Annotated in this window: 47 protein-coding genes (1 of these 47 running past the window's edge); 21 read left to right on the forward strand and 26 right to left on the reverse strand. The window is 69.9% G+C overall.

Annotated elements, in window-relative coordinates:
* Positions 1 to 701 precede the first annotated feature (701 nt).
* Entirely contained in the window at positions 702 to 1,616 is a 915-nt protein-coding gene (locus ACFXI3_RS14470) for a trypsin-like serine peptidase (RefSeq protein WP_378399853.1), read from the forward strand.
* Positions 1,617 to 1,735: 119 nt separating this feature from the next.
* Here the strand turns inward: ACFXI3_RS14470 and ACFXI3_RS14475 are convergent, their stop codons facing one another.
* From ACFXI3_RS14475 to ACFXI3_RS14495, 5 genes are all read right to left on the reverse strand, one after another.
* Positions 1,736 to 2,491: a DUF3558 family protein gene (locus ACFXI3_RS14475; RefSeq protein ID WP_378399854.1), complete on the reverse strand. Its 756-nt coding sequence runs from the start codon at positions 2,489 to 2,491 to the stop codon at positions 1,736 to 1,738.
* A 362-nt stretch (positions 2,492 to 2,853) separates the two neighbouring features.
* Complete coding sequence (locus ACFXI3_RS14480) at positions 2,854 to 3,669, reverse strand: hypothetical protein (RefSeq protein ID WP_344277410.1); 816 nt, start codon at positions 3,667 to 3,669, stop codon at positions 2,854 to 2,856.
* 95 nt (positions 3,670 to 3,764) lie between these two features.
* Positions 3,765 to 5,291, reverse strand: a complete 1,527-nt coding sequence (locus ACFXI3_RS14485; protein ID WP_378399855.1) for a CehA/McbA family metallohydrolase — start codon at positions 5,289 to 5,291, stop codon at positions 3,765 to 3,767.
* A gap of 447 nt (positions 5,292 to 5,738) precedes the next feature.
* Complete coding sequence (locus ACFXI3_RS14490) at positions 5,739 to 6,539, reverse strand: alpha/beta fold hydrolase (protein WP_378399856.1); 801 nt, start codon at positions 6,537 to 6,539, stop codon at positions 5,739 to 5,741.
* 124 nt (positions 6,540 to 6,663) lie between these two features.
* Positions 6,664 to 6,825, reverse strand: coding sequence for a hypothetical protein (locus ACFXI3_RS14495; RefSeq protein WP_167756662.1), 162 nt, complete (start codon positions 6,823 to 6,825; stop codon positions 6,664 to 6,666).
* 171 nt (positions 6,826 to 6,996) lie between these two features.
* On the opposite strand from ACFXI3_RS14495, the gene ACFXI3_RS14500 reads away from it, so the two are divergent.
* A complete protein-coding gene (locus tag ACFXI3_RS14500) occupies positions 6,997 to 7,518 on the forward strand; it encodes a 2'-5' RNA ligase family protein (RefSeq protein WP_378399857.1) in 522 nt (173 codons plus the stop codon).
* Here the strand turns inward: ACFXI3_RS14500 and ACFXI3_RS14505 are convergent.
* Genes ACFXI3_RS14505 through ACFXI3_RS14515 form a run of 3 tightly spaced genes read right to left on the reverse strand, consistent with a single transcriptional unit; the run spans position 7,460 to position 9,592 of the window.
* Complete coding sequence (locus tag ACFXI3_RS14505) at positions 7,460 to 8,536, reverse strand: MAB_1171c family putative transporter (RefSeq protein ID WP_378399858.1); 1,077 nt, start codon at positions 8,534 to 8,536, stop codon at positions 7,460 to 7,462. The two genes, ACFXI3_RS14500 and ACFXI3_RS14505, sit on opposite strands and share 59 nt — an antisense overlap.
* A gap of 7 nt (positions 8,537 to 8,543) precedes the next feature.
* The gene (locus tag ACFXI3_RS14510) at positions 8,544 to 9,152 is read right to left on the reverse strand and encodes a hypothetical protein (RefSeq protein ID WP_378399859.1); all 609 of its coding nucleotides are present in this window, start codon (positions 9,150 to 9,152) and stop codon (positions 8,544 to 8,546) included.
* Positions 9,149 to 9,592 (reverse strand): XRE family transcriptional regulator, encoded by a 444-nt coding sequence (locus ACFXI3_RS14515; protein WP_378399860.1) that lies wholly within the window; start codon positions 9,590 to 9,592, stop codon positions 9,149 to 9,151. Before ACFXI3_RS14515 ends, ACFXI3_RS14510 begins: the two co-directional genes overlap by 4 nt.
* A gap of 234 nt (positions 9,593 to 9,826) precedes the next feature.
* Here ACFXI3_RS14515 and ACFXI3_RS14520 point away from each other — a divergent pair, with 234 nt between their 5' ends.
* Together ACFXI3_RS14520 and ACFXI3_RS14525 are read left to right on the forward strand one after the other, a co-directional pair.
* Positions 9,827 to 10,771 (forward strand): NAD-dependent epimerase/dehydratase family protein, encoded by a 945-nt coding sequence (locus ACFXI3_RS14520; protein ID WP_378399861.1) that lies wholly within the window; start codon positions 9,827 to 9,829, stop codon positions 10,769 to 10,771.
* Positions 10,768 to 12,942 (forward strand): glycosyltransferase, encoded by a 2,175-nt coding sequence (locus ACFXI3_RS14525; protein ID WP_378399862.1) that lies wholly within the window; start codon positions 10,768 to 10,770, stop codon positions 12,940 to 12,942. The genes ACFXI3_RS14520 and ACFXI3_RS14525 overlap by 4 nt, the downstream gene beginning before the upstream one ends.
* Here ACFXI3_RS14525 and ACFXI3_RS14530 read toward each other — a convergent pair.
* Positions 12,872 to 13,378, reverse strand: a complete 507-nt coding sequence (locus ACFXI3_RS14530) for a GtrA family protein (protein WP_344277437.1) — start codon at positions 13,376 to 13,378, stop codon at positions 12,872 to 12,874. The genes ACFXI3_RS14525 and ACFXI3_RS14530 overlap by 71 nt on opposite strands.
* Positions 13,379 to 13,564: 186 nt before the next feature.
* Between ACFXI3_RS14530 and ACFXI3_RS14535 the strand changes: the two genes are divergently transcribed.
* The 8 genes from ACFXI3_RS14535 (at position 13,565) to ACFXI3_RS14570 (ending at position 23,674) form a co-directional block, all read left to right on the forward strand.
* Positions 13,565 to 14,722 carry an NAD-dependent epimerase/dehydratase family protein gene (locus ACFXI3_RS14535; RefSeq protein WP_378399863.1) on the forward strand — a complete coding sequence of 386 codons (1,158 nt, stop codon included), beginning with the start codon at positions 13,565 to 13,567 and terminating at the stop codon, positions 14,720 to 14,722.
* Positions 14,723 to 14,857: 135 nt separating this feature from the next.
* Positions 14,858 to 16,171: an SWIM zinc finger family protein gene (locus tag ACFXI3_RS14540; RefSeq protein WP_378399864.1), complete on the forward strand. Its 1,314-nt coding sequence runs from the start codon at positions 14,858 to 14,860 to the stop codon at positions 16,169 to 16,171.
* Positions 16,172 to 16,241: 70 nt separating this feature from the next.
* Entirely contained in the window at positions 16,242 to 17,684 is a 1,443-nt protein-coding gene (locus ACFXI3_RS14545) for a DUF5691 domain-containing protein (RefSeq protein ID WP_378399865.1), read from the forward strand.
* Positions 17,681 to 18,766 (forward strand): AAA family ATPase, encoded by a 1,086-nt coding sequence (locus ACFXI3_RS14550; protein ID WP_344277450.1) that lies wholly within the window; start codon positions 17,681 to 17,683, stop codon positions 18,764 to 18,766. Before ACFXI3_RS14545 ends, ACFXI3_RS14550 begins: the two co-directional genes overlap by 4 nt.
* Positions 18,763 to 20,943: a DUF5682 family protein gene (locus ACFXI3_RS14555; protein WP_378399866.1), complete on the forward strand. Its 2,181-nt coding sequence runs from the start codon at positions 18,763 to 18,765 to the stop codon at positions 20,941 to 20,943. The genes ACFXI3_RS14550 and ACFXI3_RS14555 overlap by 4 nt, the downstream gene beginning before the upstream one ends.
* Entirely contained in the window at positions 20,940 to 22,100 is a 1,161-nt protein-coding gene (locus ACFXI3_RS14560) for a VWA domain-containing protein (protein ID WP_378399867.1), read from the forward strand. The genes ACFXI3_RS14555 and ACFXI3_RS14560 overlap by 4 nt, the downstream gene beginning before the upstream one ends.
* Before the next feature lie 89 nt (positions 22,101 to 22,189).
* Positions 22,190 to 22,645 (forward strand): helix-turn-helix transcriptional regulator, encoded by a 456-nt coding sequence (locus ACFXI3_RS14565; RefSeq protein WP_378399868.1) that lies wholly within the window; start codon positions 22,190 to 22,192, stop codon positions 22,643 to 22,645.
* Between the two features lie 585 nt (positions 22,646 to 23,230).
* Positions 23,231 to 23,674 carry a VOC family protein gene (locus tag ACFXI3_RS14570; RefSeq protein WP_378399869.1) on the forward strand — a complete coding sequence of 148 codons (444 nt, stop codon included), beginning with the start codon at positions 23,231 to 23,233 and terminating at the stop codon, positions 23,672 to 23,674.
* Positions 23,675 to 24,335: 661 nt separating this feature from the next.
* On the opposite strand, the gene ACFXI3_RS14575 is transcribed toward ACFXI3_RS14570, so the two are convergent.
* From ACFXI3_RS14575 to ACFXI3_RS14605, 7 genes are all read right to left on the reverse strand, one after another.
* Positions 24,336 to 25,802: a flavin-containing monooxygenase gene (locus tag ACFXI3_RS14575; protein WP_378399908.1), complete on the reverse strand. Its 1,467-nt coding sequence runs from the start codon at positions 25,800 to 25,802 to the stop codon at positions 24,336 to 24,338.
* A gap of 106 nt (positions 25,803 to 25,908) precedes the next feature.
* Positions 25,909 to 28,227: a polysaccharide lyase 8 family protein gene (locus ACFXI3_RS14580; protein WP_378399870.1), complete on the reverse strand. Its 2,319-nt coding sequence runs from the start codon at positions 28,225 to 28,227 to the stop codon at positions 25,909 to 25,911.
* A 78-nt stretch (positions 28,228 to 28,305) separates the two neighbouring features.
* A complete protein-coding gene (locus tag ACFXI3_RS14585; protein WP_344277467.1) occupies positions 28,306 to 29,760 on the reverse strand; it encodes an aldehyde dehydrogenase (NADP(+)) in 1,455 nt (484 codons plus the stop codon).
* Complete coding sequence (locus ACFXI3_RS14590; protein ID WP_378399871.1) at positions 29,757 to 29,912, reverse strand: hypothetical protein; 156 nt, start codon at positions 29,910 to 29,912, stop codon at positions 29,757 to 29,759. The genes ACFXI3_RS14585 and ACFXI3_RS14590 overlap by 4 nt, the downstream gene beginning before the upstream one ends.
* 389 nt (positions 29,913 to 30,301) lie before the next feature.
* Positions 30,302 to 31,444, reverse strand: a complete 1,143-nt coding sequence (locus tag ACFXI3_RS14595; RefSeq protein ID WP_378399872.1) for a hypothetical protein — start codon at positions 31,442 to 31,444, stop codon at positions 30,302 to 30,304.
* A 4-nt stretch (positions 31,445 to 31,448) separates the two neighbouring features.
* A complete protein-coding gene (locus ACFXI3_RS14600; RefSeq protein ID WP_378399873.1) occupies positions 31,449 to 32,705 on the reverse strand; it encodes a glucarate dehydratase family protein in 1,257 nt (418 codons plus the stop codon).
* Positions 32,705 to 33,637, reverse strand: a complete 933-nt coding sequence (locus ACFXI3_RS14605) for a 5-dehydro-4-deoxyglucarate dehydratase (protein WP_344277474.1) — start codon at positions 33,635 to 33,637, stop codon at positions 32,705 to 32,707. The genes ACFXI3_RS14600 and ACFXI3_RS14605 overlap by 1 nt, the downstream gene beginning before the upstream one ends.
* Positions 33,638 to 33,766: 129 nt before the next feature.
* Between ACFXI3_RS14605 and ACFXI3_RS14610 the strand changes: the two genes are divergently transcribed.
* From ACFXI3_RS14610 to ACFXI3_RS14630, 5 genes are all read left to right on the forward strand, one after another.
* Entirely contained in the window at positions 33,767 to 34,564 is a 798-nt protein-coding gene (locus ACFXI3_RS14610) for an IclR family transcriptional regulator (RefSeq protein ID WP_116199354.1), read from the forward strand.
* Between the two features lie 84 nt (positions 34,565 to 34,648).
* Positions 34,649 to 35,473: an NAD-dependent epimerase/dehydratase family protein gene (locus ACFXI3_RS14615; RefSeq protein WP_378399874.1), complete on the forward strand. Its 825-nt coding sequence runs from the start codon at positions 34,649 to 34,651 to the stop codon at positions 35,471 to 35,473.
* 42 nt (positions 35,474 to 35,515) lie between these two features.
* Positions 35,516 to 36,397, forward strand: a complete 882-nt coding sequence (locus ACFXI3_RS14620) for a helix-turn-helix domain-containing protein (RefSeq protein ID WP_378399875.1) — start codon at positions 35,516 to 35,518, stop codon at positions 36,395 to 36,397.
* A 94-nt stretch (positions 36,398 to 36,491) separates the two neighbouring features.
* Positions 36,492 to 38,408: a maleylacetate reductase and hydroxyquinol 1,2-dioxygenase domain-containing protein gene (locus ACFXI3_RS14625; RefSeq protein WP_378399876.1), complete on the forward strand. Its 1,917-nt coding sequence runs from the start codon at positions 36,492 to 36,494 to the stop codon at positions 38,406 to 38,408.
* Positions 38,405 to 40,135: an FAD-dependent oxidoreductase gene (locus tag ACFXI3_RS14630; RefSeq protein ID WP_378399877.1), complete on the forward strand. Its 1,731-nt coding sequence runs from the start codon at positions 38,405 to 38,407 to the stop codon at positions 40,133 to 40,135. Before ACFXI3_RS14625 ends, ACFXI3_RS14630 begins: the two co-directional genes overlap by 4 nt.
* A 1-nt stretch (position 40,136) precedes the next feature.
* Here ACFXI3_RS14630 and ACFXI3_RS14635 read toward each other — a convergent pair whose 3' ends face one another.
* From ACFXI3_RS14635 to ACFXI3_RS14655, 5 genes are all read right to left on the reverse strand, one after another.
* Positions 40,137 to 42,425 carry a Tat pathway signal sequence domain protein gene (locus ACFXI3_RS14635; protein WP_378399878.1) on the reverse strand — a complete coding sequence of 763 codons (2,289 nt, stop codon included), beginning with the start codon at positions 42,423 to 42,425 and terminating at the stop codon, positions 40,137 to 40,139.
* 20 nt (positions 42,426 to 42,445) lie between these two features.
* Positions 42,446 to 44,743: a hypothetical protein gene (locus ACFXI3_RS14640; RefSeq protein WP_378399879.1), complete on the reverse strand. Its 2,298-nt coding sequence runs from the start codon at positions 44,741 to 44,743 to the stop codon at positions 42,446 to 42,448.
* A gap of 143 nt (positions 44,744 to 44,886) precedes the next feature.
* Positions 44,887 to 45,051: a hypothetical protein gene (locus ACFXI3_RS14645; RefSeq protein ID WP_378399909.1), complete on the reverse strand. Its 165-nt coding sequence runs from the start codon at positions 45,049 to 45,051 to the stop codon at positions 44,887 to 44,889.
* Positions 45,041 to 45,622 (reverse strand): dihydrofolate reductase family protein, encoded by a 582-nt coding sequence (locus tag ACFXI3_RS14650; protein ID WP_378399880.1) that lies wholly within the window; start codon positions 45,620 to 45,622, stop codon positions 45,041 to 45,043. The genes ACFXI3_RS14645 and ACFXI3_RS14650 overlap by 11 nt, the downstream gene beginning before the upstream one ends.
* Positions 45,619 to 46,041, reverse strand: coding sequence for a VOC family protein (locus tag ACFXI3_RS14655; RefSeq protein ID WP_378399881.1), 423 nt, complete (start codon positions 46,039 to 46,041; stop codon positions 45,619 to 45,621). Before ACFXI3_RS14655 ends, ACFXI3_RS14650 begins: the two co-directional genes overlap by 4 nt.
* 160 nt (positions 46,042 to 46,201) lie before the next feature.
* On the opposite strand from ACFXI3_RS14655, the gene ACFXI3_RS14660 reads away from it, so the two are divergent.
* Positions 46,202 to 47,446: a glycosyltransferase gene (locus ACFXI3_RS14660; protein ID WP_378399882.1), complete on the forward strand. Its 1,245-nt coding sequence runs from the start codon at positions 46,202 to 46,204 to the stop codon at positions 47,444 to 47,446.
* Here the strand turns inward: ACFXI3_RS14660 and ACFXI3_RS14665 are convergent.
* From ACFXI3_RS14665 to cmk, 5 genes are all read right to left on the reverse strand, one after another.
* Entirely contained in the window at positions 47,377 to 48,738 is a 1,362-nt protein-coding gene (locus ACFXI3_RS14665) for a M1 family metallopeptidase (RefSeq protein WP_378399883.1), read from the reverse strand. The two genes, ACFXI3_RS14660 and ACFXI3_RS14665, sit on opposite strands and share 70 nt — an antisense overlap.
* A gap of 76 nt (positions 48,739 to 48,814) precedes the next feature.
* A complete protein-coding gene (locus tag ACFXI3_RS14670; RefSeq protein WP_378399884.1) occupies positions 48,815 to 52,702 on the reverse strand; it encodes a Pls/PosA family non-ribosomal peptide synthetase in 3,888 nt (1,295 codons plus the stop codon).
* A 273-nt stretch (positions 52,703 to 52,975) separates the two neighbouring features.
* The gene (gene der, locus ACFXI3_RS14675; RefSeq protein WP_344277510.1) at positions 52,976 to 54,457 is read right to left on the reverse strand and encodes a ribosome biogenesis GTPase Der; all 1,482 of its coding nucleotides are present in this window, start codon (positions 54,455 to 54,457) and stop codon (positions 52,976 to 52,978) included.
* A 16-nt stretch (positions 54,458 to 54,473) separates the two neighbouring features.
* Positions 54,474 to 55,130, reverse strand: coding sequence for a lysophospholipid acyltransferase family protein (locus ACFXI3_RS14680; RefSeq protein ID WP_378399885.1), 657 nt, complete (start codon positions 55,128 to 55,130; stop codon positions 54,474 to 54,476).
* Complete coding sequence (gene cmk / locus ACFXI3_RS14685; RefSeq protein ID WP_344277645.1) at positions 55,127 to 55,852, reverse strand: (d)CMP kinase; 726 nt, start codon at positions 55,850 to 55,852, stop codon at positions 55,127 to 55,129. Before cmk ends, ACFXI3_RS14680 begins: the two co-directional genes overlap by 4 nt.
* A gap of 196 nt (positions 55,853 to 56,048) precedes the next feature.
* On the opposite strand from cmk, the gene ACFXI3_RS14690 reads away from it, so the two are divergent.
* The 3 genes in view from ACFXI3_RS14690 to ACFXI3_RS14700 are tightly spaced (at most 36 nt apart) and all read left to right on the forward strand, a layout consistent with a single transcriptional unit that may run on beyond the window.
* Positions 56,049 to 56,417: a DUF4267 domain-containing protein gene (locus tag ACFXI3_RS14690; RefSeq protein WP_378399886.1), complete on the forward strand. Its 369-nt coding sequence runs from the start codon at positions 56,049 to 56,051 to the stop codon at positions 56,415 to 56,417.
* Between the two features lie 36 nt (positions 56,418 to 56,453).
* On the forward strand, positions 56,454 to 56,936 hold the full coding sequence (locus ACFXI3_RS14695) for a cation:proton antiporter regulatory subunit (protein WP_378399887.1): 483 nt from the start codon (positions 56,454 to 56,456) through the stop codon (positions 56,934 to 56,936).
* Positions 56,936 to 57,671 carry the 5' portion of a cation:proton antiporter gene (locus ACFXI3_RS14700; protein WP_344277524.1) on the forward strand. Its footprint extends 455 nt past the window's final position, so only the first 736 of its 1,191 coding nucleotides appear in the window; the start codon lies at positions 56,936 to 56,938; its stop codon lies off the right edge, out of view. Before ACFXI3_RS14695 ends, ACFXI3_RS14700 begins: the two co-directional genes overlap by 1 nt.

Raw genomic sequence — 57,671 nt, forward strand, 5'->3', positions numbered from 1 at the left:
TATTAACCCACAATATCCCCCATATCTTTTTTTTTGTGTTGGGGGGGGTTTGTTTTTTTTTTTACGGCCGGGGGGGGGCCCCCCCCCGCCCCCCCCCCACCCCCCTGCCGGAGGGCCGCGCCGCCGATCGGGCAAGGCCACGGCCCAGCGCGAACCACAGCCGGGCCGCACCGGACGGATCGACCACCCCGCTGCACGGACGATCACCGACCGCGCCGCGCACGGTTCGCCGCGAGGGTCGCTGCCTCGGACTGGCTGTGTCCGGCTGTGTCCGGCTCGGCCCGGATCTGGCTGCGTTTCGCTCGGCCCGGGTCCGGCGGTGTCTGGCTCGGCCCGGTCGCGTCAACCACCGAGCGGTCAGATGCTCGGCGCGTCTGTCCGGGTCACGACCCGCTGGCCGAACAGACCGCCAACACCGAAGATCGCGCGCCTCGGCGGAGCCCCGCAGGCGGGCCCCGCACCAGGCAGGCGACCGGCCAGTCCCCCAGGCAGGCCGGTCGCCCCTGCCTGCGGCGAAAGCACCCCGAGAGGAGACGTCACGACCCCGCGGCGCACCCGCTCACCCACCCCCGCCAGGGTGGAAAATTCCGGGCGCGTCAGATCGAATTCCCTGCTGTGAGGCGATGTGTAAGCGCTGTGAGGTTGCTGTGCATCCGGCCGCACGGGATGCCCGGCGGGCGTCGGCATGGTCATCTTGATGCGTGAGAGTCAACGTTTCCCGGACAGCGCTGATCGTCTGCGCGGCGGCCGCGATCGTCGCGACCGGCGGTGCCAACGCCGTCGTCGACACCGCTGACGTCACCGGCCCGGCGAGCCAAGCGAGCGGCACGGGCACCCCCGCCGTCTCGACCGGCGACGATTCGCACAGCACGGCGGCGACCACCTCGACCGGCGACACCGGCACATCCCCCAGCACTTCCGCCACCGGCGACGCCAGCACATCCCCCAGCACTTCCGCTTCCGGCGACACCGGCACGTCCCCCAGCGCGTCCGCGACCGCGACGGCGAGCCGCACCGTCGGCGCGTTGTTCTCCGGCGGCAACCACTTCTGCTCGGCCAGCGTCGTGCACAGCCCCGCCGGCGACCTGCTCCTCACCGCCGCGCACTGCGTCAGCGGCGACATCTCCGGCGTCACCTTCAAGCCCGGCTACCACGACGGCATCGCCCCGTACGGCACCTGGCAGGTCACCGCCGCGATCACCGCCGACGGGTGGAAGTCCTCGTCCGATCAGGACCTCGACTTCGCGTTCCTCAAGGTCGCCCAGCCCGGTTCCGCGAGCCTCGAAAGCCTCACCGGCGCCAACCAGCTCGGCACGAACCAGGGCTTCTCGCACACGATCACCCTCACCGGCTACCCCGACGGCACCGAGCAACCAGTCGTCTGCACCGGCACCACCACCCAGTCGGACGCCTTCCAGCAACGCGTCGCCTGCCCCGGCTTCCCCGACGGCACCAGCGGCGGCCCGTGGGTCATCAACCAGGACCCGAACACCGGAACCGGCACCGTCATCGGCACCATCGGCGGCTACCAAACCGGCGGCGCCACCCCGGACGTCTCCTACAGCGCCTACTTCGACGACGACATCGCCCAGCTCTACAACTCGGCGATCAGGTGAGTTAAGGCCACGAGCAGCATTTACCCGCCGAGGGCGAAGCACCTGAAGATTCCGGCGCACAGCTCGGCACGGAGAAGACTCTCGTCGCCCCGAAGTAGCCCGGCGACGGACAGCCGCCGCTAGCCGGGGATTCTCGAGGCGGCGGCCTCCGCGATCCGTCTGGCGAACGCGCAGTTCTCGGTCTGATCCGGCGCGTCGGAAACCGGAGTCGAGTCCACGCTCAGGTGGGCCCGCGGGCGCAGATCCACCAGGACGTCGCAATTCATCGGTGCCTGCTGGAACGCGACCACCTTGGCGTCGCGCCCGAGGATCTGTTCCCGGCTTACCTCGACTTCGGTCAGGAAGACGCTGTCTTTCGGGATGTCGGCGTCGTGGAAGGCGAGATCCAACTCGGCGTCGTCGCCGGTCCACCGGCATCGGGCACGGCGGCTGCCGCCCATCTTGTACGGCCGGTCCCAAGACTCGCCCGGGCCGGCCAGGCCCAGGGCCTGCTTGTCCGCATCGGTCAGCAAGGCGCAGAGATCCGCGCCGGTGAAGTTTCTCGCGGACGGTGACATCGACACGCTGCCGGGCGGAGGCGTCGAGCTCGCCGCTCCGACGCTGTTTTCCGGGGAACCGCACGCTGCGAGCGACGCCAGAGCGGCCGCGGGAAGAAATCGCGCCGGTCGCGTTCTGTTCATTTTCTGCCTTCGACAGCGAATACCTGAAACTGGCAATCCAGATGTCGTACTCGGCACCCATTCAACCACGTCGCCAAGACGATCTCTACCGCGTTGCGTGAAGAGCACTCGCCCCAGGATCCTGTTGGCGCAAGGACAAATTACCGGTGCACGAACGATGGAGTTCCGTCGCAGCGACGGAGGTCGCCCAGTCATTTTTCATTTCTGAAGAAATCGCCGCGATACCTGTGCCGCCCGACTGATTCAGCTACAAAAAGAATTGCAGGCTGCGGATTCTACTGGCCTGGCGACGCGAGCCCGCGCGTGGCCGAGACTGCGAGCGCGGGAACCGAAAGTACCGGGGCAGCGGACCCGTTCGCAGCGCAATACTCCTGCCGACAACGTCAATTGCCAGCGCTCGGCGTCTGATGTGCGACCTGGCTGACGTTGCCGTCGGCGATTGACCGGATACCGGTGGTTCGCGGCGTTCAGGAGTCTAGGCAGCCTTGAGTCCGGAGTGGTCGGACACTCAGCGGGCTGCCGACGTCCGCCGGACGGCTGGCGCTTCGCCCCGCCGATCAGCCAGAGCTAGGCGGCGCGACCGGTGCCTGATGCAGCGAGAGATTCTGCCCGGCCTTCTCATCCGCGGCCCACGCCCCGGACTCCGCGGTCCACGTCTGACCGGCGAAGCTCACCCGGTCCACGCCCAGCTTCGCCGCACGAGCCACCAGCCAGCTCGCGATTCGCCAGCCTTCCGCGGCCGGGTGCGCGCCGCTCAACCGAGCAGTGCCCAGTTCCGCGTTCGCGACCGTCACCAGGTTCGCCGGCGGGTTCAGCGTCAGGTTGCGGCAGGTCAGCGCCGCCGGGTACTGGCCGGTCAGCGCGCCGGTCAGCGCGGTGGCTTCGTCTTCCCACTGGGCGTACGCGTCGGGGGCGCCGGAGCGCTGCACGGCCTGCGCCGCTTCGGTGATGGGAATCGTCTGCCAGTTGTCGAGTTTCGCCAGCTTCTTGTAGAACTCCGTCGCCGAATAGACCGGGTCCTGCAGCTGGTCGGGCGTGCCCCAGCCTTGGCTCGGGCGCTGCTGGAACAGGCCGATCGAATCCCGGTCGCCGCCGCTCAGGTTGCGGAGTTTCGACTCCTGCAAGGCGGTCGCGAGGGCGACCGTCACCGCGTGCGAGGGCAAGCCCTGCTTGACGCCGACAGCGGCGATGATCGCGGCGTTGTTCATGGGATCCGGTTGCAGTGTGTACTGCGGTGCCGAAGCGTCGTTCGGTCCCTTCGGCAACGCGACAGTGCAGCCGGGGGTCTTCACCTCGTCACTGCTCGAGAACATGACCACCACGACGACCACCGCCGCGAGGGCCACGACGACCGCAAGAATCGCCGCTCGCACGCCACACCCGCGCACCCCGTGCCCGCCCTTCCCCACTGCCCGCTCCGAGTGCACAGTCTGCCCGGACGTCCTGGCGGCGAGACGCTCGGGTCGGGTCAGCCGGCGTCGGGCGCGCCCAGGAAGATCGGGTTCGACAGGGCGACCATGGCGTTCGGCGTCGTGGTCTTCGGACCGCCCGACGGACGCCGCACCTCGACCCGGACCCAGCGGCTGTAGCGCGGGTAGGTCGTCCACGTGACGGTCGCGGCGCCGGACTCCGGGACGGTCTCGCTGTGCTCCGGGCCGAGCTGGTCGAGGAAGGTCACGGTCGTGCCGGGCACGCCGCGAACGACCGCGCGCACCTCGATCGGCGTGCCGGTGCCCGCGACGAGCCGTCCGCCGATGCCCGCGGCGCGGCCTCCCCCGGAAACGGAGAAGTCGAGCTGCACATCCTTCGATTCGGCGAGCCAGGACCGGCCCGCTTTGAGCCCGGCGAGCAGTTCCGCCCGGCCTAGCCGGTCCGCCTGGACGACCGTGTGCGGGAGCGCGACGGTCTGATCCGGGTTGTGCGCGTCGGAATCGCCGATCGCCGGGATGAACCGGCCGCCGCGCAGGAGGCCGTCCCAATGCGTGACGCTCGCTTCGTCGTCAGCGGTCCACGGGCCGTTCCAGACCTCGACGAGGTCAGCGATCTCGTACGCGAATTCGTAGGTGCAGCCGAAGCAGTTCGCGAACGGGTGCGCGGCGGTGACCAGGCCGCCGGCCCGGTGCACCTGGTCGGTGAACCGGCGGAAGTCGCGCGGGTCGGACGCGCGGTAGCGCCAGTCGATCCACGTGCCGGCCGGGAGGCCGATCGCGGGCCAGTGCCCGGACCGCGTGGTGACCTCCTCGCCGTTCAGGATCAGCAGGTCGTCGGTCGCATAGTTGCCCCACACCAGCTGCGAGCTGGACGTGTTGTGGTCGGTGGACACGATGAAGTCCAGCCCGGCCGCCCGCGCGTCCGCGACCAGCTGCTCGGGCGTGCGCCTGCCGTCGGAATGGACGGTGTGCAGGTGGGAGTCGCCGCGGTACCAGGACCGGCCGCGGTCGCGCGCGGGCGCGGTCTCCGGAGCGGGGTTCGGCTGAAACGGCTTCGAGGTGTCGCGGCCGAAGGTCAGCGTGATTTCGACGCGGTAGTTCAGGCCCTGCGGCGCGACCGTGTACGGGCCGAGGATGACGTGCCAGCGGCCGGGCGTGATCGGTCCGGCGAGGTACCCGGGCGTCGCCTCGGCGGCGCTGATCGAGAACCGGTCGCGGAAACCGCCGGACCAGCCGCGGAAGCCGCGGCGCGTGCCCAGTTCGTGTCCTTCCGGCCCGAACATCCCGATGTCGCAAGCATTCCCGCGCGTTCCGGCGGGCACCGACGGCTTGTCGTAGGAATACACGACGTCGATCTGCTTCACGCCGCGCGGCACATCGACCGGGAGGTAGTACCAGTCCGGCACGTCCGGGCGGAAAGTGCCGGTGACGGTCTTCGTCTGCTGCCCGGCGCCGGGCGCGGGCTCGGCGAACGAGACGCCCGGCAGCATGCTCATCGCCGCACCCGCCGCCACGACGCCGCCGGCCCGGAACAGGTTGCGCCGGTTGAGTTCCCCAGTGGACATGCCTACCTCCGCAGCAAAGAAGTCGCGCCGACGCTAGCCGCCGGAGCAACCCCCATCAACGACGCTGCGGTGAACACTCGGTGCCTCGCCTCGCGCGGCACCGGCGTCCTCGGCTCGCCAAGCCGCGTCTCGAGGGGAGCCGAGCGACCGGCGAAGCAGGATCACTTATCCCACAAGGAATAGTCGCGTGCCAACCCACGCGCTCCGCACATCAACCCACGCGCTCACCACCGAGCAGCGGACCGTGCGCTCACGGCCAAGCAACGCACCGCACGCTCACCGCCAAGCAGCACACCATGCGCTCACCACCGAGCAACGCACCCGTGCGCTCACGGCCAAGCAGCGCGTCGCGCGCGCTCACCACCGAGCGGCGCACCATGCGCTCACCGCCAAGCCGCGCACCGCACCCGCCGACGCAAGCCCGACCACCGCGAACCTCACCCCGCCTCACCGCACCGCACCACTCCCCTCCACGACCCGGTCCAGCCATTCCTCCACCAGCGCCTCGAACAACACCGGCTGCTCGAACTGCAGGTTGTGCCCCGCCCGGTCGAGCACCGCGTAACTGGCCCGCGGATAGTGCCCCAGCAACCCGTACAGCTCCGCGAATCCCGTAGACGAGTCCTGCCTCCCGCACACGATCAGCGCCGGTTTCCGGTACGCCGGACCGCTTTCCGGATCGACCGACAACGGCCAGCCCGCCAGCATCCGCTGCAGCGCGCTCCGGTCGGCGGCCGCCAGCCCGGGCGCGACGTCCGCGCGGAACCGCGCCAGCGTCTCCGCGGACTGGACCACCGCGATGTCCCCGTACTCCGCCGCCTCCGCCGGATCGAGACTCTCCAGCAGTTCCGGATCGGCGCGCAGCACCTCGTGGTCCGGCACGTCCCGCTCCAGCACCGGCACCGGACGCCCGACCGGGCACACCAGCGCCAGCCCGGCCACCTGCGCGGGCCGCGCACGCACCAGCCCCCGCGCCAGATAACCGCCGTACGACTCCCCGACCAGCAAGAACGGCTCGTCGCCGATCAGGTCGTCCACCAGGTCCGCCAGCGCGGCGACGAGGTCGTCCGACCCGCGCGCGGAGCCTGCGGGCGATTCGCCCATCCCGGGCAGATCCGGGTAAATCCGCCGGAATCCGGGCCGCCGCGCGAAGACCGGCTCGAGACAGCCGGTCATCAGGCGGTGGTCCGGCATCCAGCCGTGGACGGCCAGCACCGGCGTGCCGGAACCGTGTTCGACGTAATGCATCGTTCCCTCCCTGTTGCCGGACACCGTTGTACCGCACGGCACCGACAATTCCGGGAGACGACGGCCGGGAGGAGGGCCGCGCCGGCCGCGGGGCGCGCATATTCCGGGAGAATTCCCCGGAAAGTCAGCCGCGGGAGCTGATCAATTCTCTTTCGGGTGCCGGCCGCCCCGGAGCGGGACGGCGCGGAACACAAGCCAGCAGAAGGAAACCTGCCACGACGCCCAGGAGCACGTGGCCGGTGACGGCGCACAATCCGCACAATGCGGTCCATAGGACGATCTTCATCCACCGAGTGTAGGACCGCGAAGAATCGCCGTCGGCGGACTTGGGGAAGACTTAGGGTTCGGTTAAGCAGAATTCCCCGGAAGAAGCACAAAGAAAGGGTTGCCTTTCCTTTCCGGCCCGCGAGGGGCCCTTCCGGCGCGGCGGCGGGGGCGGTCCGGCAGGATCGGGGCCGTGCCCACGCCCGGAACCAGCGCGCTCGTCGTCACGCTCCCGTCCGCCGCCGTCCTGCTCGAAACCGCCGCGGCCGTCGACCCCGGACTCGTCCGGCCCGGCCTTCCGCCGCACGTCACCGCGTTGTACCCGTTCCTGTCCGCCGACCGGCTCACCGAGCGGACCGACGCCGACGTCCGTCAGCTCGCCACCAGCTTTCCCGCGACAGAAGTGCAGCTGACCGACCTGGTCACCGCACCCGGATTCGTCGCCGCGGCGGCCCCCGCGCTGCAGCCGCTCGCCGACGCCGTGTGCGATCACTGGCCCGAAGCGCCCCCGTACGGCGGCCGTTTCGGGGCGCACCCGCCAGCGCATCTCACGATCGCCCTCGGCGGCACCGACGACCAGCGCGCCGAGGTCGCCAAGCGGGCGCGCGCCGCGCTGCCGATCACCGCCCGGGCGGACGCGCTGCACCTGGTCGTGCTCACGGAGCAGGGTTGGCAGCTCCGGCTGTCGGCTCCGCTCGGAACGCCTGCGCGATAGCCCGCAACCGAGCCACGTCAGCCGCGAAAGCCGTCTCACCAGACGGTTCCGCGGGCTCATCCGCCAATGTCGCGGCCGAACTGCGCAACACTTGCGCAGCCGCGTTCGGCGACAGCTCAGGCCCTACGCCGGACAGCAACAGTCCGTCGTTGATCTCGCTCATCATGGTCAACAACCGCTCCCGGCCGGTCCCAGAAGAGTCGTCAAGGCGGACGACGTCGGGGTATCGCGAAGCCAGGTGCTCGCGAAGCGGCCGCAGCGTCGACCGCGTCCGCGCGTCGCGCACAGCCCGTCCCAACGCGGGCAACGCCGGCACCGTCAGCCCAACCACGATCAGCAGCACCGAAACCGCAGGGAAGCCGACCGCGAGCGTGCACCTCACAGTGGAAAACGCACCGCGGCACAGCTTCGTGACCGGATGTTCGGCAGTCAGATCGCTGATCAGATCGACGATCTTCCCGACCAGATAAGCGAAAGCGAACACACAAGCCACGAGCATGATGCCCAGCCCGGCCCGCAACGCACCCGTGCCCGCGCGCACCGCACCAGCTGACACCACAGCGATGTCTGCCACCGCGAAGCCCAGGTACAGCGTGTACACAACGATGTACACGACCAGCGACGGATTAGACCGGTACAGCTCGTCGAAGAGCCCGACGCCTGTCGGCAGCCCGCGCGTCGCGAAGAACGACGCAGTAAGCACGACAAGCGCGACAATCAACGCCCCGAGCCGTGCGCGCCGTCGACGCTCTGCCACGCCACCGATCTCCGCGACAGTGACCTCGATGCCGTACGCGGCCACCATCGTCGCGAGGTTCGACAGCAGCCGCCCTAGGCTCGGGTACAGCTGGCTTTCGATCGCCTGCGCGCTGTCGGCGAGCAAGCACAACGCGACGCCGAGCGCGATCAAGCTGGTCGCCAGCCCCGCGCCCGCACCCGTCCGCCGCGCGCGCACCGCGCGCCAGATCCCGGCCGCGAGGGCGAGCAGGCCGACCCCGAAGAAAAGAACGTCGATCATCCGCGCGCTACCCCAGCAGCGACGCGAAGCGCCGCGCGCGATCCGCGGCCGGGCCGGAAGCGCCTGGCCGCAACTGGGCGCCGTCCTCGGTGGCGGCACTCATCAGGAACACGGCAATGAGCTCCGCTTCGTACTCGTCGGAATTCGTGGTGACGCGGGTGAGCAGATGCGACAGCAAGTGCGCGCTGAGATCAGGCGCGACCGTCGCCGCTTCGGCGTCGGTGAGCACGCATTCGCCGCGGTGATCGCACAGCAGGTGCGCGATTTCGTGGGCGATGATGTGGTCCTGGTGCAACGACGACGTGCCCGCCGCGTACGCGATGAGGTCGAAGTCGTCATGCCGCTGCCACGCACCGGAGGGCTGGCCGGGCGCGTAGCCGACCGCGATCAGGTCGATGTCGCGGCCCCGGTGCTGTTCCAGCCGGTCGATCCACGCGTTCATCGACCACGGCCGCGGCGCGGGCACGTGCCGCAGCAGCTCGCGCACCCGGTCGCGGGCGCGCACTCGCACGGTCGGGTCGATGTCCCCTCCCGAGGCGATCGGCGGCTGGACCAGCCTGGTGCACCAGGGGGTCCCCGGCGCTTCGGCCGTCGCCAGCATAGCCGCCCGGCTCACTCCGGCTTGCGTCCGCGCCGGGTGCGATCGCGTCCCTCGGTGTAGCTGTCGAGCTGGTCCATCAGTGCGGAAACGGTCCGCCGGTCGCGCTCGGAAAGCCGCATCGCGCGCTGCGCCAGGTCGCGGGCCTGAGTGTCCCGCCAGGCGACGACGTCGGCGACCTGCTCGTCCACCCGGCCGGCGACCTCGTCGTCGAAGAAGTAGGTGACCGGCACGCCGAAGAACCGCGCGAGCGCCTGGATGTGCGAGCGTTTCGGGTCGCGCCGGGCTCCGACGGCCAGCTGCTGCACGTGCGTGGCCGACATGCTGACGCCGGTGACGTCGGCGACGCCCTGGGCGATCTCGCGGTAGGAGTAGGGCTTGCGGTCCGGCGGGTGGACGGTCGCGATCAGGTGCGTCAGCCGCTCCGCGAAGCTGCGCTCCTCCGCCTGTTCGGCCATGCCGCCCCCACCACCGTTCCGTCTCCGTAACAGCGTCCAGCATAACCGTCCCGAAAACTTGACACCAGCCGTCCCGTTCCGGCTACACTCCCCCCGCGCATCGTTTAGAAAACTAAACACCGGGATCCGCGTGCGGTCGCTGGGGGTGCCCGCACGCGGTCCCGCGCAAGGCGGTGCCTGCCCGAGCGAGGGACGCACAAGTGACGCACAGACTGCGGAGGTAGGTTGTGCGCCATGACACTCCCCGACAGTCCCGAAAGGACACCCGTCGTCGTCACCGGCGGCAGCGGCTTCATCGGCCGCGCTGTCGTGCGCGCGTTCCGTGAGCGCGGTTATCCGGTCACGGTCGTCGACCGCGTGCGCTACGAGACGACCGACGAGGGAGTGCGCGTCGTCGTCGGAGACTTGCGTGACGCCGAAACCCGCGAAGCAGCTGTCGAGGCAGGCGTCGGCGGGATCGTGCACCTTGCCGCGCTGACATCCGTGCTGAAGTCAGTAGAGCTGCCGCGCGACACGTACGCGGAGAACGTCGCAGTGACACAAGAACTTCTCGAACTGTGCCGCGTACGCGAAGTGCCGCGCTTCATTCTCGCGTCCACGAACGCAGTGATCGGCAACGTCGGCACTAACACCGTCACGGTCGACCTGCCCACGAAGCCGCTTACGCCATACGGCGCGACGAAGGCGGCCTGCGAGATGCTGCTGTCGGGCTACGCGGGCGCGTACGGAATCACGACGTGCGCGTTGCGCTTCACCAACGTGTACGGGCCCGGCATGTCGCACAAAGACAGCTTCGTCCCGCGCATGATGCGCGCGGCGTTGAATAATGAAGGCGTGCGTGTGTACGGCACCGGTGAGCAGCGTCGCGACCTCGTGCATGTTGACGACGTCGTACGCGCGATCGTGCTCGCGTACGAGAGCGGTTACACCGGCCGCGCGATCGTCGGCGCCGGACATTCGGTGTCAGTGCTGGAAATGGTCGAGACTGTGCGCGCGGTGACCGGAGCCGAGCTGCCGATCGAGCATGTGCCCGCGCCCGCCGGGGAGATGCCCGCGGTGGTCGTGGACGTGTCGGCGAGTGCGGAAACCATCGGCTACCAGCCGGAAATCACCCTAGCCGACGGTCTCGCCACCGCCTGGAAGTACTTCTCCGGCCTGGACCGGGCCGAGGCGCCGTGACCGGATTCCTCCGCCGCCACGCGTTCCTGCTGGTGCTCCTCGCCGCGGGAACCACGCTGCGGGTGCTGTCCTGGGTCGCGTACCAGCCGGCGCTGCTGTACATCGATTCCTTCCGGTACCTGGACAATCTGCACGGCCTGCGCGCCGACGGGATCAACCCGGTCGGCTACGACCTGCTGCTGAAGCCGCTGCTCGCGGTCGGCGGGCTGTCGTTCGTCGCCGCCGTGCAGCACCTGGCCGGGCTGGCGATCGCGGTCGGGATCTACGCGCTGGCCCGGCGGCTCGGGGCGCGCAACTGGGTGAGTGCGCTGGCCGCCGCGCCGCTGCTGCTCGACGCCTACCAGGTGCAGATCGAGCAGAACATCATGGCCGAGGTGCTGTTCGAGGCGCTGCTGTTCGGGCTGCTGTGGCTGGTGCTGGCCAAGGGAAAACCGAACTGGCGGCGGATCGCGCTGGCCGGGCTCGTGGTCGGATTCGGCGTGCTGGTGCGGCTGATCGGCGTCGCGATCGCCGCGCCGTTCCTGCTGTACGTCCTCGCCGCGGGCAGTGCTTGGCGTTCGTGGCGCGGCTGGCGCGACGCCGGGATCGGGCTCCTCGCGATCCTCGTCGTGGTGGTCCCGTACGCGGCGCAAGTCAAGGCAGAGACCGGAAAATGGGGACTGAGCGGGCCGTCCGGCAGCATGCTCTACGGCCGCACCGCCGCGGTCGCGGACTGCGCGAAACTCCAGCTCGACCCATCCGTGCGGCCGTTCTGCCCCACCGAACCGGTCGAGAACCGGCTGGTCGACAACTACACGCACGCCGATCTCGACCCGGCGTGGCCCGGCCCGCTGCCGCCCGGCGCGGACAAAGGCGCGCTGGCGCACGACTTCGCGATGACCACGCTCAAAGCGCAGTGGTGGGACGTCGCGACGTCGATCCTCGGCGACTTCGGGAAGAGTTTCCAGTTCACCCGCTACACCGCGGCCACCGACGTGCCGATCAACCGGTGGCAGTTCCAGCTGACCTACCCGCAGTTCGCCGATCCTGCCGCGCTCAAGGCGGTCACGCAGCAGTACGACGGCACGGATCCCAAGGTCAATGAGCCGATCGCGGTGTTCCTGCGCGACTACCAGATCAACGGCGGATTCGTGCCCGGCGCGGTGCTGGGGTTCTTCGCGCTGCTCGGCCTGTTGACCGTGCTGCGGCGCAAGAAGCCCCGCCACCCAGCTCGCAGCGGCGCGCTGTTCGCTGCTGGCACTGGATTGTTCCTGCTGTTCGCGTCCGCGGTGTTCGAGTTTTCCTGGCGCTACCAACTGCCTGCGCTCGTGCTGTTGCCGGTCGCCGGTGCGCTCGGGTTCACCACGCTCACTGTCGCAAGCCGTCGTCGCCTCGGCAGTTATCCCGACACTGTCGACGAAGGCGCGATCGCGGACTTCCACGACCGGCATCCCGGCGCGAAACTTTCCGAGCTGACCGTGGTGATCGCCGCGTACAACGAGGCCGGCGGCATCGGCCAGGTGCTGGAGAAGATGCCGGACGAATGTCTCGGGCTGCCAGTAGACGTCCTGGTGGTCGTAGACGGCGGTACGGACAACACCGCGGCCATCGCGGAAGACCATGGCGCGTACGTGTGCGTCGCGCCGACTAACCGCGGCCAGGGTGCCGCGCTGCGCCTCGGGTATCACCTCGCGGCCGAGAACGGCGCGAAGTACATCGTGACGACTGATGGCGACGGTCAGTACGACAACAGCGAAATGGCCGAACTCCTCGCGCCGCTTCTGGACGGCACGGCGGATTTCGTGACCGGCTCCCGGCGTTTGGGGCACGAAGAGGCCGACAGCCGGATGCGCTGGGTCGGCGTGCGCGTGTTCGCGTGGCTCGCGTCGGTGCTCACCTGGCGGCGGATCACCGACACGTCGTTCGGATTCCGTTCGCTGCGCGCGGAACTCGCGTGCGCGATCCCGCTGAACGAACCGCAGTACCAGTCGTCGGAACTGCTGCTGGGCGCGACCGCGCGAGGCGCACGCGTGCTCGAACGGCCGATGAGCATGCGGCTGCGCAAGGCGGGCAAGAGCAAAAAGGGCGGCAGCGTCGTGTACGGCGCGAACTACGCGCGGGTCATGACAGGGACGTGGTGGCGGGGGTACGTGCTGCGCCGCGGTCGAAAACGAACCGGTCGAGCATCGTGAACTTGGCGACGAACACCAGCGCGTAGCTGAGCACGTACGCCGCGTCGAGCAGCACGACCCACCAGAAATGCGGCAGGTTCAGCGGCGCGAGCAGATGCCCGGCAAGCGTCGTGAGGCCGACCGAAGCGAGGCCGCCGAGCGAGATGACGAGCACGTAGGGCAGCAGCTCGCGGCCCACTTCCGGACGGCCGCGACGGCCCCACACCCAGCGCCGGGTGAGGAAGAAGTTCAGCACCGCCCCGGCCGCGAACGCGCACGCGCTGGCCAGCCAAGGGGCTCCGTTCGCGGCGAGCACCGCGATCAGCGCGGCCTGGCTGAGCAGGGTCGCGGCCACCGAACTGGCGGCCGCGCGGACGAACCGGGCCAGGCCGCGACGGCGCGGCTTGGGCGATTCCTCCGTCGTGCGGGGGTTCGCCGGGTTGGTTACCGTCGTCATAGTCCCAGTCTCCCCTCGGGCCGCCGGCTCCGCCGCGCGACCCCCCGGCCCACAGCGGATTCACAGCTGACTGCCAGCCGAACATCAGCGGCGGGCGATTAGGTTCGGATCTGCCACCGCGACACCGGGCGTCGTGCACACGAAAGGCCGTGCCTGTCGCGAAAACGAAAGGAAAGGGTGCTCCGGATGCGAGTGCTGGTTCTCGGCGGTGACGGTTACCTAGGCTGGCCCACTGCGCTCCATTTGTCGGACAAAGGCCACGAAGTGGCTGTTCTGGACAACTTCGCGCGGCGGCAGTACGACGTCGAACTCGGAGCCGAGAGCCTCGTCCCGATCGAAGACCTGAGCACCCGCGCCGACGCGTGGCACGCGGTGTCCGGAAAGCGGATCGCGAGCTACGAAGGCGACCTGCTCGACGCGGAATTCCTGTTCGACGCGGTGCGCGATTTCCGTCCTTCCGCGATCGTGCATTTCGCCGAGCAGCGGTCCGCGCCGTATTCGATGATCGACCGCGAGCACGCGGTCTACACGCAGCACAACAACGTCGTCGGCAACCTCAACCTGCTGTACGCGATCGCCGAGATCGACCCGGACATCCACCTGGTCAAACTGGGCACGATGGGCGAGTACGGCACCCCGAACATCGACATCGAGGAAGGCTGGCTCGAGGTCGAGCACAACGGCCGCCGCGACCGGATGCTGTACCCGAAGAAACCGGGTTCGTTCTACCACCTGTCGAAGGTGCACGACTCGCACAACATCGAGTTCGCCTGCCGGATCTGGGACCTGCGCGCGACCGACCTCAACCAGGGCGTCGTGTACGGCCAGCAGACGCCGCAGACCGCGCTCGACGCCCGGCTGGCCACGCGGTTCGACTACGACGCGGTGTTCGGCACGGTGCTCAACCGGTTCGTCATCCAGGCCGTGCTGGGGCAGCCGCTCACGGTGTACGGCAAGGGCGGGCAGACGCGCGGGCTGATCGACATCCGCGACACCGTCGAATGCATCCGGCTGGCCGTGGAGAATCCGGCGGAGCGCGGCGAGTTCCGGGTGTTCAACCAGATGACCGAGAGCATGTCGGTGCGGGAGATCGCCGAACTCGTCGCCGACCGCTTCCCCGGGCCGGTGCAGATCGAGAACCTGGACAATCCGCGGGTCGAGCAGCCGGAGCACTACTACCACGTCAAGCACACCGGGCTGGTCGGGCTGGGGCTGGAACCGCACCTGCTGTCGGACACGCTGATCGAGTCGATGTTCGACATCGTGGGCGCGAACAAGCACCGGGTGAACGACGAGCGGCTGCGTCCGACGGTGCGCTGGCGCGGAGCTGTCGAAGCGTCCTGACCTCGGGCTCGCCTGTGCTGGATGTCGCCGTTCCGGCCTCGTTCCGCCGCCGTCTCGGAAATTGTCGGTGGCGGGTGGGATGCTCTTCGGGTCAGCCCCTGAGGGGGTCGGAACCGGAAGAGCGGCAAGGAAAACGTGGGGGACGAAGCAGCGGCGCGGTGGAGCCCGGAGCGGGTGCTCGAACTCGCGCCGGACGCCGCGTCGGCGAAAGCCGGGCGCGGGCAGGCGGCGCCGGCGAAGTGGTCGGACGCGGGCGCGTCGGGCCGCGCGGTCTGGGGTGCGTGCCAAGGCAGCGGGAAGCGGCCGTATCAGACGACGGTGGAAACGGCCGGGCCCGCGTTCCGGTGCACCTGCCCGAGCCGGAAGTTCCCGTGCAAGCACGCGCTGGGGTTGCTGCTGCTCTGGTCGGAGGGACAACTCCCCCGCGCGGAGGAGCCCGGATGGGTGCACCAATGGCTGGAAGAACGGGCCGCGCGAGCGGAGCGGGCCGAGAAGAAGACGGACGCGCCGAAGGATCTCGAGGCGGCGGCGAAGCGGGCGCAGGAGCGGCTCGCACGCGTCACCGCCGGTGCCGCTGAGCTGCGCGGATGGCTCGCGGACCGGGTGTCCGCCGGGTTCGCGACCTTCGAACGCGGCGGTGCCGACGAGCTGTACACGGTCGCCTCGCGCATGGTCGACGCGCAAGCTCCCGGGCTGGCGAACGGCCTGCGCCGGGCCGCCGCGCTGGTCGGCCGCGGCCGGGACTGGCCGGATCGGCTGCTGGCCGAGTTGTCGCTGGTGTACGTGCTGGCGGACGCGGCCAACCGGGTGGAGTCGCTGCCCGCCGGGCTCGCCGACACCGTCCGGACCCGGCTCGGGTTCTCGGTGAGCAACGCGCAGGTCCTGGAGTCGGGCGAGCGAGTGCCGGACCAGTGGCTGATCACCGGTGCGATCGATGAGGAGCAAGACTCACTGCGCAGCAGGCGCACGTGGCTGCGAGGCAAACGCAGCGGCCGGGACGCGCTGGTGCTGTCGTTCGCGCCGCCCGGGCGTCCGCTGGACAGTTCGCTGCCGCCGGGGTTCGAGGTCGCGGGAGAACTGGTGTTCCACCCGGGCGCGGTGCCGCTGCGGGCGGTGTTCGACCATCGCGAGGAGCCCGTTTTCCCGGAAGCTGCGCCGGTTGGCGGCACTTGTGCTTCGGCACTCGCCGAGCATGCCGCGGCGCTCGCCGCCGACCCTTGGCTGGACCGGTGGCCGGTGGTGCTGTCCGACCTCCGCCCAGCTCGGCACGGCGAAGGCTGGGCACTGTCCGATGTAGACGGTGCAGCGCTGCCGTTGGCTCCGACGGTGGATCCTTGGCCATTGCTGGCGCTCGCGGCTGAGCAGCCGGTGACGGTGGCCGCAGAGTGGACGACGGCGGGGTTGCGGCCGTTGAGCTGCTGGCACCGCGAGGGGATGGTGCGACTGTGACCGCCTGGAACGACCCCGTCAGCCTCGCCGCCGTCCCTCTCAACCTGCCTCACAACCGGATGGTGCGCCCGTGACCGCCTGGAACGACCTCGTCGGCACCGTCCTGCTCGGCACTCGCCGCAGAACCCTCGACCCCGCCGCATTACCGCCCGGCGTAGAAGGAATCGCCGAACAACACCCCGACCCCGCCGACCAAGCGCTTGTCGCCGCGGCGGCGTACACCGGCTATCGGCGCGCCGGTCAGCAACCGCTCACCGGTATCGAACCCGAACCCGCCGCAGCAGCGGACGACCGGCCGTTCATCCCGGCCGTGGCGCGGGCGCGGCTCGTGCACCTGCTGTCGGCCAACCGGCCCGAGCTGGTCGAGGAATGGCTCACCACGGTGGCAGGCAAGGGATTCCGCGTCCCGGCCGAGCGGCTGCCCGCGCTGGCCGACGCGGCCCGGACCCGGGTGTCGCTGCGGGCGCCGCTCGCCACGGTCGCCGGGCCGGTCGGTGCGTGGCTCGGCGAGCGGAATCCGGAGTGGGCCTTCCTGGTCGCCGCCGCGGACGACACCAGCGACAACGCCTGGCAGTTCGGCACCGCCGCACGGCGGCAGGCCTGGCTGGAGCGCGTGCTCGTCGCCGATCCCGCGCGCGCGCGAGAGACGCTCGCCGCGGCCTGGGGCAACGAACCGGCCGACGTCAGGGCGACGTTCCTCGCCCTGCTCGGCGAGCACCTCGCCGACGAGGACGAGCCGTTCGTCGAAGCCGCGCTCGGCGACCGGGCGGCCGGGGTTCGCGAGATCGCGCTGCGGCTGATCGGCCGGTACCCCGATTCCGCCTCCGGCGAGCGGATGATCGAACGGCTGCGGGCCTGCGTCACCGTGCGCAGCCGCGCGCTGCGGGCCGACGTCCTCGAATTCGCTCCGCCCGAACCGGACGACGGCCTGATCCGCGACGGCATCCGCGTCCCCGCCGGCCCCGGGCAAGGCACTGCCCGGCTGCGCGCGATCATCGCCGCCACTCCCCTGCGGTTCTGGGCCGAGTACGGCAGCCCGGGCGAACTGGCCGGGATGCTCGTCGAAGGCCCGCCGCTGAACGTGGTGCGCGAAAGCTGGGCCACCGCCGCGCTCCGGCAACGCGACGAGCAGTGGGCGCAAGCCCTCGTGGAAGCCGAGCCGGGCGGGCGCAGCACCGCGGCGCTCATCGGCGTGCTGTCGCCCGAACAGCAGGCCGCCACGGTCGCGAAGCTGACTCGCGGGCTGCCGGTCGAGGCCCTCACCCGGCTCATTCTCGATCTGCCGCAGCCGTGGCCCGCCGCGCTCGGCACCGTCCTGCTCGATTGGGTCGCCGGGCAACGCGATCATCGGCTCGTCGCACACGCGGCCGCGCTGATCGCGAAAGCCGTGCCGGTCCCCTGCCTCGGCCATCCGCTGGCCGAGATCCCGCTTCCCGGCGAGGCCGCCCCGTGGCGGCGCGCAGTCGCCGAAACCCTGTCCTTCCGCCGTGAAATGCACAAGGAGCTCGCATGACGTCCCCCGTCCTCCGGCCGCACGCCGAACAGGAATACGCCGGCGAACTGGCCGCCCTCGCCGCGGCCGACGACCGCGCGAAACCGCCGTCGTGGCGGCTTTCGCCGTGGGCGGTGGTCACCTACCTGCTCGGCGGGAAACTCGACGACGGCACCGAGATCAGCCCCAAGTACGTCGGCCCGCGGCGGCTGATCGAGGTCGCGGTCGCCACCCTCGCCACGGACCGCGCGCTGCTGCTGCTCGGCGTGCCGGGCACGGCGAAAACCTGGGTGTCCGAGCACCTCGCGGCGGCGATCAGCGGCGATTCCACACTGCTCGTCCAAGGCACCGCGGGCACCGCCGAGGAGCAGATCCGCTACGGCTGGAACTACGCGCGGCTCATCGCCGAAGGGCCGAGCGACCAGGCGCTGGTCGAAAGCCCGGTCCTGCGCGCGATGCGGGACGGCAAGGTCGCGCGGCTCGAAGAGCTCACCCGTATCCCGGCGGACGTGCAGGACTCGCTGATCACCATCCTGTCCGAGAAAACGCTGCCGATCCCCGAGCTGGGCGCAGAAGTGCAGGCCCGGCCCGGGTTCACGCTGGTGGCCACGGCGAACAACCGGGACAAAGGCGTCAACGAGCTGTCGAGCGCGCTGCGCCGGCGGTTCAACACAGTCGTGCTGCCGCTGCCGGACACCGCCGAGGCCGAGGTGGACATCGTCCGGCGGCGGGTCGGGCAGCTGGGGGCCGCGCTGTCGCTTCCCGCCGAAGCCGCCGATCTCGCCGAAATCCGCCGTGTGGTCACGGTTTTCCGCGAACTGCGCGCGGGTCGCACCGAAGACGGCCGCACCGCGGTGAAAACGCCGTCGGGCACGCTGTCGACTGCGGAAGCCATCAGCGTGCTCACCGGCGGTCTCGCGCTGGCGGCGCACTTCGGCGACGGCGTGCTGCGCGCGCAGGACGTCGCGGCCGGGATTCACGGTGCGGTCGTGAAGGATCCGGTGGCCGACAGCGCGATCTGGAGCGAGTACCTGGAAACCGTCGTGCGCGAGCGGGAAGGCTGGGCCGACTTCTACCGGGCAGGCCAGGAGATCGCCGGATGACCACTCATCTCCTCGGGATCCGGCACCACGGTCCCGGTTCGGCGCGGGCGGTGGCCGCCCGGCTCGCCGAGCTGGAACCGGACGTGGTGCTGATCGAGGGACCGCCGGAGGCGGACCAGCTCGTCGATCTGGCCGCGGACGACGACATGCGGCCGCCGGTCGCGTTGCTGGCGTACGCGTCCGACGACGTGTCGCACGCGGCGTTCTGGCCGTTCGCGGTGTTCAGCCCGGAATGGCAGGCACTGCGGTACGCCGCCGCGGCAGGCGTTCCGGTGAAGTTCTGCGATCTCCCGGCAGCACACCAGTTCGCGCTCGGCGAGGAACGGACCGCGCCCCGCGCCGACCCGCTCGCGGAACTCGCCGCGGCGGGCGGATACGACGATCCGGAACGCTGGTGGGACGACTTCGTCGAGTCCCGCCGGGGCGACGAATCGCCGTTCGAGGTGATCGCCGACGCGATGACCGCGCTGCGCGAAGGCGACCGGCCGGACGATCCGCACGAGCAGCGGCGCGAGGGGTACATGCGGAATGTGCTGCGCAAAACACGGAAGGAAGGCTACGAACGGATCGCCGTGGTCTGCGGGGCCTGGCACGTGCCCGCGCTGGCCGATCCGCTGCCGCCCGCCTCCAAGGACCAGTCTGTCCTCAAAGGACTCCCGAAGCGCAAGGTCGTGTGCACGTGGGTGCCGTGGACGCACGGCAGGCTCGCGTCGGTCACCGGCTACGGCGCGGGCGTCCGCTCCCCCGGCTGGTATCACCATCTGTTCAGCACCGCCGACGACGTCACCACCCGGTGGCTCACCGCCGTCGCCGGAGTGCTGCGCGAGGAAGACCTGCCCGTCTCCACCGCGCACGTGATCGAGGCAGTGCGACTGGCCGACACGCTGGCCGCGCTGCGCGGGCGGTCTTCAGCCGGGCTGGCCGAGGTCGACGCCGCCACCCGCGCGGTCCTGTGCGGAGGCGACGACGTCCAGGCCGACCTGGTCACCCGGCGGCTGGTGGTCGGCGAGCTGCTCGGCGAGGTCCCGGAGAGCGTTCCGCAAGCGCCGCTGGCCGCCGACCTGATCGCCACCGCCCGGCGGCTCCGGCTCAAACGCGAACCGCAAGCGCGCGAACTCGACCTGGACCTGCGCACCCCCGGCGGCCTGGACCGCTCGCGCCTGCTGCACCGCCTGCAGATCCTCGGCATCCCCTGGGGCGAGCCGGAACTGTCCTCGGTGCGGAACAAAGGCACCTTCCGCGAGACCTGGACCCTGTGCTGGGAACCAGGTTTCGAGGTCGACCTGGTCGCGGCCGCCGTGCACGGAACCACCGTGTCCGCCGCGGCCACCGCGGTCGTGCGCGAAACCGTCGCCGAGTCTCCCCCGCTCGCCGACATCACCGCCGCGGTAGAACGCTGTCTCCTGGCCGACCTCGGCGACGCGCTGCCTGAGACCCTCACTGCCCTGGACACCCGCGCCGCAGCCGACGCGGACGTCGCGCACCTCATGGCGGCTCTGCCCCCGCTCGCGCGGGCGACCCGCTACGGCGACGTCCGCGGCACCGACACCGCGCGGCTGCGAGAAGTCGCCGACCGGATCCTCACCCGGGTCTGCGCCGGGCTTCCGCCCGCCGTGCACGGCATCGACGAGGAGGCCGCCGCACAGTTCTGCGAGCTGGTCGACGACGTCCACGAAGCCACCGACCTCCTGGGCGATGCTTCCCGGGACCGCTGGTTCACCGCGCTCGCCCGTCTCTCCGCTCGCGACTCGCTGCCGCCGCTGCTGGCAGGCCGCATCGTGCGCCTCCTGCACGACGCCGACCTGCTCGACGGCGCGGAAGTCGAACTCCGGCTGGGCCGCATGCTCACCCCCGGCATCGCGCCGACGGACGGCGCGGCCTACGTCGAGGGCTTCTTCTCCGGCGGCGCACTTCTGCTGGTCCACGACGAACGCATGCTGCGCGTCGTCGACACCTGGCTGACCTCGATCCCACCTGAGGTCTTCACTGAGGTACTTCCCCTGCTGCGCCGCACTTTCGGCGCGTTCGCCGGTCCCGAGAAACGTGCGATCGGCGAACGCGCCGCCACCCTGTCCGGCACTCGCCGCGTCGAGTCGGCAGTCGCCGAAGACCTGGACGAGATCCGTGCCGCAGCCGCCCTGCCGGTCTTCGCCATCCTCCTGGGAGCCGCCCCGTGACCACCGATCCCGAACGCCTCCGCCGCTGGCGCCTGGTGCTGGGCGGAGACTCCGACGGCACCGGACACGCACTGTCCGAAGGGGACACCGGCGTCGACAGCGTGCTGGCCGCCCTCTACGACGAACGCCCCAAGAACCCGCGCAGCAGCGGCGACCGCAGCGGCGGCCTGCAAGCCTCCGCGCCACGCGTCGCCCGCTGGCTGGGCGACATCCGGAAGTACTTCCCCGGCTCGGTAGTCCAAGTCATGCAACGCGACGCCGTAGACCGGCTCGGCATCACCCGGATGCTGCTGGAACCGGAACTGCTGAGCGCTGTGGAACCGGACGTCCACCTGGTCGGCACCCTGTTGTCCCTCAACAACGTTTTGCCGGAGGAGACGAAGGAAACCGCCCGCACCGTCGTGCGCAAGGTCGTCACGGAGCTGGAGGAACGCCTGGCCGAACGCACCCGGGCCGCAGTGCGCGGCGCACTGGACCGCGCGGCTCGCACCCAACGCCCCCGAGGCGCGGACATCGACTGGAACCGCACCGTCCGCCGGAACCTGAAGCACTACTCGCCCGAGCTGAAAACCATTGTGCCCGAACAGCTTTTCGGCTTCGGACGCCGAGAGCACAGCGTCCGTCGCGACGTGATCCTGGCCGTCGACCAATCCGGCTCGATGGCGGAATCCGTGGTGTACTCGGGCGTCTTCGGCGCGGCCCTTGCCTCGATGCGGGCCTTGAGCACGAAATTCGTCGCCTTCGACACCGCGGTCGCCGACCTGTCCGACCACCTGGACGACCCCGTCGACGTCCTGTTCGGCACCCAGCTAGGGGGCGGCACCGACATCAACCGCGCGTTGGCGTACTGCCAAGGACTGGTCGAGCGACCCGAGCAGACGCTCCTGGTGCTGATCAGCGACCTGTACGAAGGCGGAGTGCGAGACGACCTGCTGCGCCGGGTCGCGGACCTCGTCGAGTCCGGGGTGCAAGTGGTCACGCTGCTGGCGCTGTCGGACTCCGGAGCTCCGTTCTACGACCACGAGAACGCGGCCGCGCTCACCGAGCTGGGAGTGCCCGCCTTCGCCTGCACGCCAGACCTTTTCCCGGACCTGATGGCAGCTGCGCTCCGAAGGGAGGACCTGAGCCGCTGGGCGGCTTCGGCCACGGCCCAGTGACCCTCCTGAACAACCTGCGCCGACGGCGAACTCCGGCCTTCCCAGCCGGTCCGAGGCCGCTTCCCCGGCGGGTGTGTCACCATCGGGAAATGGGAACCACTCCCGGCCCGGCCCCCGCAGTCCCGCTTTCGCAGCTGCGGCAGTTGCGCTTGGCCAAGGACGCCATGGACCGGGACTGGGCCGAGCCCCTCGACCTGGACGCGATCGCCGCGCACGCCGGGTACTCGCGTTACCACTTCGTGCGCCTTTTCCGCGCCGTGTACGGGCAGACGCCCGGGCAGTATCTGAGCCGCCGCCGGATTGAGCGCGCGGAGGATTTGCTGCGGACCGCCGATCTGTCGGTCACCGAAATCTGCGCGCTGGTCGGGTTCAGCAGCCTCGGTTCCTTCTCCGCGAGCTTCAAGAAACACACCGGCCTGACCCCAAGCGAATACCGTGCCCGGCACGTCAGCCAGAGCTCGGCCCTCGTCCCCGGGTGCTACGCGCTCCTGTGGCACGGCGGGTTCAAAGGACTGGGGCAGGCAGCGAAACCGGATCCTGAGTGACGAACGGTCTTGCCCCTGGCGCGTCGAGATCTCCCGGATGTCTTTTCGTCGCCGACACCTCGAGTGATCTCGGTTCCTGGCGCGGACAGATCTCGTCGCAGGTGCAGCGACGGAGCCCTTGCTGGTCAAGGAATCAGGTCCTGTTCGCGCAATGGATCACCGCCGGGCGCGGCCGTGAACGAACAGTGCGACCGGCGCTTTGCCTGGAGGTCCAGCGGAACGTCGCGGCCCCCGCCCGGCCTTCAGGTCGAAGTGCCCTCGGCTCTCGGCCGTTTTCGGCTCGGGGACCCGGTGGAAACAGACCCTCGACTCTCGTCCTGCGGGATCGATGACCGACTGCGGGATATCCCCCGCGCCAGGCGGCGATTCTGGAACTCAACCATTTTCCGCGGATCGGAGCAGTCGATCGTCAACTGCAGCATCGTGTCCATGCCCGGAGCATTCCAGACCGGCCTGACAAAAATGCCGCTTCCGCGACCGCCGGGCGAGGACCGCAATTTTCGAGAAGCCGGGCAGCCCCTTCGGTAGCTACTGTTGATCACAGAGAGCAGGCGAACAGCGCCTGCCGGGCACAAGGAGTCAGCTGTGATCAAGGGCCTGTCCATCGCCAACGTCTGGGTCCTCGACCATGACCGGGCCAAGGAGTTCTACGTCGACAAGCTGGGCCTGGAAGTCCGCACCGACATGACGATGGGCGACGGCGGGATGCGCTGGCTGACCGTCGGGGCCAAGGACCAGCCGGATCTCGAGATCACCCTGATGGTCCCGGACGCGCCGGCACTCGACCCGGAATCCGCCGAAGCGCTGAAGAAACTCGTCGCGAAAGGGGTGCTGGGAGCCGGTGTTTTCGGGACCGACGACATCCACGCGGACTACCAAGCCCTGAAGGCGCGGGGAGTCGAGTTCGTACAAGAGCCGCAAGAGCGGCCCTACGGCACCGAGGCCATCTTCCGCGACGATTCCGGCAACTGGTTTTCCTTTACCCAACGGCGGGAAAACCTCGACCTGGACAAAGACTGGAGCTGCTGACGGGCCGGTGCCCGCGATCAGACCGGAGCATTTCGCCGGAACTGCGGCGGCTTCCCCAGCTGGTCATTGCGGAAGCTGAGGTCGGGCCGGAAATTTCGGTGCGACTGCGGCGTTTCCCGGCCAGGGCAGCAGGAACGTTGCGCAGCTCCAGCCGGACGGTCTCGGCACGACCGCGACACTCTCACCGCCAGGCATCGGGAACCCCGACCAAGTCGGACAAGGCCGATCTCGACAGAACTACGAAGCTCTCCGCCAAGCCGCCGCACAAGCCAACCAGACCAGGACGAAAGGACATCGGCACGACCACCGCGCTCCCCCGTCAGGTCGCTGGAAACGCCGAGCACCTCAGGTGTGAAGGATCTCGGCGTGACCGCCGCGGCTCCCGCCTGGTTAGCAGAGATGCCAACCAGACCAGGCCAGAGGGCCTCGACCACGCCCGGCCAAACGGTGGGCCATGGGCCATGGGCCATGGGCCAAAGGCCAGGGGCCAGGAGCCAAGGCCCAAGGGGCAGGGGCAGGGCCCAAGAGCAAAAGGTCAGGGGCCATGGGCGGGGGGCGGGGCCAGGAGCTCCGATCAGAACGGAAGGACCTCAACACGACCGCCACGCCATCTCGTCAAGTCGCGAAAGCCCAGCAGAACCGAAGTCAGGAAGTCAGGAGGTCAGGCACTCCGCCGCACAGCACGCTCGAACCGCAGCACCCCGTCGTCAACGCGGCTCAGTCGCAGGTCGGCCGCGTCCAGGACGTAGTTCTGGCGCATCAGCCATGGTCGTCGGCTGCCTTGCCGTGGGAGTACCGAGGCGGCGCGCGTCAGGTATCCCGACGTCAGGTCCATGATCGGCCGCCGCGTCGACTCCGGGATCGCCGGCGGGCGGGGGACGCAGGTGTCGAAACCGTTGCGGGACAGGTGGTTCAGCAATCGGCACACGTACCGCGAAACGAGGTCCGACCGCAGCGTCCAGGAGGCGTTCACGTAACCGAGGCACCACGCGAAGTTCGGCACCCCGCCGAGCATCATTCCCTTGTACACCAGCTGTTCCGACGGATCGATCATCGCACCGTCCACGCTCAGTGCTATCCCGCCGAACGCGATCACCCGCAGGCCGGTCGCGGTGACGACTACGTCCGCAGGCAGTTGCGCGCCCGATTCCAGCGTGATGCCTTCGGGGGTGAAACGGTCGATCCGGTCGGTGACGATGTCCGCGTTTCCGCTGCGGAGCGCTTCGAAGAAATCCGCGCCGGGGGTCAGGCACAGCCGCTGGTCCCAGGGCTGGTAGCGGGGCGAGAAATGCGGATCTACCGGAATCGAAGGGGGCAATTGCTTCGCGGCCGCATCGCGCAAGAACGCTGCTGCGCGCTCGGGCTGTCGCCGGGAGAACTGGTAGAGCAGCGTCGTCACTAGCACGTTCTTCGCCCGAACGATGTGGTAGGCGAGGCGCGAAGGAAGGAATTTCCGCAGGCGGCGGGCGAGTGAATCCGTCCACGGCCGGGCCAGGACGTAGCTTGGCGAGCGTTGCAGCATCGTCACCGATTCCGCGTGCGAAGCCAGTTCCGGCACCAGGGTCACGGCGGTGGCGCCGCTGCCGATTACGACGACTCGCTTGCCGGCGAGGTCCAGGTCCTCCGGCCAGAACTGCGGGTGCACGATCTCGCCGCGGAACGCGTCGCGGCCCGGGAAATCGACGACATGGCCGTTTTCGTAGCTGTAGTAGCCGCTGCACAGGTACAGGAAAGAGCAGGTGTGCGTAACCACCTCGCCGTCGAGCGAGGCTTCTACCGTCCAGCGGGCCGCGGTTGACGACCAGGCTGCCCGGACTACCCGGTGGCCGAAGCGGATGTGCCGGGAAATCCTGTGGTGCGCGGCGGTTTCCCGGATGTACTCCAGGATCTCCGCGCCGGACGCGATCGCTTGTTCCTTGCGCCACGGGCGGAACGGGTAGCCGAGCGTGAACATGTCCGAGTCGGAGCGCACGCCGGGGTACCGGAAGAGGTCCCAGGTTCCGCCGATCGTGTCCCGTGCTTCGAGGATGGCGTACGTCCGGTCCGGAGCCTGCTGCTGCAGCCGGCACGCCGCGCCGATGCCGGACAGTCCGGCTCCGACGACCAGGACATCGAAATGCGCCACAATTCCTCCCCGATCGAGACAGCTCCGCCCACTTTACGGCCGGGGCCGGCTCAAGTGGGGCCCCGCCGGGCCAGGCCGGGAACCACCGGCCCGGCGGGGAAAACCGTGCTCACCGCAGGGGAACGACCTTGGTGGCGCCGAAGGTGTCCTTGAGCGGAACCTCCACAGTGCGCCGCCGCACCGTCACGCGGACGCTGTCCTGCAGCTGCGTCGGGTCGGAAACAGCGAGGCTGTCCCGGCCGAGCGCCACCGAAGCGGGTCCTGAGACGGATACTTCGTCCACGGTACCCGCACTGTAGAAGTTTGCGAGCAGTGTGTTATCCCACAGCCGCAAGGCCTGGACATCGGCCGTGTTGGCCCGGACGCGCCACGAGAGCGCCGACGCGACAGTCCCCACCACCGACGCGCCGGGCAGAACCGCGTACGCGTACTTCGCGTCCACAGGCTTCGCGCCGTGCTCGATCACCAACTTCTGGTACCGCCGCGTGTTCGGCGTCGTGGTGCCCTTCGTGTTGGCACCGGTGTCGACGTCGCGCCAAGCGCCGATCCGGTCTTCGCGCAGGGCGGTGACCTCGGCGTTGTCGAGCAGGACATACCCGCCGACGTGGTCGAGGTGCAGCCAGCGCGGCCGGTGCAGTGCGGCCGAATCGCCGACCACGCGCGCGTCGGCCAGCAGCGTGCCGCGTCCGTTTTCGCCGAGGTTGCGGTTCTCGATCGTCGTCCGGACCGCTTGCCCGGACGTGTCGGTGATGCCCGCGCCGAGGCAGACAACGCCCGCAGGAGTGAAGAACCAGGACTTCCGAGCGGATAAAGAACCGTCTTCGGAGACGAAATCCATCGCGTACGCGCCGTGCCGGGCATCCCAGCGCACGCCGCCGACGTGCGCTTTCGTCGTCAACGGCGTCCCCGCCAGCGGTCCCGGCGGGCCGGCCTTCGCGGTGGTGCCGGGCAGCAGGGCCGGATCGACAGTCGGCCAATAGGCGTCCGAGTAGTGGCCTTTCGCGTTGGGAAGGAACAGATACAGCACGCCGTCGCCGACGTGCCAGCCGTGCAGGTTCATCCCGTTGATCGACTCGTAGCGCGAGATCCGCGTGGAGCCGACGCCGAGCGATGCGGACCAGCCCTCGGTCACGTGCACCATCCGGTCCTGCTGGCCGAAGATCCGGTGCGTCGCGACGATCGGCGTGGGCCGAACGGGTCCGGCGAGCATGTCCTGGGCGAACTCGATGCCCGGCGTCGCGACGAGATCCGGTCCCGGCGCGAACCGTTCGGGATCGGGGATTTCCAGGAACGGCGCGTACGTGCCTTCCTTGATCCACTTGGCGGCGAGGCCAGAGAGTTCGGCCTTCACAGTTCCGGTCGCCGAGCGGGCGAGGACCAAAGTCGCGACGGTCAACTGATGTCCGATGTCGTGCGCGGTTTCGCCTTGGCGAGACAGCATCCGCCCGCGCACCGGCTCCATCAGCGCGCCCGCGTAGACGAACGGCGCGAACGTGTCGCCGACCAGCGCGTACACCTTCTGCTTGAGATCGTCCGTCAGCGCGTACTCGGTGCCCTCGGTGACGTGGATCGTCCCGGCGAGCGCGGTCAGCAGGACGATGCCGTAGTGCCCGGGGTACGGGATGGTGTCGTGCTGGATGAACGAGCCGTCGGCGTGGAAACCGTCGCCCGCCGCGCGGTCCAGCTTCGCCAGGACGCTCGCCGCTCCCCCGCCGGCGACATCGGTGATCGCGTCGATGCCGGTACGAATCCACGCGGTGTCGCCGGTCAGCGCACCGGAAACGATGGAGATCAGCGCCTTGTCCGCACGGTTCGCGCCGGTTTCGACCACCTTCGGGTTGTTCGCGCGCAGATTCGGGTTTCCGACGAACCGCTTGACCGGGCTGACGTATCGCGCCAGTTCCTCGGCGGTCAACTGGTCGGCGACCGTGACGAGGGTGTGCAGCAGGTAGTACGGCACACCGATCTCGTAGGTGTACCAGTTCCCGATCTCGCCGACCTGCGGGTTGTACTGGCTGGCGTAGATCAGCTCCAGTGCCTTCTTGATCCCGTCGAGCACCTTCGGGTCGCCGGAAAGCGTGCCGCCGGGTGTCCCCCAGTCGACGGCGATCGCGCGCAGCCGGGCGTACATCGACGTGGTGTAGTCGCTGCCGGGGCCGAGCGGAAGATCCGTCCACAGTGGACCGTTTCCGGAGACCGTCATGCTGTCGTAGTAGGACTTCGCGACCCGGCCGAGGTTCTTCAGCGCGGCCGAGCGTTCCGGCGACGGGCGGTTGATGCCCGTCTGCAGCTCGCGGTAGCCCGCCACGATCTTCTTCAGAGGATCGGCGGATGATGCGGCGAAGGCCGGGCGCGCAGTGGCGGCGAGCGCGGCCGACGCGGCGGCGACGGCACCGCCACGCAGTGCGGTTCTGCGGTTCACGGGCATGACGGTGCCTCCCAGTGGGGTTGGGTGTGCGTGGCTCAGCCGGTGCTCACCTGCTGAGCCACGCACGAGGGGGTCTGCTCAGCGCGCTCCGTCGACCCGGCGCGGCAGCTGCCACGGGTTCGCTTCGCGCAGCGCTTCCGGCAGCAGCGCGTCCGGGAAGCTCTGCCACGCGACCGGGCGCAGGAAGCGTTCGATCGCGGCGGTGCCGACGGACGTCGTGGTCGGCGCGGTTGTCGCCGGGTACGGGCCGCCGTGCTGCTGCGCCCAGCTGACCGTGACGCCGGTCGGCCAGTCGTTCCACAGCAGCCGTCCGGCCAGCCGGGTCAGCGAGGGCAGCAGCGGACGCACGAAGTCGGCGTCGCTCTCCTCGCCCTGGACCGTCGCGGTGAGGCCGGGTTCGAGGCTGTCCAGCACCTCGGTCAGTTCCGCCTGGTCGGAGTAGGTGACGATCAGCGACGCCGGTCCGAAGTGTTCCTCGCGGACCGCCTCGCCGCCGGCCAGGAATTCCTTCGCGGTGGTCGCCAGCAGCGATGGCGTGAACGCGTCGCCGTCCTGTGCGCCTTCCACGACCGACTCGACGCCCGACACCGCACGCAGATCCGCCAGCTTCTGCGCGAACCCGGCCGCGATGCGGTCGTTCAGCATCTCCTGCTGAGCAACCGCGCTGACGGCCTCGCGCAGCGTGTCGTCCAACCCGTGTCCCTCAGGCAGGAACAACAGACCCGGCTTGGTGCAGAACTGGCCCGCGCCGAGGCTGAACGACCCCGCGTAGCCCTTCGCCACCGCTTCGCCGCGCGCGGCGACCGCACCCGGCGTGACGACGACCGGGTTGACGCTGCCCAGCTCGCCGTAGAACGGAATCGGCGTCGGCCGGGACACCGCGATGTCGAACAGCGCGCGCCCGCCTGGCACGGAACCGGTGAACGCGGCGGCGGAGATCCGCGGGTCCTTGAGCGCCGTGACGCCCTGCTCGACCCCGTGGATCACTGCGAACGCACCCTCCGGGGCACCCGCGTCGGTCAGCGCCTTGGCGACGATCTCGCCGGTCCGCGTCGAAAGTTCTTCGTGACCCGGGTGCGCCTTGAGCACCACCGGACAGCCGGACGCCAGCGCCGACGCCGTGTCGCCGCCCGCGACGCTGAACGCGAACGGGAAGTTGCTCGCGGCGAACACGAGCACCGGCCCGATCGGCACCAGCACCCGGCGCAGGTCCGGACGGGCACCCATCGGCCAGGCCGGGTCGGCGTGGTCGACGGTCGCGCCCAGGAATTCGCCGTCCCGCAGCACATCGCCGAACAACCGCAGCTGGAACGTCGTGCGCGCGAGCTCGCCCTTCAACCGCGGCGCGGCCGGGAGGCGGGTTTCCTGATGCGCCAACGGAATCAGCTCTTCGGCGGCAGCGTCGAGCGCATCCGCGGCGGCGGCCAGCCAGCGCGCCCGCTCGGCAGGCGTGCTTTCGGCGAACGGCCGGGCGGCAGCCGCAGCGGCGGCCAGGACGCTTTCCAGTTCCGTGGCGGAAGTTTCGCGGCTCAATGGATCTCCTCGTCAAACAGGTTTCTGGGGGCTGGGTGCGCAGCAGCGGCGTGCCGCTCGGCCCGATCAGCCGGAGTGCTTTCGACGAACCGCCGGGCGGCTGCCGCGGCCAGCACGCCTTCCCTTTCCGGGGCGGGAATTTCGCGGTTCAAAGCATCTCCTTGTCAAACACGTTCAGGACACCGCGTGCGCGGCAACGGCCAGCCACTCGCCCGATCCGGCCCAGCCCGGCGACTGCCAGCACGCTTTCCCGATCCGGGGCAGAAGCTTCGCTACTCAGAACATCTCCTCGTCGAGCACGTTCAGGACACCGAGTGCGCGGCGACGGCCAGACACTCAGCCCTGCGGCTGCCACAGCCAGCACTCCTCCCGCCCCGGGACGGAAGCGTCACGACTCAGACCATCTCCTCGTCAAGCAAATCCAGGACACCGAGTCCGCAGCAACAGCCAGCCACCCAGCCCCGCGGCTGCCACAGCCAGCACACCTCCCACCCCGAGACAGAAGCTCCACGACTCAACGCCTCTCCACATCAAACAAGCTTCAAGACACCGAGTGCGCCGCAGCCGTGGCCGCGTGCAGGTCCGGCCAGCGCGCGGGACCGGCTAGGCCCAGGTGGTACAGGTGCAGTTCGGTCGCGCCGGCCTTGGCCAACTCGAGCACGTACGCCTCGATGTCCGGCACCGCGCTGGCCGCGACCGCGGTGATGTAGCTGCCGATCGCGACCCGTTCCGGCAAGGCCTCCCGGGCGGCTGCAACCGCGTCGACGCTGCCCTGGCCGGGTGCCCAGTTCTGCAGCACGACGGTCTCGGCGTCGTCGGCGGCTGTCGGCGTCAGGCCGGGGAGCGCGCCGGTGACCCACGGGTCGAGAGCGCCGTGCAGCACGATCCGCGTGCCCGGCTCAAGCACGGCCAGAACTGCGGCGCGCAGCGCATCGGTCGACTGTTGCCGCCCAGACAGAAGCGTTTCCTTCAACTCAGCCGGAAGTCTATCCTCGACCACCGACAAATCCGCGGTAGCGATCAGCCGCTGAACCTCAGCGCGCAAGGTTTCCCGGACATCAGACGGGTCGAGGCCGGTCCAGCCCTCCGCGCAGGCGTCGCAGCAGCAGATCGACAGCAGCCGCGCGGTGGCCGGAGCCCATACGCCGTCGGTCTTTTCGTGCTGGTGCTGGTGTACGCCGCCAAGCGGGCCGCATGCTTCCAGCAATACCGACGAAAGCTTCAACCCCGCAACGGATTCAGCGGTCAGCGTCGCCGCGTACTCGCGGACGGCGGGCTGTGCCGGGCACAAAGCCCACGGGTACGTCTCGCCGAAGCAGTTGCGCACGGCGTATTGCGGGAATTCGGTGCCCAGCTGCGAGTTATGCGTGAGCACAATCCACGCGGCGGCCGGGATTCCGGCATCGTTGAGCCGCCGGACCGCATCGCCGCCGCTGTCTTCCGAAGAGACCCAGTCCGGCGTGGCGGGGACGAGATCCGACCAGGCTTCCGCGCGCACCGGCCGGTAGAGCGCGGCCGTCCGCGCGACCACTGAAGTCTGCTCGGTCGACCACGGCGTCGCGGCCCGGGCGCTGTGGTAGGCCAGGGCCACCGCGACTTCGTCCACGCCGAGGTCCTGCACCCGCTCGGCGAACGCCGTCTCGCCGAGCACGTCCCACGGATACGCGTATCCGGTCACCTTCACCGGTTCACCACCTCGCCGTGTTCGGCTCGAAGCCGGGCGTGTACTTGCGCATGTACGTCACATCGTCCCGTTTGGTCAGTCCACATCGGACATAGTCCTCGTGCGCCCTGGCGAGCGCGTCCTGGTCCAGCGTGATCCCGAGTCCGGGCCGGTCCGGCACCGCCACCGCTCCGTCGGCGAAATCCAGCACGCCCGGTTCGATCACGTCGGCAGTCTTCCACGGCCAGTGCGTGTCGCAGGCATACGTCAGGTGCGGGGTCGCCGCCGCGACGTGCACCATCGCGGCGAGGCTGATGCCGAGGTGGCTGTTGGAGTGCATGGACAGCCCGACGCCGAAGCTCTCGCAGGCCACCGACAGCGCCTGGGTGTCGCGCATCCCGCCCCAGAAGTGGTGGTCGGACAGCAGAACGCCGATCGCGCGCGCCCGGAACGCGGGCTCCAGGTCGCCGAAGTTCACCACGCACATGTTGGTGGCCAACGGCATGCTCGCCTCGCGCGCAACCTCAGCCATGCCCTCGATACCTGGCGTCGGGTCTTCGAGATATTCCAGCACGCCGTCGAGTTCGGTGGCCACGCGGACACTCGTCGAGGGCGTCCACGCCGCGTTCGGGTCGATGCGCAGCGGATGCCCGGGGAACGCCGAAGCGAGCGCGCGGATGCCCTCGATCTCCCGCTCTGGAGCGAAAACCCCGCCCTTGAGCTTGATCGAGCGGAACCCGTACTCGTCGACCATTCGCCGAGCCGAGCCGACCAGCGCTTCGGGGGTGAGGATGTCGCCCCAGCTGTCCTCATCCGCGCCAATGTGCGCGCCGTACTTGTAGAACAGGTACGCGGAGAAGTCGACGGCGTCACGAGCCTTGCCGCCGAGCAGGTCGACGACGGGACGGCCGAGGTACTGTCCTTGCGCGTCCAGGCAGGCGACCTCGAACAGCGAGTACACGCTGGCGATCGTCTTGCGGATGGAGAACCCGCCGATCAGGCCGTGCTCGTCGGTCAGCACCGTGCCGGCCAGCGCCCGCGCGATGATCCGCTTCAGGCCCGGCAGGTCGAAGATGTCGTGTCCGGCCAGTTCCGGCAGCACCTTGCGCACCTCGCCGAGGAACGCCTCGTCGCCGTACGATTCGCCGAGGCCGACCACGCCGTCGTCGCACACCACCTGCACGACGCTGCGCAACGCGAACGGCTCGTGCACGCCCATCACGTTGAGCAGCGGCGCGTCCGCGAAGGCAACCGGGGTCAGCACCACGTCCCGGATCTTCATCAGAGGCCTTTCAGCACGGCGAAACCGTTCTCGACAACCTTGCCCAGCCGGTCGATCTGCTCGGCGGTCGGCTCGATCAGCGGCGGCCGGACGGTGCCGACCTTGTCGCCGCGCAGCCGGGCCGCGGCCTTCACCAGCGACACCGCGAAGCCGGGCGTCTCGTCGCGCAACGCCACCAGCGGCAGGTAGAACCCGGCGAGCAGCGCGTCCATCGTCGCGTTGTCTTCCTCCGCGAGCGCGCGGTGGAAGCGGTGCGCGATCTCCGGCGCGAAACAGTGCACCGCCGAGGAGTAGCGCGCGACGCCAGCCGCCGCGTACGCCTTCGCCGACACCTCGGCGGTCGGCAAACCGTTGAAGAACAAGAAGTCCGCGGAACGCTGCGTGCCGAGCGCGCGGATCGTGGTGACGATCCGGGTCATCGCTTCGACGTCGCCGTATCCGTCCTTGATCCCGACCACCGACGGGAGGTCCAGCAGTTTCGCCGCGGCCGGCGCGGTGAAAACCCCGGTGCTGCGGTGGTAGACGATCACCGGCACCGAGGTGTCGCCGACCGCGTAACGCACGTAGTCGACCAGACCCTCCTGCGGCCCGGTGACCAGGTACGGCGGAAGCAGCAGCACGCCGTCGGCGTTCCCCGCCTGCGCCGCCGCGACGCCCGCGCGCGCCGTGGCCGCGCCGCCGCCGGCGCCGACCCACACCGGCACTCGCCCACCAGCGACCTCGCGCGCCTTGGCCAGCAGCGCGGCGACCTCGTCGACCGACAGCGAGCTGAACTCCCCGGTGCCGCACGCGACGAACAGCGCGCCCGCACCGGCGGCGATGTGGCTCTCCACGTTCTCCGCGAACCCGTCGAGGTTGAGCTCGAGGTCTTCGGTGAAGGGGGTCAGCGGGAACGCCAGCAAGCCGTCCAGCTCGATTGCGGTCTGTGCCATCAGTTTCTGCTCCAATGTTCACATTCTTGAATGGAGTCTGTTATCGTGACTATGTTCACCCACAAGAACGCTGTTCGGGACGCTAATATGGCCGGACTCACAAGTCAACGGCCCGGTTGGAGGACGCGCATGGCGCAGAAGACAGACCCCGCCACCGCTCCCGCGGAGTCCGCGGGCGTGAAGTCGGCGCGGCGCGCCATCGACCTGATCGAGACGTTCGCCGCGAACGACGTGTGGCTGTCGCTGTCTGATCTCCATGCGCGCACCGGGTTCCCTCGCTCCAGTCTGCACGGACTCCTGCGAACTCTGCTGGACGCGGGCTGGCTGGAGGCCGACGCGAACTCCGCGCGCTACCGGCTCGGCGTGCGCGCGCTGATCTGCGGCACCGCTTACCTCGACCGCGACGCGATCGTCCCCTACGCCACCGAAGCGTTGGAGCGCATCCGCGAGAAGACCGGCTTCACCGCGCATTTCGCGCGCCGCAACCGGACCGAGGTCGTCTACCTGGAGACGCGCGAGTCCCAGCACTCCACGCACCTGATCTCGCGCGTCGGCCGCACCCTGCCCACGCACGCGACCGCGCTAGGCAAGGCCTTGCTCGCCGAACTGACCCACGAAGAGGTCGAGGCGCTCATGCCCGAGGAGCTGGTCGCGCTCACCCCGAACACCATCACCACGCTCGACGCGCTGCACGCCGACCTCGCGCGCACCCGGGAACGCGGGTACGCCGCCGAGATCGAAGAGGGCACTCTCGGCGTGCGCTGCGTGGCCGCGGTGATCCCGTACCGCATTCCCGGCACCGATGCGATGAGCTGCTCGATGCCGCTGGGCAAGGTCACCGACGCCGACGTCGAGCGCGTCGGCGAACTGCTGGCCGAGACCACCGCCGAGCTCGGCCAGCAGCTGCGCCGCGCCGGAATCCGCTGACCGCCGCCACCCGTGCCCCTCGTGAGTGTTCACGCCGGTTAGCACCGGCATAGGCACTCACGAGGCTTTCGTGAGAGGAAATCCATGCCAGACCAGCGTGTGCTGATCACCGGATCGGCCGGCGTCGTCGGCACCCTGATGCGGCCGCGGCTACGCCGTGACGGCCGGGTGCTGCGGCTGCTCGACCTCGCCGAGCAGCCCGCCGCCGAGGACGGCGAAGCGGTGGAGATCGTGACCGGCTCGGTCACCGACCCCGAAGCGATGGCCGCGGCCTGCGCCGGCGCGGACGCCTTGATTCACCTGGGCGGGCTCAGCCGCGAAGCGTCGTGGGACGCCACCCTCGACGTCAACATCAACGGCACGCACACCGTCCTCGAAGCCGCCCGCGAAGCCGGGATCCGCCGGGTCGTGCTCGCGTCGAGCAACCACGCCGTCGGATTCCGCCGCAACGCCGACGCAGGCGAGAGCGGGCTGCCCGCCGACTCCAGCACCCGGCCGGACACTTATTACGGCGTAAGCAAAGCCGCCATCGAAGCGCTGGGCAGCCTGTACGCGTCGCGGTTCGACATGGACGTCATTGTCATCCGCATCGGCTCGTGCTTCGAGACCCCGCTGCCGCTCGGCATCCGCGGGCTGACCAGCTGGTTGTCGCCGGACGACGGGGCGCGGCTGTTCGAGGCGTGCTTGAGCGCGCCGTCGCCGGGCTACCGGATGATCTGGGGCGTCTCGGACAACACCCGCCGCGTCTACTCGCTCGCCGAGGCCGAGGCGCTGGGCTACAAGTCCCACGACAACGCCGAGGTCTACGCCGACCAGCTGGCGGACAAGCCCGCGCCGACCGGGGCGGCCGCCGAGTACATCGGCGGGCCGTTCTGCACCGCGCCGCTGGGCGTGTTCAACCCGCTCTGAGAGGTACCCTCGCCCACGGGGACCCTCGAAGAGGAGGACGCCGTGGGCGAGCTCGGGCGTGGCGACACGAACGGCATCCTTTCCCTGCCGTGGATCCGCCCGGAACGCACCAGCGCGGGTCTCGGCTGGGACCGGATCTACCTGTCCAAACAGCGCGAACGGCCGTACCGCGCGGAGTTCGGGCCCGCCCGCACGCACCAGCTGATCCTGCATCTCGCCGGTCCGGTCACCGTTCGCCGCGGCGTCGGGTCGCCCGGCGAGCGCAGCCGGAGGATCCCTGCGGGCGGGCTCTTTCTCCAGCCGTCGCGCCAGGAACTCTCGGTGGAGCTTGGCGGCGAGCTGGACACGGTGCACGTGTACCTGCCGGATTCGGCGGTGCAGGAGGCCGCCGGCTCGGACGCTCCGGTCCGGCTGGCCGACGAGCTCGGCAGCGTTGATCCTCTGTTGGAGCAGCTAGTCCTCGCGCTCGACAGCGTCGTACGGGAGTGGGAACCGGGCGCTCGCGCGTACGCGGATCAGCTCGGCGCGCTCGTGGCCGCACAGCTCGCGCGGCAGCACCGGTCTGGGCGAAGCGCTCCTGCGGCGACGCGGTCGGTCGAGGCACTGACGGACCGGCAGTTCGCCCAGGTGCGCGAGCTGATGGACGAACGACTGGCCGAACCGCTCGGGCTGGCCGAGCTGGCCGCGGCGGCGGGATTGAGCGTCAGCCGGTTCGCCCGCCGGTTCAAGGCGCGCACCGGGCTGCCGCCGCATCGGTACCTGTTGCGGCTGCGCGTCGATCAGGCCGGGTTGCTGCTGCGGACCGGCACCGAACCGATCGCCGACATCGCCGTGCGCTGCGGTTTCTCCCACCAGGAACACCTCACCCGGGTCCTGCGCGCCCACCTGGGCACCACACCCGCCGCGCTTCGCCGGGACGGCTGACGCGCGCGTTTCGTGCAGCCCGCTCAGCACGTCTGTGCAGGCGCCAGGTCCTCGCCACCCGGATACTCGACGTACCCGCGTGGAAGGACCGTCGATGTTCACCTACACCGCCAACCCGGCCCGGGTCGTGTTCGGCAGCGGCACGCTCGCCGTCGTCCCCGACGAGGTGCAGCGGCTCGATGCCAGCCGGGTGCTGCTGGTGGCCGGAAAGTCCGCCGCCAAGGCGGCCGACCAGACCGCCGACGCACTCGGCCCGCTGCTCGCCGCCCGCTTCGGCGAGCCCACCATGCACACCCCGGTCGAGGTCACCGAACGCGCGCTCGCGCTGGTCGCCGAACACTCCGTGGATTGCGTGGTCGCGATCGGCGGCGGGTCGGCGACCGGGCTGGCCAAGGCGCTCGCGCTGCGCACCGACATCCCGCAGGTCATCGTGCCGACCACCTACGCCGGGTCCGAGATGACGCCGGTGGTCGGCCAGACCGAGCACGGCCGCAAGACCACCCAGTCGTCGCCGAAGGTGCTGCCCGAGGTGGTCGTCTACGACGTCGACCTCACGCTCGGCCTGCCCGTGCCGACCTCGCTGACCAGCGGCGTCAACGCGATGGCGCACGCGGTCGAGGCGCTCTACTCGGCGCAGGCGAACCCGATCGTCGACCAGTTCGCGCTGGAGGCGATCCGGTTGCTCGCCGCCGCGCTGCCGCGGATCGCCGCCGATCCGTCCGATGTGGACGCTCGGACGGACGCGTTGCGCGCCGCGTGGCTGGCCGGTTCGTGCCTCGGCTCGGTCGGGATGGGTTTGCACCACAAGCTGTGCCACACGCTCGGCGGCAGTTTCGGGTTGCCGCACGCCGAAACGCACACCATCGTCCTTCCGCACGCCATGGCGTACAACGCGCCGAACGCTGTCGACGCCATGCGGCGAATCGCCGAAGCGCTCGGTGCCCCGGACGCGCCGACGGCGGTGTTCGACCTGATCGACAGCCTGCCGGTGCCGCATTCGCTGGCCGAAATCGGTCTGGCCGAAGGAGATCTCGCCAAGGCCGCCGAGTTGGCCACCGCCGCGCCGTACCCGAATCCGCGCGAGCTCACCCGGGACGGCATCGAAGACCTGCTGCGACACGCCTGGTCCGGCACCCGCCCGACCCCTGCTGAAGGCACGCCGCCGGATCTGCGCGGGCTCACCCAGGAGGTCGTGGACAGTTTCGCCAGCACACCCGACCCTCGGTTGCGCGAACTGCTGTCCGAACTGGTCCGCACGCTGCATTCCTACGTCGTGCGCACCGATCTCACTCAGGAGGAGTGGGAGTACGCGATTAGCTTCCTGACCCGCACCGGGCAGATCAGCTCGGACACGCGGCAGGAATTCATTCTGCTCTCGGACACCCTCGGCGTTTCGAGCGTGGTCGACGTGCTCACGAATTCGCGCACGCCGGACACCACGCCGTCGGCGGTGCTAGGCCCGTTCTACGTCGAAGGCCCGCCGGAAACCGAGCAGGGCGCGGATCTCGCCGAAGGACTTCCCGGTACTCCACTGTGGACCGATGTCCGGGTGACCGAGCCGGACGGAACCCCGGTGCCGGACGCCGTCGTGGACGTCTGGCAGTCCAATGAGGACGGTTTCTACGACGTCCAGCTGCCCGACCTGGACGGCCCGGTGCTGCGCGCCCGCTTCCGCACCGACGCCGAAGGCAGGCTGCGGTTCTGGACGATCGTGCCGTCGGCGTATCCGATCCCGGACGACGGACCGGTCGGCCAGATGCTCACCGCCGTCGAGCGGCATCCGTTCCGCGCGCCGCACATGCACCTCATGATCGCCAAACCCGGCTACCGCACGCTCGTGACCCAGCTGTTCGTCCGCGGCGGCGACTACCTCGATTCGGACACTGTGTTCGGTGTGAAGGACGGCCTGATCGTCGACTTCGCCGAGCAGACCGGCCCCGCGCCGGACGGGCGCGAACCCTGGCGCCGTCTCGACTTCACCTTCCGCATCTCCCCGGGGAACCAGCAATGACCAGTTATGACACCGATGTCCTCGTGGTCGGCAGCGGCCCGGCGGGCGGTTCCGCCGCACTGCTGCTCGCGACCTACGGCGTGCGCACCGTTCTCGCGACCAAGTACGGCTGGACCGCGCATACTCCCCGCGCGCACATCACCAACCAGCGGACGATGGAGGTCCTGCGAGACCTCGGCATCGAAGACCAGGCGCTCGCGCAAGGCACTCCCCCGGAACTCATGGGCGACACCGTGCTGTGCACGTCGCTCGCCGGAGAAGAGATCGGCCGGATCGCCAGCTGGGGCACCGCCGACCGTTCCGCGACCGAGTACACGTCGGCGAGCCCGTGCCACATGATCGACCTGCCGCAGACCTATCTGGAACCGATCCTGGTCACGAACGCCGCCGCTCGCGGGGCGAAACTGCGCCTGGACACGGAATTCCTCGAGTTCACCCAAGACTCCGACGGCGTGACCGCGCGCTTGCGGGACCGGGTTCGCGGCGACGAGTTCACCCTCCGCGCCCGCTACCTGATCGGCGCGGACGGCGCCCGCAGCCGCGTCGCCGAGCAGGCCGGGCTGCCGATCGACGGCCAGTCCGGCAAGGCCGGCAGCATGAACATCACCTTCACCGCGGATCTTTCCGCATACGTCGCACACCGGCCGAGCGTGCTGTACTGGGTGATGCGGCCGGGCGCGCACCTCGGCGGCATCGGGATGGGTTTGGTGCGGATGGTGCGGCCGTGGAACGAATGGCTGCTGACCTGGGGTTACGACATCGCGCAGCCACCGCCCGAAGTGGACAGTGCGGAGGCGACGCGGATCGTCCGGGACCTCGTCGGAGATCCGGACCTGCCGGTGGAGATCACCTCGACGTCACTGTGGACGGTCAACCACAGCTATGCCACGCAGTACTCGTCCGGCCGCGTTTTCTGCGCGGGCGACGCGGTGCACCGGCATCCGCCGTCCAACGGGCTCGGGTCCAATACGTCGGTGCAGGACGCGTACAACCTGGCGTGGAAACTCGCGATGGTCGTCCGCGGCGATGCGGGCGAAGGACTTCTCGACAGCTACAGCGCCGAGCGAGCGCCGGTCGGCAAGCAGATCGTGGACCGGGCGAACCTCAGCCGGGATCAGTTCGGGCCGATTTTCGCCGCGCTCGGCGTTGACGGCGACACCGATTCGGACGCCATCACCGCGGGTCTCGCCGCTTGCACCGCGGCGACCGAGGACGGAGCGTTGCGGCGAAAGCGGTTGCAGGCAGCCATCGAGCTGAAGAACTACGAATTCAACGCGCACGGTGTGGAGATGGATCAGCGGTACGTCTCGGACGCAGTGCTCCCGGATGGCGCCGAGATCGAGCCGGTACGGGATCCTGAGTTGTACCACCGGCCCACGACCGCTCCGGGCGCGAAACTGCCGCACGTCTGGCTCGTCGGCTCCGACGGTCGCCGAGTGTCCACATTGGATCTAGTCGGCCGCGGGCGGTGGACTGTCCTCACTGGACTCACCGGTGGCGCCTGGCGTGACGCCGCCGCGAAAGCCGGGGCGGACCTCGGTCTGGACCTGAGGGTCGTGACCGTCGGCGCGCCCGAGGCCCGCGATTCCTACGGAGACTGGGCGCGGATCAGCGGTATCGAGGAAGACGGCTGCCTCCTGATCCGGCCGGACGGCTACGTCGCCTGGCGCCAACCCGCTGCTGGGAACGGGCTGGCGGAGGCGCTCCGCAGTCTCCTCGACCGCTAGTTCACGGCATCCCCCACGGATCGCTCGCCCCGCCCGGCGCGACCGGCCGGATCGTGAAGTCCGGCCGGTCGCCGCGGCGGTACACATACGCGTCCTGACCGCGGCCAAGGTCAATCTGGACGTCCCCATTGGACAACCGCCGCCAGCGTCGCGGACGGCCATAAGCGTCCGTCACGGTCAGCTCGCCATCGATTCCTGGCCGCAGGACACAAGGTGCGCCAGCCTCGCTGTGCACCTTCAGCCAGCGAGTCTTCCCGCCGGAGCGGGAAGCGCTGAGCAGGAACGCGCCTTCGGTACGGAAGTCGCGCAGCACGATGTCACCCCACGCGTCCGGGACCGCCGGGAACAGCCGGATCACGCCGCCCCAGCTCTGCACCAGCATGTCCTGCATGGATTTCGCCGCCGACAACGGCGTTTCGATGACCGGACCGGATTCCTTGTACATCGTGTTCGGCTGGATATAACGCTTTTGCAGTTCGCCGAGGTAATACGCGGCCTTCTCGCCACGAAGCATCTGCGCGGAGATCGACGCCGCGCCGGTGAAGGTGTATCCCTGCAACGCTCCCTCGAAGCCGACCCAGTGATCGAGCGAGGTTTCGATGATCTTGCGATGCTCCGGCTGTTCCCAGGTGATCTCGTAAAGCGGGTAGATCTGCAGCAGATGCGAGTAATGCCGGTGCGATTTGGCGAACGGGACGCCCGCGCCGATCATGTAGCCGTTCTCGTCGGCTGGATAGTCGGTGAGCGTGGCGAGCACCTGCTGCCACTTCCCGGCCAGCGGATCGGCGATACGCAATTCGCGCGCGGTGTCCAGCAACGTCTTGCAGCCCCAACGGATCAGGGCGAGGTCGTAGTTGGTGTCCGGCGCGTTCACGCCGTACTCGGGCGAGAAGGTCGCCGGGAGATGCAGCCGCCCGTCCGGGCCTGGGGCGAGGAAATGCAGGTAGTAGTTGATTGCCTTGCGCAGCAACGGGAACAGAGTGTCGCGCAGCAGCTGGCGGTCCATGGTGTGCCGATAGGTCAGCCAGACGTTGTGCAGTGCCCAGGTGAGGTTGCCGACCTCGGGCGTCGGGGTGTCCTGGCCGGGAATGCCGACCGGGTAGCCGCTGGTCGAGTCGGCGAGGCCGTTGAGCAGCGTCATGTCGGTGGTGCGCGGGATGCCCGCGGAATCGGCCTGGTACGGCTTCGCGACCTGGCTGGTCAGGCGGTCCCGGTATTTGCCGAGCGCGTAGCTGACCGCGTCGAGTTCGAGGTGATTGGAACCCTGGATGAGCCAGTACTCCAGTTGCACGTTGAGGTTCCACCACGTCGCGGGCCACGGCGTGTTTTCCAGCCACGGGCCGGAAGTCGCCATCACCGGCGCTTCCCGGCGAGCCGCCGACGCGACTTTGTACAGCTGGATCCAGTAGAAACTCTGCAGCCGAGTGTCCGGAATGGACAGGAAGCTGCGCCGGTAGTAATCGTGCCACCAACGGCGGTGGTCCCAGGTCAACACGTCCAGCGCACTCGCGCGCCGCACCGTGTGCAACGCCCGGGCCGCCGAGGTCTTCTCCGGATGCGACCACGCGACCGAGGTGTACAACGTCCGCGCGCTGCCCCGCGTCACCTCACGCCAAGCCGTCACGTGTTCACCGCCCGCCAGCAGCGGCTGTACCGCAAGACGCGCGTCGCCTGCCTGCTGCAACTGGACGGGCGGATTCTCCGCGTATCCGTCTGGCGGCGGCTTCTTCCACACCGGATCAGCTCGCGGGCTGATCGCCTTCGCCGGATGGAACACCCACTGGAACCCGCGTTCGCCCTCCGACGGCCGCACCTCCACTGCCAGCAGCGACTGTCCGGTGTGGACGATCGCGCGCAACTCCAGGCTGCCCGCCGCGGTCGTGATAGTGCCGGTCAGTTCGGCGTTCCAGACGTCAAGCCGCCAGTCGAGGCCGGTAATCGCACCGACCGGTTCGAGGGTGAAGTACCCGATCGGCAGCCGCGCCAGGCCAAACAGCGACCCGAACTGCGGCCGATGGTCCTGCACCTGACTGTGCTGGACGTTGAAGCGGACCGCGTTGCGACCGGGTTCGGCGTAGATGCCGGAGCCGAGGAAACCGTTGCCCAGAAACGGTCCTTCGTACCAGGTCTTCGGCATCCGCCGCCAGCGAAGGTCGGCGGTCGCCAGGAAACCCGCCCAGTCGACGCTGTCGCCGCTCATCTCCGCCGAACTGGCCGGGGACAGCCCGACCGCTCCGGCGGCGATCCCCGCGAGGGCTCCGCCGAGCACTGTCCGGCGCGAGATGTCCATGTCCGCCAACCTCCTCGTTTCTAGTCAGGCAAACCCCAGGCCGGAACAGCGCCCAGCGAAGGAACGTCACGCGCCCCGAAGTCCGGCCGGGTACCGCGCGGGGTAACGGTGACCGTGCCGCCCCGCCGCAACTCCACCGTGATCCGTCGTGGCCCCACTGCTCGCCACGACAACCGCCGCCCCCACTGATCACGCACGTCAATCTCGCCGTCGATACCGTGGTCCAGCACCAACGGAGCACCCGCTTCGCTGCGCACCCGCACGAACTCCGTCGCTCCCCGCCGACGCGACGCGTCCACCAGGAACGCGCCCTCGGTGCGCAGCCCGGCGATCGACGCGTCCGGCCACTTCGCCGACACCGACGGGAACGCCTTCACCACTCCCCCGGAACCCTGCAGCACCATGTCCACAACGGACTGTGCGGCGGTGATTGGGCTTTCGATCGCGAAGTTCGAGCCCTCGCGGTACATCGTGTTCGCGGTCAGTTCGGTGTCCGCGACGATGTTCCGGCCGAGGAAGAACTTCAGGTACCGCAACGCTTCCTCGGGCTGGTCCATCACCGAGTTCATCGACGACGCGGCCGCGTAGCTGTAGCCGTGCCAGGCCGATTGGTCCGCCGACCAATGCCGGAAGGTGCGCGTCATGATGTCCCGGTCGGCGGGACGCTCCCAGTTCCGTTCCCGCAGCGGGTACAGCCAGAGCAGATGCGAGAAGTGCCGGTGCGAATCGGCCAGCCGGACACCTTCGCCGATCAGCACCCCGTCGGCCGGATCCTCTTGGTACGGAACGAGTTTCGTCGCGATCTCCTGCCACATCGGCACCCGCGAGTCGGTCAGCCGCAGAATCCGCGCGGAGTCCACCAGTGTCGTCGCGGCCCAGCGGATCAACGACAGGTCATAGGTGCAGTCGGACGCGTCGGCGTACTCCGGCGATCGCGTGAGCGGCAGGTGCAGGAGCCCGTCGGGTCCGGTGAACAGGAAGTGCCGGTAGAAGTTGAGCGCCTTCGCGAGCGTCGGGTACAGCACGTCGCGCAGCACCGACTGGTCGAGGTGATGCCGGTACGCGAGCCAGACATTGTGCAAGCCCCACAACAGGTTCCCGGTCTGGTCCGTTTTGGACGTCGTCCCCGGAACCCCGACCGTCCGGACGCCGCCGGGCCGCAGTCGCCAGTCCCCCGGATGCGAAAGCGCGTACGTGTCTCCGTCCCGATAGGCCGGCGGTACGGACACCTCCAGATTCGCGTGATCGCGGCGGAATGTCTCGGTCACCGCGTCCAGCTCCGGATGGTTCGTGCTGTTCACGATCGGATAGGTGACCTGGACGTTCAGGTTCCACCACACCGCCGTCCAGCTGTTGCCGACCTCCGGGAACCACGGCCCCCATTCGGCGGTGACCGGGCCGTCCTTGCGGGTCGCCGAGGCGATCTTGTAGAGCTGGATCCAGTAGAACCGCTGGACCTGCTTGTCCGGCACAGAAACGAAACTGCGCTGATGGAAGCTGTTCCACCAGCGGCGATGCCAGGCGAGCAGCAAATCCGGGTCCGTCGCGAGCGTCCGCCCGACCAGCGACACGGCGTCGCGGGTGTGTGTGGAACGCGGGAAGGAATACGCGACCGTCGCCGCGAACAACCGCTTCGTGCCGACTCGCTTCTCCCGCCACGCCGTCGTATATCCGCCACCAGCGGTCAGGGGCTGCGCGCAGTACCCGTTGGCCTGCTCGGGTTCGGGGTTCGCGGTGTACTCCGGCGGCTTGCGCACCGTGCGGGTGGTCGCCGACACCAGCGGTGCGAAACCCCAGGTCGCCCCGGATTCGCCCGCGCTCGGATCGAGCGAGACGAGCAGCACGCCGAGATCGTTGTGCACCACCGCGGAAAACGCGACCTGCCCGCGCGTGGTGGTGATGGTGCCGCCGAGTTCGGCGTTGTACAGGTCAAGCGTCCAGTCGACGCCGGTGATCGCTCCGGCGAAGGTGAGCGTGATCGCGCCGATCGGCAGCCGCGACAGCCCGATACCCGCTTCCCATTGGTTGCGCTGGTCCTGGACCTGGGTGTGGCTGAGCATGAACTTCAGCACCTGCGGCGTTTGCCCGGCGTAGGCCTGCACGCCGAGGTAACCGTTGGCCAGGAACGGCGCTTCCTGCCAGTTCTTCGGCAACCGCCGCCAGCGCATCCGGGCATCCATGGCGACGTCCCGGTGCGGACTGCTGCGCTGCGCGGCCAACCCGGGTGGCGCACCCTGCGCCCACAGCCCGCCGAAGGCCGCCGCTCCGGCGGCGATGGACACGGATCGAAGCACCGTCCGCCGCGACACCCCGACCATGACGTCCTCCGGATTCATATTACGTTTCGCCCTCGCTGGCGCGAGGTGAGCGGAATATATCCAGACAGAGCAGGCGAAAGCCAGGGTTGTTCACCCGGAAAGCCGCACAGACATCCGATGACTGGGATCCGACGGGTGCGCGTTCAGCTACGTGAAAACTCCAGCACTGTCCACGCCGCGTTTCCCCGGTACGCATGGGCCAGTTTCGCCTTGTGCCAAACGGTCAGGCGCTGCCCGGCCTGTCGCTGGCCGGGCAGCGCCTCGCCGCTGGTCGCGACCAGTGCCGCGGAGTCCGGATCACCGGGCACGATGGAGTACGCGGTACCGCAGATGCGTGACACCGCGGCCTTCGAGCCGCCGCACGGGCTCCAGTTCGACGCGGTCGAGCCCGGTCGGCTCGAACAGCCGCCGTCCCCCGCCCAGCAGCACCGGGACGAGGTGCAATTCCAGTTCGTCGAGCTGGCCCGCGGCCAGCAGAGCCTGTGCCGCACCCGCGCCGTGGACCAGCACGGCCCGGTCCCCCGCCTTGTCCCTGGCCTCGTCCGCACACGCGTCGACATCGGTGTAGAACTTCGCGCTGCCCGGCGGCTCGTCAGCCGGGTCGGCGCGGTGGGTGAGCACGTGGATCGGGACGCCGTCGTGATGGTCGCCGTGCCATCGCTTGGCCAGCTCGAACGTGCGGCGTCCGGACACCACGGCGCCGGTCGCCGAGGCCTCCGCGTACACCTGCCCGTTAACCCCCTCGGACATCCGGTCGTCGAGCCAGTCGAACAGCCGCCCGCCGTCGCGGCCGAGTTCCTGGCCCGGCCGGTCGTCCGGCCCGGCGATGTACCCGTCGACCGACATGGACATGTACAGCCGCAGCGGCGTCCTGCTCATTCTCCCGCCCCTTTCTCCGGGCAGTCGGCGGCGGTCATGCCGTCGGGGTGGCCTGCTGGCCATTGGACGAGTTCGATCCGGCGGCCGTCCGGGTCGGCGACGAACGCCGTCTTCATGCCCCGGCCGTGGTCCCGCACCGGGCCGACCGGCTCGATCAGGCGGCCGGCCAGCACGTCGAGCGTGTCAGCCATCGACTCGACCCGCACGACAAGGTGGCTCACGTCGGTGCCGTGTTCGACCGGGTCGCCGTCGTGCACCAGCTCGACGGCGACGAACTCGTCGCCGGGGAGCTTGAGCATGGTCAGCTGCCCGATCGGCGTCTCGGGCACCGTGCCGACCACCTCGTAGCCGATCGCCGCGTAGAACTCCAGCGACCGAGGGAGATCGGTCACCCGCAGTCCGATGTGCAATGTCCTCATTCCGGTGCCTCCTTCGCGTGGGCATCCCTCTTGCCCATGCGTCGATCGCGCGACACCGGATTCGACAACCGGGTGGGAAATCAGGAACGGGCCTGCTGTTCAGACCCGTGGAGATCAACGCCCGCGATACGCTGGAGGCGCCGCCGATCGGAGGGGTTCGATGCGCGTTCTGCTCACGACCCAGCCCGGGCACGGGCATTTCGATCCGATGGTCCCCTACGCCGCGGCGTTCCGCCGGGCCGGGCACGAGGTGCGGGTCGCGAGCAGCGTGGCGTTCGCCGATGCGGTCGAGGCCGCCGGGTTCGGTTTCACCGCTGTCGGCGAGAACTTCACCTGGGAGAAGGTGGACGCGACCTTCCCCGAATTCGTCGAGTTCGCCCGCCGGGGCCAAGGTTTGGAGTACGCGAACGAAGTCAGCTGGACGCGCTGGAATCCGGCCGCGGCCCGCGATCTGCTGGCGTCGTTCGAGACGTGGCGGCCGGACGTGCTGATCCGCGAGTTCGCGGAGAACGGGGCCACGCTCGCCGGCCAGGTCGCGGGCATTCCGGTGATTTGCGCGTCGTGGTCGGCTTTGCCCGCCGATGCTCGAAGCTGGGGAACGGTGATCGACTGGCCGCGGACGCTCGACCGCTACCGGACGGCGGCGAAGTCCTTCGGCCTCGAAATCGACGACGCCGAGACAGTGTGGAAGCAGCAGCTGACGCTTACCGGACTGCCCCCGTCGTGGTTCGCCGGAGCCGAGAAGGACACGACTCTGCGGCACTTCCGCCTGCCGTTGGCCAATCAGCCGGACGGGCCGGGTCCGGCGTGGCTGGACGCGCTCGGCCGCGACCGTCCGCTCGTCTACGCGACGCTCGGGACAGTCTTCAACCGCAGCCGCAAGCCACGTCAGGCGGTGATCGACGGGCTAGCCGGGCTCGACGCGGATGTTCTGCTGACGGTCGGCAACACCGTCGACCCGGACACGGTCGGCCCGGTCCCGCCCACGATGCGCGTCGAACGTTTCGTGCCCCAGGCCTACGCCTTGGCCAAAGCGTCGCTCGTGGTGAGCCACGCCGGTCTGGGCACAATGCTCGGCGCGATCTACCGGGGCGTACCGATGGTGTCTCTCGTCCTCGGCGCGGAACATCCCCTCAACGCCGCGAGCGCTGCAGCGGCCGGGCTGACAATCCCCCTCAGCGGGGACGACATCAACGCCGATCAAGTTGCCGCCGCGGCGCTGCAGGCGTTGCACGATCCCGCGCGCCGGGCCGCGTCCGAAGCCGTCCGGCAGGAGTTCGAGCGTATGGAAGCCGTCGACGGCGTCGTCCCGCTCGCCGAAAGTTACGCGCGGTCTCAGAGCGGCGGCAGCTCCACCCGCTCCAGCCAAGCAGCGAAAAACTCCCGCAACGACCGCCCCGCATAGGACTCCGCCAGCGAGACGAACTCCTCCGTCGTCACCGCGGCATGCCGGTTCTCCACCGCCCATGCCTTCACCAGCGCGAAAAACGCCGGATCGCCGATCTCCCCGCGCAGCGCGTGCAGCGTCAGCCCGCCGCGCTTGTACACCCGCTCGTCGAACATCCGCGCCACACCGGGATCACCGATCGTCACGTCCGCAGGCTTAGCCCGCACCCGCGCATACCACGCCCGGGCCAACGCCTCCGCCGATTCGCCGCCGGACCGTTCCGACCACAGCCACTCGGTGTAGGTCGCGAAGCCCTCGTTGAGCCAAATGTGTTGCCAGTCCGCGACAGTCAGGCTGTTGCCGAACCACTGGTGCGCCAGTTCGTGCACCACGAGCCGCTCGTGGGTGCGCTTGCCGTCCACATGGTTGGCCCCGAAGATCGCCATTCCCTGCGCCTCGATCGGGTCGTCGAGGTCGTCGTCCGTCACGACCACCACGTACTCGCCGAACGGGTACGGCCCGAACCAGTCCTCCAGAGCCTCCATCATCCGGCCCTGGCGGCCGAAGTCGCGCGCGAACGCCCGCCGCAGCCTCGGCGGCACCGCAGCCCGCTGCACGACGCCGCCCGGGCGGTCTGCGGTGAGCTCCGGAACCCAGGCGCCGTCGGACAATTCGAGGTCCTCGTAGCGGCCGATCTGGACGCTCATCAGGTACGTCGAGGTCGGCTCCGGCCGTTCGAACACCCACTTCGTGGTGCTCGCCGACTGATACCGCGACACGAGATTCCCCGTCGCCGCAACAAGATACGGCGACGAGGTGGCCACCGCGATCCGGTAGCTGGCCTTGTCCGCCGGATGGTCATTGCACGGGAACCACGACGGCGCGCCCACCGGCTGGCTCGCCACCAGCGCGCCGTCGGTCAGCTCGTCCCAGCCGATGTCGCCCCACCGGCTGCCGACCGGCTTCGGGTTGCCCGCGTAGCGGATCTCCACCTCGAACTCGGTCCCGGCCGGGATCGACCGCGCCGGTTTGACCTGCAGCTTCAGCCCGCGCCGCACGTACTTCGCCGGTTTGCCCTCGACCAGCACGCGCGACACCCGGAACTCGCCGAAATCGAGCGTCAGCCGCGAAAGCGCCTGGGTGGCTTCACAGGTGAGCACCGCGGTGGCGGACAACCTGTTCGGACCAATGCGGTAGTCGAGATCGAGGTCGTAATGCCGGACCCGGTAGCCGCCGTTCCCGTGCGCGGGGAGGTACCCGTCGCCCGAGGTCTCCGCTCCGGGCGCGGCCGTTTTCCCGTTCACCCGCACCGAAACCCGCTTTCGCCCGTCGCCGTGATCTTCTCCAGGATGAGGCACCGGGACGGGGTCCGCAACGCTCGTGCCCTCACCGCCGCCAGGCCGAGATCGGATTGCCGAGCCAGCGGCTGTCGGCGGGCACCGCGTCGCCGCGCGTCACGAGCGAGCCCGGGCCCACCGTGGTGCGCGCGCCGATGCTCGCGCCCGGCAGCACGATCCCGTGCGGGCCGAGCGTCGCGCCCTCTTCGAGCGTCACCCGCGACATGGTCATGATCCGGTCGTGGAACAGGTGCGTCTGCACCACGCAGCCGCGGTTGATCGTCGCGCCGTCGCCGAGGGAGACCAGGTCGGACTCGGGCAGCCAGTAGGTGTCGAGCCACACGCCGCGGCCGATCTTGACGCCCATCGTGCGCAGCCACGCGGGCAGCAGCGGCGTGCCGCCGAGCGACCCGATCAGCCACGGCACCGCGAGCGCTTCGACGAACGTGTCGGCCAGCTCGTTGCGCCACACGAACGAACTCCACAGCGGATGGTCGATCTCGCGGAACTTCCCGACCAGCAGCCACTTCGCGGCGGTCGCGGTGAGCGCCGCGACGATCCCGGCGGCCAGCAGCACCGGCCCGGCCAGCAGCGCGGCGGCCCAGAAACCGCCCCAGGCCGCGAGAGCCAGCAGCGCGAACGCGACGCCGACGGTCAGCGCGACCGCGCACATCACCGGCAGGATCCGGCACAGCTCGACCAGCGCCCGCGCCGCCTTGAGGTGCAGCGGCGGCGTGTACGTGCGGCTGGTGTCGCTCTCCTCCACCGCGCGGCGCACCGGCAGCGGCGGCATGCCCAGGTACGACGAGCCCTTCTTCGCCTTCGCCGGCGTCGAGGACAGCACCCCGACCAGCCCGCGCTTCGGCACCGAACGGCCCGGCGCGGTCATCCCCGAGTTGCCGAGGAACGCCTGCTTGCCGATCCGCGCCGGGGCGGCGTGCAGCCAGCCGTGGCCCAGTTCGTAGGTGGCGACCATGGTGTCGTCGGCCAGGAACGCGCCACTGTCCACTTTGGTCATCTTCGGCAGCGCGAGGACGGTGGACGCCTCCACGTTGCGGCCGACCTTCGCGCCGAGCAGCCGCAGCCACACCGGCGTGAACAGACTGGCGTACAACGGGAACAGGCCTTCGCGGGCCATCCCCATCAGCCGCTCGGTCGCCCAGACCTGCCACGCGACGCGGCCGTGCACCGGGTGGTAGCCCTCGACCATGCCGACGCCCAGCGCGCGGACGCCGGCCAGCACGAGCAGCGCGTACGTCAGGAAGTAGGCGACCGTCGCGACCGGCACGAACAGCAGCGCCTGGCCCAGCGCGGCGCTCAAGCTTGAGGTGCCAGCGACCGCGTAACCGATCACCGCGACGCCGGGCAACGCGGCGATCCCGGGCAGCAGCCCGAGGAACACCGAGGTCGCGCCATACACCGAAGCCCAGAACCGCGAGCGCGGCGGACGGCTCGACGGCCACTTCAGCGCGTCCTTGACGTCCGAGCGCACCGCAGGCGAACCGGCCCAGCGCTGGCCGGCCGGAACCGCGCCGCGCACGGTCGAACCGGCGGCGATCTCCGCGCCCTTGCCGATCCGCGCGCCGGGGAACAGCGTGCTGCGCGCGCCGACCCGGGCCTCGGCCCCGATCCGCATCTTGCCGATGTGCACGACGTCGCCGTCGACCCAGTGGCCGGACAGATCGACCTCGGGCTCCACCGCCGCACCGCGGCCCAGCTTGAGGAAACCGGTGACCGGCGGCGGCGAGTGCAGGTCGACGTCCTTGCCGATGCGCGCGCCGAGTGCCTTCGCGTACGTCGTCATCCACGACGCGCCCGCGACGCTGTCCGCGCCGCTGAACTCAGCGAGCTTCTCGGCGGTCCACAGTCGCAAGTGGACACTGCCGCCGCGCGGGTACGTGCCGGGGCGCACCCCGGACAGCAGCACGCGCGCGCCGCCCGCGGCGATGGCGATCCGGCCCGCCGGGGTGAACAGCACGAGCCAGGCGAGCACCAGCCACGCCCAGTTCAGCGTCGGCGCCCAGGAAACGCCCAGCAGCGCCAGCACGTTCGAGCAGGCGGCGGCGAGCGTGGTCCAGCGCAGCCCGACGAGGCCCATCAGCGGGACCATCAGCAGCGACTGCACGAGCCCGGCGCGGCGCGGCGTCGGCGCGATCTCGCGGCGCTCGGTCTCCTCGCCGCTCAGCGCGTCCAGCTTCGCGGCCAGCGCGCCGAGCTTCGGGTTCTGGTAGATGTCGCTGACCGACACCTCGGGGTGGCGGGTGCGGATGCGCGCGATCAGCTGCGCCGCGGTGAGGCTGCCGCCGCCGTTGGTGAAGAAATCGGCGTTGGCGTTGCTCACCGACACGCCGAGGATTTCGCTCCAGCCTTCGGCGAGCCACGCCTCGGTCGGCGAAAGCCCGGCCGCGCTCGCGTCCACAGTGGACAGCGGCCACGGCAGCGCGTTGCGGTCTACCTTGCCGGACGTGCGGGTGGGCAGGTCCTCGATCGTCGCGAGCAGCGGCACCAGCGCGGCGGGCAGCTGCGCGCGCAGCCGGGTCGCGGCGTCGTCGGTGTCGAGGGTTTCGCCGTCCTCGGGGACGATGTAGCCGACCAGGACCTGGTTGCCCGCCTTGGTGCGGCGCACAGCCGCGGCCGCGCCGCGCACGCCGGGCAGCGCCTGCAGCGCCGCGTCGACCTCGCCCAGCTCGATCCGGCGGCCGCCGAGCTTGATCTGCTCGTCCATCCGGCCGAGGAACAGCAGGCCTTCCGGCTCCGCGCGGACCATGTCGCCGCTGCGGTAGGCGCGCTCCCAGCCCATCGACGGCAGCGGCGCGTACTTCTCCGCGTCCTTTTCCGCGTCGAGGTACCGGGCGAGCCCGACGCCGCCGATCACCAGCTCGCCGGTCTCGCCCATGGCGACCGGTTCGCCCTCCTCGTTCACCACGACGAGCTGCCAGCCGACCAGCGGCAGCCCGATCCGCACCGGGCCCTCGCCGGTCATCTGCGCGGCGCAGGCGACGACGGTCGCCTCAGTGGGGCCGTAGGTGTTCCACACTTCGCGGCCTTCGACGGCCACGCGCTCGGCCAGCTCCGGCGGGCAGGCTTCGCCGCCGAAGATGAGCAGGCGGACGTCTTCCAGCGCGTCCGCCGGCCACAGCGCGGCCAGCGTCGGGACCGTCGACACGACAGTGATGCCCTGCGCGACGAGCCACGGGCCCAGATCGACACCGGTGCGCACCAGCGCGCGCGGCGCGGGCACCAGGCAGGCGCCGTGCCGCCAGGCCAGCCACATCTCTTCGCAGGAGGCGTCGAACGCGACGCTCAGCCCGGCCAGCACCCGGTCGCCGGGGCCGATCGGCTCGTCGGTCAGGAAAAGCTGAGCTTCGGCGTCCACGAAAGCCGCCGCCGAGGCGTGCGTGACCGCCACGCCCTTCGGCTTGCCGGTGGAGCCGGAGGTGAAGATGATCCACGCGTCGTCGGCCGGACCGGGCTGGCCGGTGGCGCCGCTCGGGGTCCCGGCAGCGGTGATCTCGCCGTCGGTGGCGATCGCCGCGACGCCGGCCTCGCCGAACACCAGCTCAGCGCGCTCGTCGGGGTCGTCCGCGTCGACCGGCACGTAGGCCGCGCCGACCGACAGGGTCGCCAGGATCGCGACGTACAGCTCGGCGGTGCCGGACGAGATCCGGATGCCGACGCGGTCGCCGAGGCCGACGCCGTGTTCCCGCAGCTTGCGGGCGTACGCGTCGATCTCTTCCATCAGCCTGCGGTAGCTCAGCGGGCCGGTGCCGTCGTCGAGCGCGGCGGCGTTCGGGTGCTTCTCCGCGGTGGCGGTGAGGATGTCCAGGAGGGTGCGCTCGGCGGCCGGGGCGGCGGTCTCGAACAGAGCGGGCGAGAGCGCGGCCTCGACGGCGAGAGTCAGGGCTTCGGTGCTGCCGGAATCGGCGGTCAGCGTCACCGGGCCACCTCGGCGGCCGGGCGCGCTCCGGTATTCCGGAACGAACGGGACAGGGTCGAACTCTGGGCGCGCAAGCCCATCACTCACCTTTCGCGAGCGTCATTCGGGCTTGCCGTCCGAATGAGGCGCCCGTAGCGACCGTCCACCTTACGCGGCAATCAAGCCCAGGTCGCGTCAGGGTAACGGCCGCGTGTCGGACGTCACCAAGCGCAGGTCCGGCAAGGGAATCCCCGGGAATCGGATTCGCCGGGAATTCCCTTGCCGGGAAAGAAATCAGCGGTTGCGGGCCGCTTTTCCGCCCGCCTTCGGCTTCTGCTTCTTTTCGCGGACGCGCACATTCACCCGGACGGGACTTCCCGCGAAGCCGAACTGCTCGCGGAATTTCCGCTCGATGAACCGGCGGTACCCGGCCTCGAGGAACCCGGTGGTGAACAGCACCAGCGTCGGCGGACGGATGCCCGCCTGCGTCGCGAACAGCACCTTCGGCTGCTTGCCGCCGCGCACCGGCGGCGGCGTGGCCGCGACGAGGTCGGACAGCCAGCCGTTGAGCTGACCGGTCGAGACGCGCTGGTCCCACGACGACAGCGCCGTGCGCAGGGCGGGCGCGAGCTTGCGCACCGCGCGCCCGGTGAGCGCGGAGACGTTGACCTTCTCCGCCCACGGCACCCGCACGAGGCCGCGGTCCAGCTCGCGCACCATCGCGTACCGGCGGTCCTCGTCGACCAGGTCCCATTTGTTGAACACGAGCACGCACGCGCGGCCCGCCTCGACCACCATCGTCAGCACCCGCAGGTCCTGTTCGGTCAGCGGTTCGGAGGCGTCCAGCAGCACGAGCGCGACCTCGGCCGCGTCGATCGCGGTCTTGGTGCGCAGCGAGGCGTAGTACTCCGCGCCGTCGGCGAAGTTGACGCGCTTGCGCAGGCCCGCGGTGTCCACGAACCGCCAGACCTCGCCGTCCAGCTCGACCAGCGAGTCGACCGGGTCGACCGTGGTGCCCGCGACCGAGTCGACCACCGAGCGCTGCTCGCCGGAAATCCGGTTGAGCAGGCTGGACTTGCCGACGTTCGGCTTCCCGACCAGCGCGACGCGGCGCGGCCCGGCGGTCACCGTGCCCGCTTCGCGCGGCGCCTCGGGCAGCGCGGCCATGATGGCGTCGAGCAGGTCTCCCGAGCTGCGCCCGTGCAGCGCGCTGACCGGGTACGGCTCGCCGAGGCCCAGCGACCACAGCGACGCGGTGTCGGCCAGCAGCCGGTCGTCGTCCACCTTGTTCGCGGCCAGCAGCACCGGCTTCTTCGAGCGGCGCAGCACGCGCGCGACGGCCTCGTCGGTGGCGGTGGCCCCGACCGTCGCGTCGACCACCAGCAGCACCGCGTCCGCGGTCTGCATGGCCATCTCGGCCTGCGTCGCGACCGAGGCCTGCAGGCCGGTGGCGTCGGGCTCCCAGCCGCCGGTGTCGACGAGCGTGAACCGCCGCCCGGCCCAGAACGCGTCGTAGGCGACGCGGTCGCGCGTCACGCCCGGCACGTCCTGCACCACCGCTTCCCGGCGGCCGAGGATGCGGTTGACCAGCGTGGACTTGCCCACGTTCGGCCTGCCGACCACGGCGAGCACCGGCTGCGCGGCGGCCGCCCGGCCGTCGGCTTCCTCGGCCTCGATCTGCGCGTCGAGCGCGGCGAACTCGGACTCGTCCGACCAGCTTCCGTCGACTTCGCCGAGACCGTCCACCGCGCTGTCGGCGGCGTCAAACCCTGTCATCGTTTCCCAACTTCACCTACGGCGTGGCGAACCCGTGTTCGCCGCGCCAGTCGTCCAAAGCCTGCACGAGCGCCGCGAGCTGCGCGCGGAGCTCTTCGGTGCCCTGGTCCAGGCCCTTGCGGCCCGGACCGACCTTCATCGCGAACGGCTCCCCGAAGAGGACGTCCACGCGCGGGCGCCAGCGACGCTTTCCGTCGGCCGGCTTGCGCGTCCCGCGGATCGCGATCGGCAGCACGGTGGCTCCCGAAGCGCGCACGAGCCACGCCGCGCCGCGCTCGGCGGCCCCGACGTCGCCCTCGCCGCGAGTGCCTTCCGGGAAGATCCCGACCGCCCCGCCCGCCTTGAGCACCCCGACCGCCGTGGTCAGCGGCGTCCGGTCGATCTCGCCCCGGCGGACCGGGATCTGGCCGATCGCCCGCAGGAACCAGCCTCCGATCCCTTTGAACAGCTCGGCCTTGGCCAAGAACGCGCTGCGCCGCGGAAGCATTCCGATCACCAGCTGCGGATCGGCGTTCGAGCTGTGGTTCGCGATCACCACGAGCGGGCCGTCCGCGGGCGTCCGGTCGCGGCCGTGCACCCGGATCCGGAAGGCCGGACGCAGATAATACCGGCCCGCCGTGCGCCCGATGTCGAGCAGGAGGCCGTTCGCCCCCTCGGGGAGGGCGCCGCTCACCGGCTGACCCCGGCCTCGGCGGCGGCCGGTTCGGCCGGGCAGTCGCCCAGCAGGCCCCGGCCGCGGGCGAGTTCGGCCAGCGCGACGATCACCTGGTCGATGGTCAGCTCGGAGGTGTCCACCTGGACCGCGTCCCCGGCCGCGCGCAGCGGCGAGGCGGCGCGGGTGGAGTCGATCCGGTCGCGGCGCTCCACCGATTCGCGGGCGGACTCGACGCTCGATGCCCGGCCCGCCGCGGAGTCCTGGGTGTTCCGCCGCGCGGCGCGAACCTCGGCCGAGGCGGTGAGGTAGATCTTGAGCGGCGAGTCCGGCGCGACGGTGGTGCCGATGTCGCGGCCCTCCACGACGATCCCGCCGTCGTCCTCGATCGCGTCGGCGATGATCCGGCGCTGGCGGGCGACGAGCACCTCGCGCACCTGCGGCACCGCCGACACCGGCGACACCGCGCCGGTCACCTCGGGACCGCGGATCTCGGCGGCCACGTCCTCGCCGTGCAGGCGCACGTCCGGCCGCTCCGGGTCGGTGCCGAGCGCGAAGTCGACGTCGTGCGCGAGCGCGCCGATCGCGTGTTCGTCGGCGAGGTCGATCCCGGCCCGCAGCACGGCCAGCGTGACGACGCGGTACATCGCTCCGGTGTCGAGGTAGCGGGCGCTCAGCCGCCGGGCGAGCTTGCGCGCGACCGTGGTCTTGCCGGTTCCCGACGGGCCGTCCAGCGCGACCACCCCACGTAGGGCTCCCGTCACCGATGTTCTCCTCACGTTCGTCCCGCACTCCCGGTCCGCTTCATTCTGCCCGTAGCCGGTCCCGGCACCTCAGGCGGTGCCCGCGGCGCGTTTTCAGTCGACGCTAGACAATCTAGCGTCGCTAAGTTAGCGTTGCACTTGTTCCTAGCGCTGCTAACTCCCTGGAGAATCCCCCATGCTGATCACCGCCTACGTCCTCGCCGCCATCCCCGTCCTCGGGATCATCTACGTCGGCTTCACCTACCTGTTCGCTCCGGCGAAGACCGCCGCGACGTTCGGCCTGCGGGAGATCCCGACCGGCTCGACGGCGTTCTTCGAGATCAAAGGCGACCGCGACCTCGGCACCGGGCTGATGCTCGGCGTGGCGATGCTGGCGGGCAGCCCGCAGCTGGTCGGCTGGCTGCTGCTGGCCGCGACCGTCATGCCGGTCTGCGACATGCTGATCATCCTGCGGCACAAGGGCAAAAAGGGGATGGCCTACGGAGTGCACGGCGCGACCGCCGCGTTGATGGCCGTGACAGCGGTGCTGTTCCTGCTGGGCTGAACTCCGCGAATCGGACAATGAGTTACCGTGGCTGACGTGAACGTCGAAGTCACCCCTCTTCCCGGAATCGGTGTCCGCAAGGACTTCGCCACCCGCGCGGGACGCCGCATCGGCATCGTCACCCAGCGGGACGGCAAGATCGAGCTGATCGTCTCCAAATCGGACGATCCGGACGCCTGCCTCGCGTCGCTGCCGCTGACCGCGGACGAGGCCGGCGCCCTCTCGAACCTGCTCGGCGCGCCGCAGCTGGTGGCGCAGCTGAACGAGGAGCACCGCGAACTGCCGGGCATCAACACGAAGCAGCTGCCGATCACCGCGGACAGCCCGTTCGACGGCCGTTCGCTCGGCGACACCGCGATGCGCACGCGCACCAGCGTCTCGATCGTCGCGGTGATGCGGGCGGGCCAGGTGCACCCGTCGCCGACCCCGGACTTCCTCTTCACCGCGGGCGACCTGCTCGTCGTGGTCGGCACGTCCGAGGGCCTGGAAGCCGCCGCCAAGATCCTCAAGCACGGCTGATGGATCACACCGCACTCTCCCTGGTCGAACTCGGCGCGGTCTTCTTCGTGCTCGGCGCGCTCGGCAGGCTCGCCGGCCGGATCGGCCTCTCCCCCATCCCCCTGTACCTCCTCGGCGGCCTGTGCTTCGGCTCCGGCGGCCTGATCCCCCTCGCCGACATCGGCGATTTCGCCCACCTCGCCAGCGAAATCGGCGTGGTGCTGCTGCTTCTGCTGCTCGGCCTGGAGTACTCCGCGGCCGAACTGTTCACCGGCATGCGGCGGTCCTGGACCGCCGGGCTGGTGGACATCGTGCTCAACGCCGCCCCCGGCGCGGCGGTCGCGCTGATCCTGGGCTGGGGCCCGATCGGCGCGTTCGTCATGGCGGGCGTCACGTACATCTCGTCGTCCGGCATCATCGCGAAGGTCCTCGGCGACCTCGGCCGGCTCGGCAACCGGGAAACGCCGGTGGTGCTGTCGATCCTCGTGTTCGAGGACCTCGTGATGGCGCTGTACCTGCCGATCCTCACCGCGATCCTCGGCGGCGTCAGCCTGCTCGGCGGGCTGGAGGCGGTCGGCATCTCGCTGCTGGTGATCACCGTGGTGCTGGTGATCGCGCTCAAGTTCGGCCGGTACGTCTCGGCGCTGGTGGACAGCGACGACCGGGAAGTGTTCCTGCTCAAGATCCTCGGCGCGGCGCTGCTGGTGGCCGGGATCGCGTCGGCGCTGCAGGTGTCCGCGGCTGTGGGCGCGTTCC

It is taken from the genome of Amycolatopsis sp. NPDC059235 (assembly GCF_042754125.1).
GTDB classification, from domain to species: Bacteria; Actinomycetota; Actinomycetes; order Mycobacteriales; family Pseudonocardiaceae; genus Amycolatopsis; species Amycolatopsis albidoflava.

Excerpts from the sequence above, each read along its gene's own strand:
- ACFXI3_RS14660 (WP_378399882.1), top strand. The coding sequence starts at position 46,202 with ATGCGCGTTCTGCTCACGACCCAGCCCGGGCACGGGCATTTCGATCCG.
- ACFXI3_RS14555 (WP_378399866.1), top strand. The coding sequence starts at position 18,763 with ATGACCACTCATCTCCTCGGGATCCGGCACCACGGTCCCGGTTCGGCG.
- ACFXI3_RS14615 (WP_378399874.1), top strand. The coding sequence starts at position 34,649 with ATGCCAGACCAGCGTGTGCTGATCACCGGATCGGCCGGCGTCGTCGGC.
- ACFXI3_RS14650 (WP_378399880.1), bottom strand. The coding sequence starts at position 45,622 with ATGAGCAGGACGCCGCTGCGGCTGTACATGTCCATGTCGGTCGACGGG.
- ACFXI3_RS14630 (WP_378399877.1), top strand. The coding sequence starts at position 38,405 with ATGACCAGTTATGACACCGATGTCCTCGTGGTCGGCAGCGGCCCGGCG.
- ACFXI3_RS14655 (WP_378399881.1), bottom strand. The coding sequence starts at position 46,041 with ATGAGGACATTGCACATCGGACTGCGGGTGACCGATCTCCCTCGGTCG.
- ACFXI3_RS14505 (WP_378399858.1), bottom strand. The coding sequence starts at position 8,536 with ATGATCGACGTTCTTTTCTTCGGGGTCGGCCTGCTCGCCCTCGCGGCC.
- ACFXI3_RS14495 (WP_167756662.1), bottom strand. The coding sequence starts at position 6,825 with ATGAAGATCGTCCTATGGACCGCATTGTGCGGATTGTGCGCCGTCACC.
- ACFXI3_RS14600 (WP_378399873.1), bottom strand. The coding sequence starts at position 32,705 with ATGAAGATCCGGGACGTGGTGCTGACCCCGGTTGCCTTCGCGGACGCG.
- ACFXI3_RS14535 (WP_378399863.1), top strand. The coding sequence starts at position 13,565 with ATGCGAGTGCTGGTTCTCGGCGGTGACGGTTACCTAGGCTGGCCCACT.
- ACFXI3_RS14485 (WP_378399855.1), bottom strand. The coding sequence starts at position 5,291 with ATGTCCACTGGGGAACTCAACCGGCGCAACCTGTTCCGGGCCGGCGGC.
- ACFXI3_RS14475 (WP_378399854.1), bottom strand. The coding sequence starts at position 2,491 with ATGACTGGGCGACCTCCGTCGCTGCGACGGAACTCCATCGTTCGTGCA.
- ACFXI3_RS14635 (WP_378399878.1), bottom strand. The coding sequence starts at position 42,425 with ATGGACATCTCGCGCCGGACAGTGCTCGGCGGAGCCCTCGCGGGGATC.
- ACFXI3_RS14625 (WP_378399876.1), top strand. The coding sequence starts at position 36,492 with ATGTTCACCTACACCGCCAACCCGGCCCGGGTCGTGTTCGGCAGCGGC.
- ACFXI3_RS14565 (WP_378399868.1), top strand. The coding sequence starts at position 22,190 with ATGGGAACCACTCCCGGCCCGGCCCCCGCAGTCCCGCTTTCGCAGCTG.
- ACFXI3_RS14530 (WP_344277437.1), bottom strand. The coding sequence starts at position 13,378 with ATGACGACGGTAACCAACCCGGCGAACCCCCGCACGACGGAGGAATCG.
- ACFXI3_RS14550 (WP_344277450.1), top strand. The coding sequence starts at position 17,681 with ATGACGTCCCCCGTCCTCCGGCCGCACGCCGAACAGGAATACGCCGGC.
- ACFXI3_RS14580 (WP_378399870.1), bottom strand. The coding sequence starts at position 28,227 with ATGCCCGTGAACCGCAGAACCGCACTGCGTGGCGGTGCCGTCGCCGCC.
- ACFXI3_RS14690 (WP_378399886.1), top strand. The coding sequence starts at position 56,049 with ATGCTGATCACCGCCTACGTCCTCGCCGCCATCCCCGTCCTCGGGATC.
- ACFXI3_RS14605 (WP_344277474.1), bottom strand. The coding sequence starts at position 33,637 with ATGGCACAGACCGCAATCGAGCTGGACGGCTTGCTGGCGTTCCCGCTG.
- ACFXI3_RS14610 (WP_116199354.1), top strand. The coding sequence starts at position 33,767 with ATGGCGCAGAAGACAGACCCCGCCACCGCTCCCGCGGAGTCCGCGGGC.
- ACFXI3_RS14490 (WP_378399856.1), bottom strand. The coding sequence starts at position 6,539 with ATGCATTACGTCGAACACGGTTCCGGCACGCCGGTGCTGGCCGTCCAC.
- ACFXI3_RS14520 (WP_378399861.1), top strand. The coding sequence starts at position 9,827 with ATGACACTCCCCGACAGTCCCGAAAGGACACCCGTCGTCGTCACCGGC.
- der (WP_344277510.1), bottom strand. The coding sequence starts at position 54,457 with ATGACAGGGTTTGACGCCGCCGACAGCGCGGTGGACGGTCTCGGCGAA.
- ACFXI3_RS14515 (WP_378399860.1), bottom strand. The coding sequence starts at position 9,592 with ATGGCCGAACAGGCGGAGGAGCGCAGCTTCGCGGAGCGGCTGACGCAC.
- ACFXI3_RS14640 (WP_378399879.1), bottom strand. The coding sequence starts at position 44,743 with ATGGTCGGGGTGTCGCGGCGGACGGTGCTTCGATCCGTGTCCATCGCC.